37 protein-coding genes and 2 tRNA genes are annotated in these 49,495 nt (G+C 42.2%); 21 read left to right on the top strand and 18 right to left on the bottom strand.

From position 1 onward, the window contains the following. A partial coding sequence (locus tag IH598_15020; protein ID MBE0639828.1) for a T9SS type A sorting domain-containing protein occupies positions 1-2,717 on the top strand: 2,717 nt, incomplete at its 5' end. A gap of 64 nt (positions 2,718-2,781) precedes the next feature. Then, positions 2,782-6,564 carry a T9SS type A sorting domain-containing protein gene (locus IH598_15025; GenBank protein ID MBE0639829.1) on the top strand — a complete coding sequence of 1,261 codons (3,783 nt, stop codon included), beginning with the start codon at positions 2,782-2,784 and terminating at the stop codon, positions 6,562-6,564. A 176-nt stretch (positions 6,565-6,740) separates the two neighbouring features. Here the strand turns inward: IH598_15025 and IH598_15030 are convergent, their stop codons facing one another. The 3 genes from IH598_15030 to accC are packed head-to-tail and all read right to left on the bottom strand — an operon-like array spanning position 6,741 to position 10,360. Next, positions 6,741-8,279 carry a methylmalonyl-CoA carboxyltransferase gene (locus tag IH598_15030; protein MBE0639830.1) on the bottom strand — a complete coding sequence of 513 codons (1,539 nt, stop codon included), beginning with the start codon at positions 8,277-8,279 and terminating at the stop codon, positions 6,741-6,743. 44 nt (positions 8,280-8,323) lie between these two features. Further along, the gene (locus IH598_15035) at positions 8,324-8,830 is read right to left on the bottom strand and encodes an acetyl-CoA carboxylase biotin carboxyl carrier protein subunit (GenBank protein MBE0639831.1); all 507 of its coding nucleotides are present in this window, start codon (positions 8,828-8,830) and stop codon (positions 8,324-8,326) included. Positions 8,831-8,851: 21 nt separating this feature from the next. Continuing rightward, positions 8,852-10,360, bottom strand: a complete 1,509-nt coding sequence (gene accC, locus IH598_15040) for an acetyl-CoA carboxylase biotin carboxylase subunit (protein ID MBE0639832.1) — start codon at positions 10,358-10,360, stop codon at positions 8,852-8,854. A gap of 393 nt (positions 10,361-10,753) precedes the next feature. On the opposite strand from accC, the gene IH598_15045 reads away from it, so the two are divergent. Beyond that, a complete protein-coding gene (locus IH598_15045) occupies positions 10,754-12,553 on the top strand; it encodes a T9SS type A sorting domain-containing protein (GenBank protein MBE0639833.1) in 1,800 nt (599 codons plus the stop codon). Positions 12,554-12,702: 149 nt separating this feature from the next. Here the strand turns inward: IH598_15045 and IH598_15050 are convergent, their stop codons facing one another. Together IH598_15050 and IH598_15055 are read right to left on the bottom strand one after the other, a co-directional pair. Further along, positions 12,703-13,833 (bottom strand): sodium:calcium antiporter, encoded by a 1,131-nt coding sequence (locus IH598_15050; GenBank protein ID MBE0639834.1) that lies wholly within the window; start codon positions 13,831-13,833, stop codon positions 12,703-12,705. A gap of 23 nt (positions 13,834-13,856) precedes the next feature. After that, positions 13,857-14,909 (bottom strand): glycosyltransferase family 9 protein, encoded by a 1,053-nt coding sequence (locus tag IH598_15055; GenBank protein ID MBE0639835.1) that lies wholly within the window; start codon positions 14,907-14,909, stop codon positions 13,857-13,859. Positions 14,910-14,951: 42 nt separating this feature from the next. Between IH598_15055 and IH598_15060 the strand changes: the two genes are divergently transcribed. The 7 genes from IH598_15060 to IH598_15090 all read left to right on the top strand — a co-directional run bounded on the left by IH598_15060 (position 14,952) and on the right by IH598_15090 (position 19,452). Further along, complete coding sequence (locus IH598_15060; protein ID MBE0639836.1) at positions 14,952-15,728, top strand: TatD family hydrolase; 777 nt, start codon at positions 14,952-14,954, stop codon at positions 15,726-15,728. Between the two features lie 29 nt (positions 15,729-15,757). Continuing rightward, positions 15,758-16,798 carry an asparaginase gene (locus IH598_15065; protein ID MBE0639837.1) on the top strand — a complete coding sequence of 347 codons (1,041 nt, stop codon included), beginning with the start codon at positions 15,758-15,760 and terminating at the stop codon, positions 16,796-16,798. Between the two features lie 151 nt (positions 16,799-16,949). Then, positions 16,950-17,040, top strand: a tRNA-Ser gene (locus tag IH598_15070). 84 nt (positions 17,041-17,124) lie between these two features. Next, a complete protein-coding gene (locus IH598_15075; protein MBE0639838.1) occupies positions 17,125-17,952 on the top strand; it encodes a MotA/TolQ/ExbB proton channel family protein in 828 nt (275 codons plus the stop codon). A 12-nt stretch (positions 17,953-17,964) separates the two neighbouring features. Beyond that, positions 17,965-18,384 carry a hypothetical protein gene (locus tag IH598_15080; GenBank protein ID MBE0639839.1) on the top strand — a complete coding sequence of 140 codons (420 nt, stop codon included), beginning with the start codon at positions 17,965-17,967 and terminating at the stop codon, positions 18,382-18,384. 10 nt (positions 18,385-18,394) lie between these two features. Beyond that, complete coding sequence (locus tag IH598_15085) at positions 18,395-18,970, top strand: biopolymer transporter ExbD (protein MBE0639840.1); 576 nt, start codon at positions 18,395-18,397, stop codon at positions 18,968-18,970. Positions 18,971-18,972: 2 nt separating this feature from the next. Beyond that, entirely contained in the window at positions 18,973-19,452 is a 480-nt protein-coding gene (locus IH598_15090; protein ID MBE0639841.1) for a biopolymer transporter ExbD, read from the top strand. Positions 19,453-19,513: 61 nt separating this feature from the next. On the opposite strand, the gene aspS is transcribed toward IH598_15090, so the two are convergent. Next, positions 19,514-21,274, bottom strand: coding sequence for an aspartate--tRNA ligase (aspS, locus tag IH598_15095; GenBank protein MBE0639842.1), 1,761 nt, complete (start codon positions 21,272-21,274; stop codon positions 19,514-19,516). 247 nt (positions 21,275-21,521) lie between these two features. Between aspS and IH598_15100 the strand changes: the two genes are divergently transcribed. Then, positions 21,522-22,202, top strand: a complete 681-nt coding sequence (locus IH598_15100) for a PorT family protein (GenBank protein MBE0639843.1) — start codon at positions 21,522-21,524, stop codon at positions 22,200-22,202. On the opposite strand, the gene IH598_15105 is transcribed toward IH598_15100, so the two are convergent. The 3 genes from IH598_15105 to asnS all read right to left on the bottom strand — a co-directional run bounded on the left by IH598_15105 (position 22,199) and on the right by asnS (position 25,775). Next, complete coding sequence (locus IH598_15105) at positions 22,199-22,804, bottom strand: hypothetical protein (protein ID MBE0639844.1); 606 nt, start codon at positions 22,802-22,804, stop codon at positions 22,199-22,201. The two genes, IH598_15100 and IH598_15105, sit on opposite strands and share 4 nt — an antisense overlap. 32 nt (positions 22,805-22,836) lie before the next feature. After that, positions 22,837-24,312 carry an RNA polymerase factor sigma-54 gene (rpoN, locus tag IH598_15110; GenBank protein MBE0639845.1) on the bottom strand — a complete coding sequence of 492 codons (1,476 nt, stop codon included), beginning with the start codon at positions 24,310-24,312 and terminating at the stop codon, positions 22,837-22,839. 74 nt (positions 24,313-24,386) lie between these two features. After that, positions 24,387-25,775, bottom strand: coding sequence for an asparagine--tRNA ligase (asnS, locus tag IH598_15115; GenBank protein MBE0639846.1), 1,389 nt, complete (start codon positions 25,773-25,775; stop codon positions 24,387-24,389). Positions 25,776-25,989: 214 nt separating this feature from the next. Here asnS and IH598_15120 point away from each other — a divergent pair, with 214 nt between their 5' ends. Both IH598_15120 and IH598_15125 read left to right on the top strand, forming a co-directional pair. Continuing rightward, on the top strand, positions 25,990-26,526 hold the full coding sequence (locus tag IH598_15120; protein ID MBE0639847.1) for an RNA methyltransferase: 537 nt from the start codon (positions 25,990-25,992) through the stop codon (positions 26,524-26,526). Between the two features lie 177 nt (positions 26,527-26,703). Continuing rightward, on the top strand, positions 26,704-28,608 hold the full coding sequence (locus IH598_15125) for a hypothetical protein (protein MBE0639848.1): 1,905 nt from the start codon (positions 26,704-26,706) through the stop codon (positions 28,606-28,608). 378 nt (positions 28,609-28,986) lie between these two features. Here IH598_15125 and IH598_15130 read toward each other — a convergent pair whose 3' ends face one another. From IH598_15130 to IH598_15140, 3 genes are all read right to left on the bottom strand, one after another. Beyond that, entirely contained in the window at positions 28,987-32,808 is a 3,822-nt protein-coding gene (locus IH598_15130) for a DUF4981 domain-containing protein (protein ID MBE0639849.1), read from the bottom strand. Positions 32,809-32,899: 91 nt separating this feature from the next. Next, positions 32,900-33,592, bottom strand: coding sequence for a response regulator transcription factor (locus IH598_15135; protein MBE0639850.1), 693 nt, complete (start codon positions 33,590-33,592; stop codon positions 32,900-32,902). Between the two features lie 2 nt (positions 33,593-33,594). Then, on the bottom strand, positions 33,595-34,860 hold the full coding sequence (locus IH598_15140; GenBank protein ID MBE0639851.1) for a HAMP domain-containing histidine kinase: 1,266 nt from the start codon (positions 34,858-34,860) through the stop codon (positions 33,595-33,597). A 186-nt stretch (positions 34,861-35,046) separates the two neighbouring features. Between IH598_15140 and IH598_15145 the strand changes: the two genes are divergently transcribed. Continuing rightward, positions 35,047-35,478, top strand: coding sequence for a DUF1573 domain-containing protein (locus tag IH598_15145; GenBank protein ID MBE0639852.1), 432 nt, complete (start codon positions 35,047-35,049; stop codon positions 35,476-35,478). Positions 35,479-35,685: 207 nt separating this feature from the next. After that, entirely contained in the window at positions 35,686-35,985 is a 300-nt protein-coding gene (locus tag IH598_15150; GenBank protein ID MBE0639853.1) for a DUF493 domain-containing protein, read from the top strand. A 141-nt stretch (positions 35,986-36,126) separates the two neighbouring features. Here IH598_15150 and wtpA read toward each other — a convergent pair whose 3' ends face one another. The 6 genes from wtpA to IH598_15180 all read right to left on the bottom strand — a co-directional run bounded on the left by wtpA (position 36,127) and on the right by IH598_15180 (position 43,233). Continuing rightward, the gene (wtpA, locus tag IH598_15155) at positions 36,127-37,131 is read right to left on the bottom strand and encodes a tungstate ABC transporter substrate-binding protein WtpA (protein ID MBE0639854.1); all 1,005 of its coding nucleotides are present in this window, start codon (positions 37,129-37,131) and stop codon (positions 36,127-36,129) included. 35 nt (positions 37,132-37,166) lie between these two features. After that, the gene (locus tag IH598_15160) at positions 37,167-39,485 is read right to left on the bottom strand and encodes a TonB-dependent receptor (GenBank protein ID MBE0639855.1); all 2,319 of its coding nucleotides are present in this window, start codon (positions 39,483-39,485) and stop codon (positions 37,167-37,169) included. A 69-nt stretch (positions 39,486-39,554) separates the two neighbouring features. Next, positions 39,555-39,935, bottom strand: coding sequence for a LysR family transcriptional regulator (locus IH598_15165; protein MBE0639856.1), 381 nt, complete (start codon positions 39,933-39,935; stop codon positions 39,555-39,557). Positions 39,936-40,066: 131 nt separating this feature from the next. After that, positions 40,067-41,161, bottom strand: a complete 1,095-nt coding sequence (locus IH598_15170; GenBank protein MBE0639857.1) for a cysteine synthase family protein — start codon at positions 41,159-41,161, stop codon at positions 40,067-40,069. An 88-nt stretch (positions 41,162-41,249) separates the two neighbouring features. Then, the gene (locus IH598_15175) at positions 41,250-42,083 is read right to left on the bottom strand and encodes an SDR family NAD(P)-dependent oxidoreductase (GenBank protein ID MBE0639858.1); all 834 of its coding nucleotides are present in this window, start codon (positions 42,081-42,083) and stop codon (positions 41,250-41,252) included. Then, positions 42,055-43,233 (bottom strand): NADH:flavin oxidoreductase, encoded by a 1,179-nt coding sequence (locus tag IH598_15180; protein ID MBE0639859.1) that lies wholly within the window; start codon positions 43,231-43,233, stop codon positions 42,055-42,057. Before IH598_15180 ends, IH598_15175 begins: the two co-directional genes overlap by 29 nt. 422 nt (positions 43,234-43,655) lie before the next feature. On the opposite strand from IH598_15180, the gene IH598_15185 reads away from it, so the two are divergent. The 6 genes from IH598_15185 to IH598_15210 all read left to right on the top strand — a co-directional run. Beyond that, positions 43,656-44,723, top strand: a complete 1,068-nt coding sequence (locus IH598_15185) for a hypothetical protein (GenBank protein ID MBE0639860.1) — start codon at positions 43,656-43,658, stop codon at positions 44,721-44,723. Between the two features lie 377 nt (positions 44,724-45,100). Further along, positions 45,101-45,174, top strand: a tRNA-Pro gene (locus tag IH598_15190). A 130-nt stretch (positions 45,175-45,304) separates the two neighbouring features. After that, positions 45,305-47,152 (top strand): hypothetical protein, encoded by a 1,848-nt coding sequence (locus IH598_15195; protein ID MBE0639861.1) that lies wholly within the window; start codon positions 45,305-45,307, stop codon positions 47,150-47,152. Positions 47,153-47,307: 155 nt separating this feature from the next. Then, positions 47,308-48,819 carry a F0F1 ATP synthase subunit beta gene (locus tag IH598_15200; protein ID MBE0639862.1) on the top strand — a complete coding sequence of 504 codons (1,512 nt, stop codon included), beginning with the start codon at positions 47,308-47,310 and terminating at the stop codon, positions 48,817-48,819. A gap of 15 nt (positions 48,820-48,834) precedes the next feature. Then, positions 48,835-49,077, top strand: coding sequence for an ATP synthase F1 subunit epsilon (gene atpC, locus IH598_15205; protein MBE0639863.1), 243 nt, complete (start codon positions 48,835-48,837; stop codon positions 49,075-49,077). A gap of 47 nt (positions 49,078-49,124) precedes the next feature. Beyond that, positions 49,125-49,495, top strand: a 371-nt coding sequence (locus IH598_15210) for a hypothetical protein (protein ID MBE0639864.1), incomplete at its 3' end; no start/stop codon positions are given.

A 49,495-nucleotide genomic window follows, 5' to 3' on the forward strand; every position in this document is an offset into this window, starting at 1 on the left:
GCACATGGTACGAGGTGTGCATACCTCCCGGGAAGACAGCCAAGTTTGACTATTCCGATGTGGATTTCTGCGGAAATACGTCCGTACAACGCTGGAACGGAACCAGCTGGGAGGATTATCGTCACTGGAACTGGAATGGCAGCCCACCCAACAACCACAGGGAGATTGACAATGTGGGCACTGGCGTTGGCAAGGTAAGGTTGCATAATGACAATTATGACCAGGATGGTTTCCAGGTATCCGTTTCGATAGATCCGCCAACAAAGCAGACTTCGCCTGACAATCGTGAGGAATTTGCCACCGTATCGCTGGGCGGCCGCGATGGTCGCTCATGTGAGTTCGGCAATATTGTTGCCACTACGCATGTGTTTGCATTCGAACAGGGAGCATTGTACAGCGATTTTCCCGGCACACTTGGAGAGGGTGGAGTTGATAACCTGGAAATAGAATTTGAAAGCTATGATAACCCTTACTGGAGCGACATGCAGTTGATGATAAGCTGTGTCAGTGTCAGTGAACCCCTTACTTTGTCACTGGCTATTCCGGATGCTGATGTGCCACTTACTACTGCTGATATTTTGCCGGGAGAAACTGTTTGTTATTTGAATCCCGGCGGAATTAATGCACCAGGTTATCATACAATGACCATTTCCTTAGCCACAAGTGGCAAGCAGCCTGCTACTCTTACAATTGATGCTTTTAATTTCAGTTCTTTGGTCTGGACTATGTTCTATCACTTAGACTACGGCGATGCTCCTGATTCTTATCTTACTCTGGGATCAAGTAATGGTGCAAGACATGGTGGTGATGGTTTACTGCGGCTTGGAAATTTGATTGATTTTGAATTGGACGGACAACCTTCACCTGGCGCCGATGGTGATGATTTGAATAATGAGCCGGATGAAGATGGTGTTTTGTTCCTGAATCCGATTGTTGCCGGTGAAAATATGAATCTGAAAGTTTTTGCTTCAGCTCAGGGGTACCTCAGTTCCTGGATCGATCTGACCGGAAACGGAACATTTACCGATGCAGGAGAAAAAATCTTTTCTAACATATTGCTTACACCCGGCTGGAACACTTTGTCCGCAAATATTACCCCAAATGCCAGGGTAGGAATTACTTATATCCGGTTCCGCTTCTGCAGCACCGCAGGGCTGAATTTCTTTGGACTTGCTGCAGATGGTGAAGTAGAAGATTATAGAGTTAACATTTATCCTGCCGGATGGGGTTATATTCCTTCACCGGTTACACACCTGATACTTATTCCGCTTAATGTCGGATTGAATGCAAATCTGCTTAATCCCGATGATATTCTTGGTGTTTTCTACACTGATGAAGCGGGTAACCTCAAATGTGGTGGTGCTTCTGCATGGGATGGAACAACCAATCAGGTATTGATTGCCAATGGTGATGACATCACTACGATCGGCAAAACGGGTTTCGCCGAAGATGAAGAACTGCAATGGAGATTGTTCAAGGTAGCAACCGGAACCGCACAATGGATTGACGTAACCTATGATCCTGCATTTCCTGATTCTGATGGGAAGTTCAGCAGCACTGGTTTATCAGCACTTGCCTCTCTGGGCAATTTTTATGATCTCCAGATATTTAGCGGATGGAGCGGGCTCTCCACTTACTTTATTCCTTCTAATACTGATATTGTAAGTATGATGAACCCAATTGTGAATGACCTGATCATCCTCTACAATATCACAGGAGTTTACTGGCCTTCGCAAAACATCAACACTCTGATCACCTGGAATATTTACAAAGGTCACGTGATTAAAGTGAGCGATGACGTCATCCTCACATTAGCTGGCCAGGATATTACTAACAAAACCGTATCCCTGGTTTCGGGCTGGAACCTGATCCCTGTTTTCAGCCAGTCCTCTTCAACATCTCTGCTGGGTGGGTTACCCGGATTTGTGGTTGCCAAGGGAGTAGCCACCAACGAGGTTTACTGGCCTGCCTACAACATCAACACAATGCCTTACCTGAATGTCGGGAAGGCATATTACGTTTATACCACCCAGGCCGGCTCAATAACTTACGCCAAAGGCGGAGAAGAAATATTATGGGAATCGCCGGAGATGATTGCCTCAACGCCGTGGAACGACATAGCATGGTCACCTAATGCTCATCTCGTAGCATTTACCGCCGAAAGCCTGAAATCGCTGCAAAATGGCGATATGCTGGCTGCTTTCACACCCGCTGGCCGTTGTGCCGGTGCTGCAGTTATTTCGGATGTTGCAGACCCGGCTGTCCTTATTATCAACGGTGATGATCCGACTACTCCAACTTTAGATGGTTTTCAAACCGACGATCAGTTGAACTTTAGGGTTTACCGTGAGCAAACAAATGAAACGTTTGAACTTGAAGTAATCTGGGATAAAAATCTCAATCATTCAGGTTTGTTCGAAACAAATGGATTGTCTTCAGTGGTTATCATGAAGACTGCAGGCTTACGTAAAACCGAAGCGGCATTATTTGATTTCACCATCAATCCGAATCCTTCTAAAGGTATCTTCAACATTAAAGGTTCTCAACAGATTGATGAAATCACCATTTCTAATCTTTTTGGTGAAACGATCCTATCCAAGCAAATGTCAACAAACGAACCTGTTGATTTGAGGGATTATCCTGACGGAATTTATTTTATTAGGATATCCTCCTATGGAAAAGTGTTTTTTAGCAAGTTAGTAAAAACTAATTTGTAAAGTGTTTAATATCAATGCCCCGACCTAAATGGTTGGGGCTTTTTAACCCAAAAAATATGAAAATATGAAAACTATTTTAATCGTGATAGCAATTACAAGTTCGCTTTGTCTTTACCCGCAGGTAAACAATTCGAATTTTGATTTGAAGGAATCTGAAAAATCAAGCAAAAAACAGAGCAATAACCTGGATATACTCAACTATAACAAGGTACCCATTGGGATTCATCCCTTTATGGACGGAAACTGTACATTTTATTTGGAATGGGATTCGGCAAAAGTGAGAATAAACAAGCAAGTTGGCAAGCGTGGTGCTATCTGTCGTGAATATCAAAACGACTGGGTGGCAACTTCATCAAAAGATGGGAACAAGATCGTTTACTCAGGTGTTACCTTATTTGAATTGCATGATTTTTGGGATGCTGACACTTATGAAATTGATGATTTTAACAAATTTGGATGGACCGTTGATCCTACTTTAAAAAATCCAAACTTTTCTTTAATTGCCTGGGTTTTCGATGATATTAATGAACCTGATGATAAATGGCTTCGACACCGAACAACAGAGCGTGATCCTTTTACCGGTTTATGGTCCAGCCATTTGTGTAACAGATCAGGACTTGATCATATTGACGATCGGGGATTTATCGTAAGATTAAACAAAGATCCGAATACCGATATACAATGGTTGCCAGGCGATCCCGAACCGGGAGATTTCAGGTGGAGATGGCCGGATTATCATGGCTTCTATGGGAAATTCGATTTCAATCAATCCTCGCGTATAAATGCTGTTGCATGGGCATGGGAATATTTTAATGTAATGAATACCCCGGGACAAAGCACTCCCAATGAAGTTTACGAGTTTTGTCTGCATGGCGGCATTGGCGGAAAAGGTGGGGATGATTCATCTACATACAAACCATGCATCCACACTATGCGTGTTTTAGATCATTATGATCCTCATAACGGCCAGAGTTATTATGTTGATATCATTGTGATTGATGGCCCGGGGCATGTTAAAAAGCCAAAACCTCCAGATTCTTTACCACCATTTCCACCAAATCCAGGTGGTGGTCACGGGGGTAAAAACCCAGGAGGCAATCATTTAAGCGGTTTCCCGGGGAATGTATTGTTGGTTCCCGGCCAATACGTCAATACTTATTACGACTTATCAAATACTGGAGTTGTCGGCGGCAATTTCCTCATAACAATCCAGGATAATGAACTGTTGGATGGCGATATTGTCTCCTCAATATTTTTTGAAGCACTTGAAAGAAAAACCCTAAGGTATGAATTTGCAGTACCTCCTGATATCCCAATAGGTTCAGTACACCGGTTCAATTTTGATGCGGTTACCGAAGAACATCCTGAGCAAACTGATTCCTTTTATATTGACCATATCGTGTCAGCGCCGTCCAATAACTTGATTTGGGCTCCTGCAGGCGTAAATATGGAATCTCCAATGACTATCATGAATGGACTTGCATCTATGGGACACTTTGCTGAATTGCATCAAATTCTACCTGATCCAACAATTCTTTTTGATTTCGATGTGATATGGGTTTGCCTTGGAACTGCACCCGATTATCAGGAGATTGACCAGGGATCGCCTGAATATCTGTCTTTGCTGGAGTATCTGAACAGCGGCGGTTCAGTATATCTCGAAGGAGGTAGTTTCTGGAATACAGCCTCCAACGAGTTGCTTTCACTGTTCAACATCCATTCTGAATCAACATTCTATACAAACATTGAAAAAGTAGTTGGCTACCAATTTTTTAAATTAATGGATTTCAGCAGAGAAGAATCTATGCAAACTTTGTCCACGGATAAACTAAGGATTGCAACGAACAACTATTGTGAAACACCGGGATTTTACGGAAATCTTATGCTATTCAACGATGAGGGGGAAGATTATTCGTTTATGATCTACAATGATTCCGAACTCACAGGGAGAAGAACCGTCGGCAGTTCGATCGAACTTGGGAGCCTGAAAGATTTCGAATTAAGCGGTTATTCTAAAAACGACCTCATTAACAGGCTGCTATACCTCCTGTTACCACCACAGGTGGAACCGGCACTAATGGTAATGGCGGTAATGGATAATGCTGAGATTTTCGCAGGTGAATCGGTCTCGTTTTTCGGATTCAGTGAACCCGATGCCGATCAATGGAATTGGCACTTCGAAGGGGCTGATCCATCCTACTCAGCCCGCAAATCGCCTGAAGAAATATATTATTACATGCCTGGTGTTTATGATGTTAAACTATCAGCAAACAATACTTTTGCACGTGGAGGAGTTGTAATTGAAAATGCCATAACGGTTATGGAAAATATTCCACCCGGATGGGAACCATCTCCATCGCCTAATTGGGCTACAGTAAATGTTCCTTTAGAAATCAATCCTTCGATCAATGATGTAATACTGAAACCAGGTGATATTATAGGAGCATTTCATAAAGATCTCAACTTATCGGATAAATGTGCCGGCTATTGCATTTGGCCTGGAAATCAGTCAGTATCTTTCATCATTTCAGGTGACATTTTTTATACGATTTTCAAAGAAGGATTTTCGGAGGGCGAAGAGATCGTTTTCAAAATATATTCAATGGCTGAGCAAATGGAATACCGCGCTGATGGTATCACGGCTGATTATAACCCGGCATATTTTTCACAGGGTGAAATGATTACACTTGAACTGTTGAAAGCTGTTTTTGAGCAGGACTATTTTTTATTCGATGGATGGCAGGGATTTTCATCGTTTATCATTCCAAAACAGGGTAATATTCCGGAAATCTTTTCACAGATTTCAGAAAACATGATCTTTTTTGGCAACAATTATTCCTTCTGGTGGCCGTCACAAGGTATAAATACGTTTGATAACTGGATGATTCAGAGCGGATATAAAATGAAACTGGAATCGACTGCCACATTCCATGTATCAGGCTACATTCGCTTGCCAGGATATAGCATTTTGGATCAGGGGTGGTCGTTGTTACCCGTATTTTCTGATGTGCCGGTTTCTGTTGAAGACCTGTTTGCCGATGTTGAAGAACTCGAAATTGTTTATGATGTAGCAGGGATGGGTGTTTACTGGCCAAGATTTAATATCAACCAACTCTACAGCCTTAAGCCAGGAAAAAGCTATTGGATAATGCTGAATGAGCCCGCAAACATCAATTTTGAAATCGGTGAGTTAAAATCTTTATCTGACGATTTTACAAGTGTGAATGAAATTCAAAGTCTTAATCCCTGGTCATCTTTACATCCTACTACTTATCAGCACATCATTGGTATTTCGGGTAACGCTTTGTCAAAAATACCTGCAGGAAGCATCCTGGGAGCATTTACACTTAGTGGATTATGCGCTGGCACCATTGATATTGCAGACAATAACCCTGTTGCTATTACACTTTTCGGAGACGATCCTTTAACACCGGTTATTGATGGATTTGAAGCCGAAGAGATGATCAGCTACAGAATTTACAATCCTAAAACAGGAGAAATATTCGAAACTCTGGCTCAATATGATGAAACCCTGGATCATTCAGGTAAATTTTCTTCTCAGGGCCTTTCAGCAATCGAAGACTTTAAGGTTGCTCCGGCAAGGATTTTTAATCCTGACATGCATTTAATTAAAATCTATCCAAATCCTACCTATTGCTATTTCAATATTGCAGGCTCAACCGAAGAGGCCACAATAAAAGTCCTAAGTGCTTACGGCAGTTTAATTCTAACAAAATACACCCGCCTCCCGGCTGTGATTGACCTTTCATCACAGCCTAAAGGGGTCTATTTCATCAGTGTGAAAACTGACAAACAAGTATTCTATGAAAAGGTGATCAGGAATTAGTTTTCCCCCTTTCGTTATGAAAGCCTCGGCCCCGGATCCTTCTGTATAAATCCTTCCATTTAACTTGCCGGAAGGTGAAGGGGCGGGGGCTTTCCTTTTTTGTGGAAAGTCATTGTGCGGGATTATTCAGGTTAAAAGTCAAAATTAGCTTCCCTATCCAAAACCAGGGAAACGGTTTACAAAGGAATATTTCCGTGCTTCTTTGGAGGGCTTTGCTCGCTTTTGTTGCGGGTCATCTCGAGTGCCTGCACAAGTTTCAGCCGGGTTTGACGCGGATAGATGATCTCATCAATATAGCCCAATTCAGCGGCTTTAAAAGGACTGGCAAAGGTTGTCTTGTAATCTTCTACCGCTTTCGCCCGGTCTTCTTCATTCAATTTATCCCTGTATAAAATATTGACCGCTCCCTCGGGTCCCATGACGGCGATTTCGGCGGTGGGATAAGCAAAGTTGACATCAGCGCCAATGTGCTTGGAAGACATTACGTCGTAGGCGCCGCCATAAGCTTTGCGGGTAATAACGGTGATTTTCGGAACCGTAGCTTCCGAGAATGCATAAAGCAACTTTGCGCCATGCTTGATGATTCCGCCAAATTCCTGTGCAGTGCCGGGTAAAAATCCGGGCACATCTTCAAAGGTGATGAGTGGAATGTTGAAAGCATCGCAGAAGCGGACGAAGCGGGCAGCTTTGATAGAAGAGTTGATGTCGAGTACGCCGGCAAGAACCTGTGGCTGGTTGGCCACAATCCCGACCGGCTGGCCGTCGATGCGGGCAAAGCCGACAATAATATTTTGGGCGTAATAAGGCTGTACTTCCATGAAATCATGGTAATCCACCACTGCCGTAATGATCTCTTTCATGTCGTAAGGCTTGTTGGGATCTGGGGGCACAATGGTATCGAGTTTCGGCTCCTCGCGGTTTACGCAATCAGTGCAGGGCTTTCGTGGCGGATCTTCCATATTGTTTGAGGGCAGGAAACTCATCAGTTCCCTGATCATCAGGAGTGTTTGTTCGTCGTTGTCGCCGGTGAAATGTGCCACGCCGCTGGTGGCATTGTGGGTCATGGCGCCGCCAAGTTCTTCTTTGGTCACCTCCTCATGGGTCACAGTTTTGATAACCTCAGGGCCGGTTACAAACATGTAGCTGGAGTTTTTCACCATAAAAATGAAGTCGGTGATGGCAGGCGAATAAACAGCTCCCCCGGCACAGGGTCCCATAATAGCGGATATTTGCGGGATAACTCCGGAAGCTTTGGTGTTGAGCAGAAAAATGTCAGCATACCCAGCCAGACTTTGAACCCCTTCCTGGATCCTGGCGCCTCCGGAATCATTCAGTCCAATGACCGGTGCTCCCATTTTCATGGCCAGCTTCATCACCTTTACGATTTTATCGGCATTGGCGCCTGAAAGCGTTCCACCAAACACAGTAAAATCCTGTGCAAAGACATACACCAACCGGCCGTCAATTTTGCCGTAACCGCTCACTACGCCATCGCCGAGGATTTTGTTTTCGGCCATGTTGAAATCGGTGGCGCGGTGGGTTACGAACTTGTCCATTTCGACAAAGGTATCAGGGTCGAGCAATATCTTTACCCGCTCGCGTGCAGTGAGTCTCCCGGCGCTGTGCTGGCGTTCGATACGCTCGATGCCGCCTCCCATTTCTGCCAAACGGTTCTTCTCTTCAAACTGTGCTATTTTCTCTTCAATTGTTGCCATATCCTGTTGTTTTGTTTTCTGTTTAAATATTTACAACGAACCCTTTATTCCACCACGATCAGCGTCTGGTTACCGTCAATGGTATCACCCTCTTTAACCAATACCTGTCGGACAATGCGGTCCTTTTTTACTTTATACTCGCTCTCCATTTTCATGGCTGAAACGATGATCACTGTTTCGCCTGCCTTGACATGGTCGCCTTCTTTTACCAAAATTTTGACCACTTTCCCGGGCATCGGGCTAAAGATTTTGCGAATCTCTTCATGTTCTTCCCGGTGGCGGTTTCGACGGTATTTCGTTTCCGCGTCAACAATCTCGACATCCCATGAACTATAAAGTGTGTTCACATTGTAGTGTCGATGATCCAGCTTTTCGATCAATTCGACATTGTAGGAAATATTATTGTAAAGGATACTGTAAACGCCGTCTTCCACCATCAGCAGATCGAGGTCATACACTTTGCCGTCAACGTTCACTTTGACGAGATTGCCCTCACGGCTGATCAATTCAACCTGTGCTGTTCTGTCACCGATTTTTATCTCTAAGGCCATAATCAGATTTTCTTTTAATGATTACAAACGGGAAACGGATTTCCTCCTGCCGAAAGATTTCCATTCATTTGTTGTGGAGCTGTTATTAGGTTCAGGTTTCACTGCGCTAATCCTGTCGTTGTAGTGCATGAAAGCCGCTATCAGTGCAATGTCCTGGCAACGGCGGCCGCAGGGCTCTTTTGCCATCAGCATATCGAAATGCTTTTCGATGAAATGGGTGTTGTAATTCCCTTTGATGAAATCTTCGTTTTCCATGATCCGTGCCAGGAAAGGAATTGAAGTTTTTATGCCGGTGATCTTATAGGCATGAAGTGCGCGTTTCATCCGTGCAATTGCTTCTTTACGGGTGCGTGCCCAAACGATCAGTTTTGAAATGAGCGGGTCGTAATAAATCGGGATATCATATCCGGTATAAACATACCCATCGTGACGGACGCCAAGGCCAAGCGGCTCGGTGATGTGGGTGATTTTCCCCGGCGAAGGCATGAAGTTGTTTTCAGGGTCTTCGGCATAAATTCGGCACTCGATGGCGTGTCCGAATTGTTCAAGTTCCTCCTGTTTGAGCGTCATTTTTTCACCTTGTGCAATTTTGATCTGCTCTTTTACCAGGTCAACACCAACAACACGCTCGGTAATCGGATGTTCCACCTGGAGTCGCGTATTCATCTCCAGGAAATAATAATTCAGGCTGTCATCGACAATGAACTCGATGGTTCCGGCGCCATGATAATTCACTGCCCTGGCAGCAGCTACGGCATGGCGTCCCATCTCTTCCCTGATGTCAGGATTCATCAAAGGTGAAGGTGTTTCCTCGATTACTTTCTGGTGACGGCGTTGTACAGAACATTCCCTCTCAAACAGATGAATGACATTACCGTGTTTATCTCCTAATACCTGGAATTCGATATGATGTGGCGACTGAATGTATTTTTCAATATATACAGCATCATTGCCAAAAGCAGCTTTAGCCTCTGATCTGGCTCCACGTATTGAACTGATAATGTCCTCATCTTTTTTTACCAGTCTCATCCCTTTGCCACCACCGCCTGCAGAAGCCTTGATCATTACCGGAAGCCCGATCTCTTTTATTTTTTCGAGGGCTGCTTTTTCGTCGGTAAGGGGCTCTATCGTTCCGGGAACAACGGGAACCCCGGCAGCAAGCATGTGCTTGCGGGCTGTTATTTTATCGCCCATGTTAGCTATTGATGAAGGAGAAGGTCCGATGAAAATGATCCCTTCATCTTCGCAACGCTGGGAAAAGGAAGCATTTTCCGATAAAAACCCATAACCCGGATGGATAGCATCAGCCCCGGATTTTAGGGCAGCGCTAATGATCTTGTCGATGTTCAGGTAACTCTCGATAGAGGGGGAAGGACCGATGAAATAGGCTTCGTCGGCAAACCGCACGTGCATCGAAGAACGATCAACCTCCGAGAAGACAGCCACCGATGTGATCCCCATTTCACGGCAAGAGCGCATGACACGTATAGCAATTTCACCCCGGTTGGCTACGAGCACTTTTTTTATCATACTCTACTATATTTTAGTGAGTTAATTGATTAACCGGCGCAAAACTAAAACAATTTCCCGAGGGAAGGCATGAATTTCAGCCTGATAATCGGTAAGCATCAAATTTTTACTGATAATCAACAAGGTAGGCTTAGATTTATTTCGTTAAAAATGATTAATTGAAAATGCTTAATCCAATTTACACTTTTCATCATTCTTATGATGAGTAATCCTCATTGATCTCATGATTTAACAAACAGGCTTATTTTCAGATTTTTACAGCTAACTGCTCCAAAATGGCAAACTTTTAAAATTTTAAAAACAGCGGAAACATCTCTTTAATGATCTCCGATATCATAGTTTGTCTAAATTTGTCAAACAAATCAACTTATCTTTACAAGAAAAAAAATGATTATGAAAAGAAATTTACTCCCTGTAATGATTTACCTGTTTTCGATGTCTCTTTTATCTGTTAATGTAATGTCTCAGGAATGGAAGACCATAAAAGAAACTGTTGCTGGACAAAACAAAAGTTTGGAAGAGGTCACCTTCACCAAAGTCACAACAGGGCCGGTAGTGAATGATGGAGGGTGGAATTATGGGATGATCTGGTGCGATGTTGATCAGGATGGGCTTTCCGATCTTTTTGTTGTAAATAATGACGCTAACAACGGAAAGCATAATTTCCTTTACATCAACAATGGCGGAGGCACTTTTACCAAAGTCACCGAAGGAGTAATTGTGAATGACTCCGGGAGTTCTTATGCGGCAACAGCTGCCATGATTGGCAGCGGTATTTATAACATAGGGATATTCGTGGCAAATCATAACGAAAACAATTGCCTTTACCTAAGAGATGGAAATGGCACTTTTACAAAAATTACCGACGGGATTATTGTAAATGATGGTGGCAAATCGGTTGGCGCTGCCTGGGCTGATTATGACCGTGACAACTTGCTTGATCTTTACGTAGTGAATCGCGACCAGAAAAATTTCCTTTACCACAACCTGGGAAATGGTACTTTTGAGAAGATCACAACAGGCGCCATCGTAAACGATATAGCCAACTCAAGCGTTTGTGCCTGGGGTGACTACAACAACGATGGTTACCCCGATCTTTATGTTGCTAATGCGGGAGCCCCGGGCTGTCTTTACAAAAACAATGGCGACGGGACATTCACCAAAGTCCAGGATGTACCCTTTATTTCCGACATCTCGAGTTGCGCAGGCGCCAGTTGGGGAGACGCCAACAACGACGGTTACCTCGACCTTTTTGTTTCAACCGGTTTGCTCGGCATGTATAACAACTGGTTTTACCTGAACAACGGCGACGGAACCTTTGCTAAAGTTACTGACAGCCCGCTGGTTAGTGATGTATTATGGTCGTCCGGTAGCGCCTGGGGTGATTTTGACAAGGATGGTCATCTTGATCTTGCTGTTGGCGGCTACGACGGAAATAACCTGCTTTTCAGAAACGACCGGAACGGGGGATTTATAAAAGTAGAAAACAATGCTTTTGTAAACGATGGGAACTATACCATGGGATTGGCCTGGGCAGATATTGACAACGACGGCGATCTCGACATTTTCACTGCCAAAAACAATTATTTTGGCGGCAATAATTCACTATTCCTCAATGATGGCAATGAAAATAACTGGCTGAAAGTGCTTGTACAAAGCAACGGCATCTACTCAACACCTGATTGCATCGGTGTACGCGTGGAGATCAAGGCAACCATCTTTGGTCAGCCTGTGACCCAGGTTCGCGAAATCAGCTCCCAAACGGGAGGTGGACAGGGCGGGCAAGGCGAATTTACGCAATTCTTCGGATTAGGCGACGCAACGCAGGTGGATACCCTCAGAATTTACCTTGACCAAAACAACCCGATTTATGAGGAATTTAGTCTCACAAGTATCAACAAATTGCATTTTATTTTGATCGACCCCTGGGGAATTGGTGAGGATAGCAAGGTGAACTCAACTGCGCTCCAGGTTTATCCCAATCCGGCTGATCATCTTGTAACCCTCTCCATTGCAGGCAACCAAAATCATATCAACTTCACAATCATGGATATGAATGGAAGAGTAATCGAACAATCAGGCTTCACTGGAAACGAAACAATACTCGACATCAGCAATTTCAAACCAGGATTTTATTTCATCAGGATGATGATCAATGGAGTATTAGTCACCAAAAAGTTGGCTGTAATGTAGGTATAATCCTGAAAAATTTTAAATTTCTGGCAGGTTTTTAAGAATCAACACAACCGGGGTATCGGATCCGGCTGTTATGATTACAGAATCGCTGTAAAGCTTCTGAACTTCCGCCTGACACTGGGAACACAGTCCCAAGGAATTCAGCACTAATTCAATCGGAAATAGTCCATGATATTATCCGGTGTGTCTGGATTTAAGAAGTTTATATTCAGGATGATTTCAAAATAAATAAACACCAAAAACCCGATGTAAAGCAGCGCCAGTGCAATTGCTTTGGTTGTGTTGAATTGATTCCCTGTAATGAAAATCAACATTGTTCCGATGGTAATAATTAACAGTGCAAACCAGATATCAAAAGAGGCATCAAGAATTTGCTGATCCATGGAGATTGATCCGAAAAAGATAGTGTAAAGTAACAGTGGAAATCCAAGGGCAAAACTGATGTCGAAAATGTTACTCCCAAGAGCGTTCGAGAAAGCGTCTTCGTAGTTACCTTTGCGGGCATCACGAATGGAGATCATGGTATCGGGGATACTTGATGCCGCGGATGCAAGGATCACCGAAATAAAAATCAGCGGAATATCCATTGCTTTACCCAACTCATCGGTGGAATAGACAAGAAGCCATGTACCGATTATCATCACCAGGGTGCTGAATGATAGAAGACGCCAGGCATTGGCAGTACCAATTGATTTTCCCTTCAGAACAAACTTTTCAAGATTGATTAGCAGATAGTCTTCAACAGCAATCTTAGCAGTTAGTGGCGAGTACCTGTAGTTTTCGCCCTTACCAATAATCTTTTTATGCGAAATAAAAAGCCAGGCAATGTAAATCAGATAAGGAGCCGTTAGCAGCATTCCATCGACCCAGTTGAGGCGGCCATGATTAATAAGGATCGCCAGGAGTCCCGTGATGATAATCAAAGCTATGCCGTCGCGAACCATGGTTTGTCTTACCAGTGTGATGATTGCATTTTTGTTGGTCAGGCGCACAACAACGAAAATTGAAAATGGGATGATCAGTATGTTAAAAATGGCGCTGCCCGCCGTTATGCCAAGGCCACCCGAAAACCCATCAGACTTCCTTAAATAGAACAAGAAAAAGAGCGTTGATAAAAACTCGGGCATTGAGCTGGCAATAGCATTGATTGTCGCACCTTTGATACCTTTGGTGAGTCTCCTTCCCAAAAAATCGCTGGCCAGTTCAAACCCATCGGTAGAGCGCCAAATAATAAAACCACTTAAAACAATCCCAAGCAAAGCAAAAATGATATCCATTTGTAAACAGTTATTCTTTCATCTTATTTATTTCCCCAAAACTTTTTTATTGCTTCAACGATTGTATTCACATCCTGATCCATCATACATTTGAAATGCTTTTCCGGGCATTTTTCAAAACCAATCTTCGAGCATGGCCTGCAGGGTAACCCATTGACTTCAAAAATCCTGAATCTATCAGAATGTTGCGGCATGTAAGGATACATCCCAAGCTCGGGCACTGTATTTCCCCAGATGGAGATCAGCGGTTTGTTGAAAGCCGCCGCGATATGCATCAGACCGGTGTCATTGGTGATTACCACCCTGGCCTGTTCTACAATCGATGCCGACTGGCTGATATTAAATTTCCCGCAGGTTGAAGAAACCCGTTCCCCAACCTGTTGTTCAATTTTTCTTCCCTCTTCAATCTCTTCGGGGCCGCCAAGAATTACTACCGGATAAGTAAACCGGCCGATCAGTTCAATGACTTTTTCGGTCGGCAGTTGTTTGGTTTTATGCTTTCCGCCAATCACCATAGCTACATATCCCTTCTGATGGGTTTGAGGGAGCAAATCCATCGAAATCCGGTCCTGATCAGCAATATAATAATCAAGGCCTGCCATATCGTTAATCACACCAAGACCCTTAACCGCACTGAAGTACCTGTCAACAATGTGGATATCGGGCAAAAGATTGATCTTGAATCTTACCAACAGCCATTTCCTGAAGTTGAGTTTTGTGAATGAAGTGCCCTTCCTTCCAAGTTTCAGCCTTATCCCAAATGAACGAAAGTTTTTATGAAGATCAACTATGTGATCGTAATGCTCTTTTAACAATCCGGGAATTACTTCATCAATGTTCTTATGGATGGTGATTATTTTGTCAATGTATGGATTGCTCTTCAACACCGGTTCAAATGCCTGCTTGGTGAGGTAGTGCACCTCACTTTCTGCAAGCTGCTTTTTCAGGCATCGTACAATCGGCGTAGTCAGCACAATATCGCCAATGGAGCTGAAACGTATGACAAGTATCTTCTTCACCCGGAAATTTTTGGCGAAAGTACAAAATATGGAGGGAGTGTTTTGGGGATCGTGCATTTTTCGCGAATCACTCTGTTCAAAAACAGCTACTTTTGCCGCATGATCCTGACTGACACACATACACATCTTTACCTTGAGCATTTTGATCCGGATCGCGACGAAATGCTCAGCCGTGCTTTCGATGCGGGAGTAAAATTCATGCTCCTGCCAAATATCGACAGTGTATCGGCGCCAAAAATGCTTGACCTGTGTGCCCGTTATCCCAAAAATCTGTTTCCGATGATCGGGCTACATCCTACTGACGTAAAAGAGAACTTTGAAAATGAATTGGAAAATGTAGTCCGGTTGCTAAACACAAATACGTTTTATGCAATTGGTGAAACAGGGATTGATCTTTACTGGGACAAGACATTTATTGCTGAACAAAAAATCGCATTGCGTTATCAGATTCAACTGGCAAAAGATCATAGATTACCCATTGTCTTGCACGTCAGAGAATCGTTTGACGAGATTTTCGGGGTGTTATATGAGACAGCAGACGAACATTTGACCGGTGTTTTTCATTGCTTTACCGGCACTGCAGAACAAGCTGCAAAAGCCATCGGGATGGGATTTAAGCTGGGATTAGGTGGAGTATTGACATACAAAAATTCAGGGCTTGACAAAGTAGTGACCGCTATTGACATGAAACACTTTTTACTCGAGACCGATTCGCCTTTTCTAAGTCCAAATCCTTTCAGGGGGAAACGTAACGAAAGTTCCTACATCAGGTTTGTTGCAGAGAAACTGGCCGAAATAAAGGGATTAACCATTGAGGAGGTTGCTGCCATTACTACCCGTAATGCCATCGAACTTTTCAGATTTCCGACAATTTAAACAGAATTACTCAAATCCTAAAACAGATCATGAAATCCTCATCAAAAAAGTCCATCCTGGTGATTTATACCGGCGGTACGATCGGAATGATTAAGGATGTGGGAACCGGCGTTCTAAAACCCTTTAATTTCGATAGTGTTTATGAACACCTGCCTTCACTCAAACTATTTGATTTCACCATAGATAACTATTGCTTTGACCCTGTGATTGATTCGTCCAATATGCAGCCTAAGTATTGGATAGAAATTGCCCGCGTGATTGAAAAAAAATATGAGGATTATGATGGTTTTGTTGTGCTACACGGATCTGACACCATGGCTTACACCGCATCGGCGCTTAGCTTCATGTTTGAAAACCTCAATAAACCGGTGATTCTGACAGGTTCGCAACTGCCTCTGGGGATGGTTCGCACTGATGGTCGCGAAAACTTTGTGACAGCCCTCGAAATTGCAGCTGCAACGATTGATGATACACCCATCGTCCCCGAAGTAGCCATTTATTTCGAAAATCAACTGATGCGTGGAAACCGAACTATCAAATTTAACGCAGAAAACTTCGAGGCATTCCGATCACCAAATTACCCCCCATTAGCCACTGTAGGCATTCACATCAAATATAATCATGCTCAGATACGAAAACCAAACTTCAAGAAGCTGAGGCTTAATACAAACCTTTGCACCGACATTGTTATTTTAAAACTCTTTCCTGGAATTACTGAAAATACAATCCGTGCAATTCTTCAAACAGATGGCTTGCGGGGTATTATATTTGAAACTTACGGCACTGGAAATGCTCCAACCGAAAAGTGGCTGCTCGATCTGCTGGCTGATACCGTTGACAAAGGGATTGTTATTTTAAACGTCACTCAATGCCAGGGTGGAAGTGTAGACATGGAAAAATACCAGACCGGTATGGCATTGAAAAAAGTTGGCGTCTTAAGCGGAAACGACATCACCACTGAGGCAGCAATTGCAAAAATGATGCATGTATTGGCGAACTACAAAAAGCCCTCAGAAATCAATTCCATGATGATATCAACCATTGCAGGAGAAGTAACAATGGATAAATAACGGCGCTCAATTGATTTTTTTTGATGTTTATTTAATTGATAATCATCATACTATCAAAATTAAAAAAAGATTACATGTTTTTGTATCAGATATTTTTTTTACTTTAGCCGCTCAAATTTTTAGGAGGAACGATTGAAATTCTTGGACGTTTGGAGAGGTGGCCGAGTGGTTGAAGGCGCACGCCTGGAAAGTGTGTGTACGCCAAAAGCGTATCGGGGGTTCGAATCCCTTCCTCTCCGCCATTTTTTTGATAAAATGCTGATTTTGAATTAATTTAATTTTAATAAACAGGAAACATTTAATTATTTAATCAACAAAAGTAAACCATGAAAAAATTATTTGCTTTTTTGACGATTGCTGCACTCTTCACATTTGGAATTGCAGTTACAGTTTTTGCACAGGATCAAACTACCACAGACCAGGCGGCTCAGACTGAAGCAGCAGATATGGGTCAGGATGAGAGCATGGAAGACGAACCCGTGCAATCCACTCTCGAAGCCGAACCAGAGGTAGAAAAAGAATTTCACCAGATTTTAAAAGAAAAATTCATTGAGGGTGACTGGCGTTTTATGGGTATCGTATTGCTCACGCTGATATTCGGGTTGGCATTGTCCATTGAAAGGATTATTTACTTAAACCTTTCCACAACCAATACCAGCAAGCTACTGAATAAAGTGGAATCTGCCCTCGAAACCGGTGGAATTGAAAGCGCAAAAGAGGTCTGCAAAAATACAAGAGGTCCTGTGGCTGGTATTTTTTACCAGGGCCTTGAAAGGTACAGTGAAGGATTGGATATTGTTGAGAAATCAGTTGTTGGGTATGGCAGTGTGTTAATGGGACGCCTGGAGTCAGGTTTGTCCTGGATTTCACTTTTTATTGCCCTTGCCCCTATGCTTGGCTTCCTTGGAACAGTTATCGGAATGGTTCAGGCATTTGATGATATCGCAGCTGCCGGTGACATTTCTCCAACCATCGTAGCCAGTGGTATTAAAGTAGCTCTTTTAACCACAGTTTTCGGATTGGTCGTTGCTATTATCCTTCAGCTTTTTTACAACTACATTGTGTCAAAAATTGATGGCCTTGTCAACAGTATGGAAGACAGTACCATTTCTTTTATTGATATTCTTACAAAATTCAAACTCAACAAAAAATAGAAAGGCATCACAATGAAAGACAAAGTAGCAACAACGCTCAGGATATTTCTAACCTTGCTGTTGGTTGTATCTGGGGTGCTTTTTATCATTTTTTACTCAACGGGAGAAGAATTTACCAGTGCTGTACTTACCTGGGGTTATATACTTCTGGCCATTACAGTCATCGTAACCATTGTGTTCCCGATCTTAAACACCATCTCAAATCCAAAAAGTGGAAAAACAGTACTTGTAGGAATTATCGGATTTATTGTTTTATATCTGATTTCTCATGGACTGGCTTCTGGTAATATTGAAGGAGATGTTTACCAGGTTTTCAATATAACCGAAGCTACATCCAGATTTATTGGAGCCATGCTCAACATGACTTTTATTCTGGCAATTGTAGCAGTGTTGGCAATTATTTATTCTGGGATTTCCAATTCATTAAAATAAGAAAAACACTATGGCAAGGCCACTTCAAGAAATTAATGCCGGATCAATGGCAGATATCGCCTTCTTGTTGCTGATCTTCTTCCTGGTAACAACAACCATGGATGTGGATACAGGAATCGGAAGGAGACTTCCACCGCCATTAACCGGTGATGAAAAACCACCGGACATTAACGAACGTAACATCTTTACTGTTAATATCAACAGTCGCGATCGCCTTCAGGTTGATGGCCAACCTGGTGATATCCGTACACTTCGTCAGCAAACCAAAGAGTTTCTGAGGAATCCGCAAAACCGTGATGATATGCCTGAGATGATTACCAAGACATTTCCAGAGCTTGGCGCTGTCAGGGTACCCAAGAATGCTGTCATTTCATTGAAAAATGACCGTGGAACATCCTACAAGATGTACATTGCCGTCCAAAATGAATTGGCGGCTGCTATCGCAGAATTACGGAACGAACTTTCGATGGAAAAATTTGGTAAACGCTTCACCGAGCTTACTATTGATACTCAAATTGAGGCCATCCAGTCAGCCGTTCCAATTCCTATTTCAGAAGCTGAACCAGTAGAAGTTGGAGGAGAATAATTATGGCAAGATTTAAAAGAGGAAAAAAAGGGGGCACCCCTGGAATCAGTACAGCATCATTACCTGATATTATTTTCATGTTGCTGTTCTTCTTCATGGTTACCACTGTGATGCGGGAAGTAACACTGATAGTAAAAATTAAACCGCCGGAAGCTTCTGAGGTAAGCCGGCTTGAAAAGAAAGCACTGGTTAGCTACATTTACATTGGAGTCCCGGTAAAGGCTAATCTTTTTGGTACAAAGCCACGTATCCAGCTGAACGACCAGTTTGCCAGAACCTCAGACATACCTACTTTCGTTACCTCTGAGCGTCAGGCTCGTGACGAATCCGACAGGAGGTTCATCACCACATCACTCAAAGTGGATGAAGGGATACGAATGGGAATTGTAACCGATGTAAAACAAGAGCTGAGAAAAGCAGGTGCTTTTAGAATTAATTATTCAACCAGGAAAGTTGAAAAATTGAATTTTGCGAAGTTCTGATAGAAAAAACCAAACAAAAAAAATGGGGGTGAACGGGTAAATCTGTATCACCCCTAATTTTTTATTTGCTTTTCGGTGCAATTATAAGTCCCAGTTCTTCCAATTGCTCTTTTGCTATTGTAGAAGGTGCATCAATCATTACATCCCGGCCAGCATTGTTTTTTGGGAAAGCAATAAAGTCGCGGATGGAGTCCGAACCTCCAAAAAGTGAAACCAAACGATCGAAACCAAGGGCAATGCCTCCATGCGGTGGTGCGCCAAACTCAAAGGCATTCATCAGAAAACCAAATTGGTTTTGAGCCTCTTCAGCGGTAAAACCGAGTATCTGGAACATCTTACCCTGGAGAATTTTATTGTGAATTCTAATAGAACCACCACCAATTTCCACCCCGTTGATCACCAGATCGTAAGCATTGGCACGTACCTGCTCAGGGGCAGTATCAAGCAGATGAACATCTGAAATCTTTGGCGAAGTAAACGGGTGATGCATAGCAAAAAAACGCCCTGATTCCTCATCCCATTCGAGTAATGGGAAATCAATCACCCAAAGCGGTGCAAACACATCCGGCTTTCGCAGCCCCAGCTGATCAGCCATTTCGAGACGAAGTGCACTCAAGGCTTTTCTCGTTGGAGTGGTTTTTCCAGCCAGGATAAGCATCAAATCTCCGGGTGCAGCATCGAATGAAGCAGTCCACAATTGTAGTTGACTTTCATCGAAAAACTTGTCAACAGATGATTTAACCGTACCATCGTTATTAAATCTTAAGTAAACCAAGCCTGAAGCACCAAGTTGTGGCTTCTTTACGAATTCGGTTAACTGATCCAGTTGCTTGCGCGTATAATCAGCACAACCCGGCACGTTGACACCAACTACCAACTCTGCATCGTCAAATACTTTAAATCCTTTGCCTTTCGTAAGATCATTCAGCTCAACAAAGGTCATCCCGAATCGTATGTCCGGTTTATCGCTGCCATAATTTTTCATCGCATCAGCAAAGGTCATTCTCGGAAATTTTTCGGTCATATCAATCTGCTTCACCACTTTGAAAAGATGTTTGGCCAATCCTTCAAAAGTCTCCAACACATCATTTTGCTCAATGAATGACATCTCACAGTCAATCTGTGTAAATTCGGGCTGTCGGTCAGCACGCAAATCCTCGTCTCGGAAGCATTTCACAATCTGGTAGTACCGGTCAAACCCCGCAACCATTAAAAGTTGTTTGAATGTTTGCGGGGATTGGGGCAGGGCATAAAATTCGCCCTGGTTCATCCTTGAAGGCACTACAAAGTCACGCGCTCCTTCCGGGGTTGACTTCATGAGGACTGGGGTTTCAATTTCGACAAAATGTTGCTGATCTAAATAATTTCTTGTTTCAATAGCCATTCTGTGCCGAAGCATCAGGTTGTTTTTTACGGTGTTTCTGCGCAGATCAAGGTACCTGAATTTCATTCGGAGTTCATCACCTCCATCGGTCTGGTCTTCAATAGTAAATGGTGGTAATTTGGCAGGGTTGAGCACTTCGAACTGATCAACAAATATCTCGATTTCTCCTGTAGGCATCTTCAGATTTTTCGCACTTCTTTCGATTACTTTCCCGCTGACTCTGATTACATATTCACGGCCGGTTTTTTTTACTTCACTGATCAACCCAATATTGGTTTTTCCTTCTTCCATGATCAGCTGGGTAATTCCATAACGGTCGCGAAGATCAATCCAGATCAGGCCTCCTTTGTCTCTGACTCGCTGCACCCAGCCGCTAAGGGTAACATACTTACCAACAAAGCCCAGGTTTAGTTCTCCGCAATTATGTGTTCTGTACATATGTTTTCCGATTTAATAATTTGAGTTGGCGAAAGTATAAAAATTGACCGAATCGTAAGAATTTCAAAGTACACGCAAATTGTCTTACAAAACCCATTTTACAATTGACCAAACTGACGGGAAGAGTAATAAACTTGCCGTTCATCAGTTATTAAACCCTGACACCATTATCTGACTGCCATAAATGTTGCTATTGCCACGACGACAGCGTTGATTTTTTCGTACTTTTGCCACAAATCATTTTACCATGAAAAAAGCCATCTTGATAATTGCAATATTGATTACCGGTATTGAGGGCTTCTCTCAAAGCCCCACAACAAGCACACGTAAAAAATTCAGCACCATTATTGATGTTTTCACCGACATAAATGTAAATATCCCTGATTCCGTCGACACACGCTTCTTTAATTTGGGGGCAAACTTTTCAGGTCTGTATGACTATCGTTTCGGAGAAAGTGATTACAGTTTTGCCTTCGGCATAGGGATCGGATCACATAACTTTTACAACAACTGTTTTGTTGTGGTTGATACTTTAGGGGTTTCAGAATTTCAACGTATCAAGACCCTGTATCCCGGCACCAATTATGATAAAAACAAAATCTCCTACACCTACTTTGATATTCCCCTCGAGTTTAGGCTGCGAACCAAAAAGGAAATTAGGGCTGCTCTTGGTTTTAAATTTGGATTTCTGATCGACACACACTCAAAATACAAAGGCGACGATTATCTTTATGAGACTAACGATCAGCTGCTTGTCAAATTCAAAGATGTTGATAACATTCAGGATTTGAGATACGGTATCACTGCACGTGTCGGATGGAAATTCATTAACCTTACAGGGTTTTACTCGTTATCAAAAGTTTTCGAAAATCAAAAAGGTCCGGATATGTACCCCATTTCTGTAGGTATTTCGTTGATGCCTTTTTAAATGTACAGAAAGTGCAGTAACATCACCGTTGTTCCCAACACAAAACCTGCATAAACCTCTGCTGGACGGTGCAACCCCTGTGTAAGTCTTGCGAAACCCACTATGCCGGAAAACGCTATGATGAGCAGGATGTAGAAAAGCAAATTCAGATCGAAAATAAATGTAATCCCCAGCAGTGCTCCCACGAATGCACCCATTGCCACCATGTAAATACTGATATTCCAAACTAAGGTAATCAGAATGCAAATACCAATCAGCGTGGTGCTCCCAAGAATGAACAAGGTAAAAATAGGTGAGAGCTGGATTTGATTCAATAAATGAAAGGTGAGAAAATAAAAAACAGCCGCAATAAACATTACAGCAATTTTCCCCTCTTTTTTCGTAAATTTCAACAGGTTCTGAAAGTACGATGCAAATGTGGTGATCAATAGTGCTGGAATAATATAAGTAGTGATGATCACCATGCCAAGGAGCAACCATTTGGCTTTGACGGGTATGGCCGTTACTACTTGTGTGCTCAGGTTGAGTGTAATAATGAGATAATAAAAGGTAATGAAAAGAGGATTGAGGCTGCGTGATATGAGTCTGGCTAATGGCATCATTGAAAGCTAATTACAATTTGGGGAAGAACCGGTTAAAGCTCTTTACGCAGCCTTGCTACAGGAATACCCAATTGTTCGCGGTATTTAGCTACTGTGCGTCTGGCAATATTATACCCCTTGGTTTTGAGAATAGCCGTCAATTGGTCATCTGTAACGGGCTTTGATTTATTTTCTTCAAAGATACAGTCCTGAAGGATTTTTTTTATCTCCCTGGTCGAAACTTCTTCTCCTGAATCGGTCTGCATGGATTCAGAAAAGAAACTTTTAAGCAGGAAAGTCCCGAATGGAGTCTGTACATATTTGCTGTTGGCCACCCTTGATACGGTGGAAATGTCAAGGTTAACAATTTCGGCTATATCTTTCAGGATCATCGGTCTAAGCCGTGTTTCATCGCCGGTCAGGAAGTAATCCCGCTGATACTCCATGATGGCATTCATGGTTACCAGTAGCGTATTTTGCCGTTGTTTTATGGCATCAATAAACCACTTTGCCGATTCGATCTTGCTCTTAATAAATTGAATGGTTTCCTTTTGTTGTCTGGATTTCTTAGATTTATCCAACACGTATGATTCAATCATATCCATGTAGGTCTTGTTCAGGCGGAGTTCAGGAGCATTTTTTGAATTCAGTGTCAATTCAAGGTTCCCATCTTGCGCAGCAATCATAAAATCAGGAACTACGTATTGGTTGGTTTTTGCGGTATCCGACATTGAATTGCCTGGCTTCGGGTTTAACTTCAAAATTTGGTCAATGGCCTCCTTGAGTTGATCATCTGTTACCTTTGCCTTTTTTGTAATTTTATCGTAATGTTTTTTGGCAAATTCATCAAAATAGCGTTCGATAATCAGGATTGGCAATTCGAAACTTTCATCGGGTTGTTCAGCCTGGTTCCTTTTGAGCTGAATCAGAAGACATTCTTTAAGATTGCGTGCGCCAACACCAGATGGATCAAGATCCTGAATTATTTCAAGTACTTCATGAATCTCAGCAGGTATTACTGATACATTTTGCGAAAAAGAAAGATCATCTACCATTGCATTGATATCACGCCTCAGGTAACCTGACTCGTCCAGGTTTCCGATAATGGTTGCTGCTATAGTTAGTTGCTTTTCGCTTAGATTTCTTAAGCCCAGCTGTGAGATGAGATGATCGTGAAAACTCTTGCCGACTGAAAAAGGGATCTCTTTTTTATTGTCATCATCGGGGCTATAGTTGTTAGCGCTCAGCTTATAACCTGGAATATCATCTTCACCCAGAAAGTCCTTCAAATCGAACTCATCTCCCTCGCTATTGTCCATTTCGTTTTCGAAATCTTCGTCTGACGTTTGTGGAGAATCATTTTCATCGTATTCGGGTAATTCGTCCAAGGCAGGGTTTTCTTCGATCTCCTGCTTTATTCTTTGCTCAAGGGCAACGGTAGGGATTTGCAGCATCTTCATCAGAAGAATCTGCTGCGGTGAAAGCTTTTGCTGAAGAGCCAGCTTTTGATATAATCCCTGAGTTCCCATGTATAATTTTTAAATCAATCTTGTGCAAAGTTAATAATGAAAATGATATTTCGGGCAAAAGAAATCAATTCCTATTAAAACTCCGCATTCTGCGGTGTTCTTGGAAATGGGATCACATCCCTGATATTTTTCATTCCGGTGACAAAAAGAACCATCCGCTCAAAACCGAGGCCGAACCCGCTGTGTGGAACTGTGCCGTACTTCCGGGTATCAATGTACCACCACATTTCCTTTTCAGGAATATTCATCTCCCTGCACCGCTGGATTAATTTTTCGAGCACCTCTTCCCTTTGCGATCCTCCGATGATCTCTCCAATTTTTGGGAACAGAACGTCCATGGCACGGACTGTTTTACCATCATCATTTTGCTTCATATAAAAAGCCTTGATCTCTTTTGGGTAATTGGTAAGGATCACCGGCTTGTTGAAGTGCTGCTCCACAAGATATCTTTCATGTTCGGCCTGCAGGTCAACACCCCATTCCACAGGAAACTCAAAATTCTTACCTGAGGCCTTCAATATTTCAATTGCATCCGTATAGGTCAATCGCTCAAATTTCAATTCAACAATAGACTTCAACCTGTCGGTCAACTCTTTATCGTACATGTTGTTTAGAAACTCAAGATCATCCTTGCAATGTTCCAAAGCATAACTGACAAGGTACTTAAGAAAATCTTCGGCAAGATCCATGTTGTCCTGAATCTCGTAAAAAGCCATTTCTGGCTCAATCATCCAAAATTCGGCCAGGTGCCTGGGCGTATTGGAGTTTTCAGCCCTGAAGGTTGGCCCGAAAGTGTAAACGAGCGATAGTGCCAACGCCCCGAGTTCGGCTTCTAACTGGCCTGAAACAGTCAGGTTCGTGGCTTTCCCAAAAAAATCTTCCTTGAAATTCACCGATCCATCAGGCAAAAGTGGTGGATTTTTGGGGTCTAATGTTGAAACGCGGAACATCGCACCGGCGCCTTCAGCATCCGATCCTGTGATAATGGGTGCATGAAGGTAATAAAAACCCCTGTCGTTAAAATATTTGTGAATAGCATACGCCAAAGCATGACGAATCCTCAATACGGCGCCAAAGGTATTGGTGCGGGGTCGCAGATGCGCTATCTCACGCAAAAACTCAAGGCTGTGACCCTTCTTTTGCAGAGGATAAGTTTCGGGATCAGCAGTTCCGTACAAAATGATTTCCACCGCCTGAATTTCAACGTTCTGGCCTTTTCCCATTGATTGTACCAGTTTTCCGGTCGCTGAAATACCTGAACCAGTAGTGACCTTCTTCAACAGTTCTTCATCAAACTGTTGTAAGTCTACCACAATCTGAATATTGTGGATTACCGAACCATCGTTCAAAGCAATGAAGGCTACCACTCCGCTTCCACGCTTGGTTCTTACCCAACCCTTTACATTGACAATAGTATCATAATTTGTGCTTTTCAAAAGGTCAACAACCTTTGATTGCTTCATATTTTCCATAAAAATTCCTTATTGTTTAAATCGGCTGCAAAAATAACTACTTTATTAAGGTTGTGATGGTGAAGGACATTTTTTACCTCCGATTTACTGTAACCCGGAGTAATTACCATTTTTAATCACTGAGCGATTGTTAAGGTTCAGGTGATTCTAGTTATTGATACTAAAATATTAAATTTGCCGGAATCAAATCTGCTATCATTTTCCAATGAAGAAAATAAGTAACAGTGATTTAAACCGGTTGAATGCAAAAGAGTTTGCTGAAGCAGAAAAAATACCATTAGTCATTATTCTTGACAATTTACGAAGCCACAATAATATTGGTTCAGTGTTCCGTACCGCAGATGCTTTCAGAATCAATGCTATTTACCTGTGTGGAATCACAGCCTGCCCCCCACATCGCGACATACACAAAACAGCCCTTGGCGCCACCGAAACAGTTAAATGGCAATATTTTGAAAACACAATGGATGCTGTTTTAACATTAAAAAATGAGGGTTATAAAATAGCGGCCGTCGAGCAGGTAACACATGCGATATCTTTGGAAAAACTCGATATTAATCCGGAAGAAAAGCTGGCACTTATTTTTGGCCACGAAGTTAAAGGTGTTGACCAGGAAGTTATTGATTTGTCTGATTTTAGCATCGAAATCCCTCAATTTGGAACGAAGCATTCATTAAATATCGCTGTTTCAGCAGGAATAGTTATTTGGGAAGTGTTCTGGCAATTTACTAAGAATTCTTAAAATAATAATTAAATCAATCAAATTACTTTGTAAAACATCAGATTTTAATACATTTGCAAAAAAATTAGGCTGTTTTTTGCTTTTTAAGTTTAATGCAGTAAAAATTTTTATTCTATTTGAAACTTTAGAATTAACAATTTGAAAATAAATTTATTAACTATCAAACAAATAAAGAAAATGAACCAAAGAAAAACGTTCTTGAAGATTGCAGGATTATTCCTTATCGCTGCATTTTTTGTTGGGTGTAATTCCCTGAATAAAATGGCCAAGAATTTCAACACAGTTACTTATCAGGTGACGCCTGAAGTGCTTGAATCCAAAGGCGGTATCGTTACTTTTACAGTAAGTGGTAAAATTCCTGCCGACTATTTCAATAAAAAAGCAGCCATCTTTTTCCAGCCCACCATTGAGTTTGAAGGCGGACAACTTGCGCTCAGGCCACTCATCCTGAAAGGTGAAAGTGTTTCAGGTGAAGGTACAACCGTTTCTTACAAAGATGGAGGATCATTCACTTACACCGAAACATTCAATTTTAAGGATGAAATGAAAGTATCTGAATTAATGGTCACCAGCGTTGCATTCCTTCCGAAACAGCCGATTGCAGCCGGAATGACTATAGAGGATGCACGCGCAATGAAGAAATCCGTAACGCTGGACGAAAAGAAACTGGCTGATGGGATCATCTTTACTTCACACAAATTAAACGTCGAGAACGAAGTTCGCGAACTGGTTGAGGTCGGAGAAGAAAATCCCGCACGTGATGCCAGCGGCAATGTTGACCTGAAAGCCTACCAGGTGAAAGATGAAAATAAGGTTGACCTGATGCGTCTTGCTCCCCATGGTTATGAAAAAGTTACCCTGGCCAGCGAAAGAGCCACCATTTATTTTGCAAAAAATTTGCATGAATACAATCCAAACCTTGAGTGGAACAAAAGCCAAAATGTAACTGCACTGCTTGACAATGTCAGCAACTTCGTTCGCAAAGGCTGGGAAATTAAAGAAGTTGTGATCAATGGCTGGGCTTCTCCTGAAGGTGAAGAAACTTTCAATGACGGTCTTTCAGAGAAAAGGGCAAACACAGCGGCAAACATCCTATACAAAAACTTCGATAATATTGCCAAAGAGAAAGACACTAAGGTTACTTTTAAAAATGCTAAAACCGATCTGAATTTCAAAATGGTTGGAAACGGTCCTGACTGGAATAGTTTCGTTACAAAAGTTGAAGCATCGAATATTCAGGATAAACAGCCAATATTAAATGTCGTAAGATCATCAAAACCAGAGCAGCGCGAAGAGGAAATCAGAAATATGATTCTCATTTTTCCTGAACTCGAAAAGAGCATTCTTCCTGCACAACGTCGTGCCGAAATTTTAATTACCTGCTTCGAACCTAAGAAAACCGATGAGGAAATTGCTCGTCTGGCCACAACCAACCCATCCGAATTAACACAGGCTGAATTGCTCTATGCTGGTACACTGACTGAAGATTGGGGAACCAAGTACAACATTTACAAAGCAGCTGCAAGCAATTTTGCCAACAGTTGGGAAGCACAGAATAACGCCGGTTACATGGCTTTGAAACTTGGCAAGGCTGATGAGGCAAAGAGTTATTTCGAAAAAGCTGAAAAACTCAATGCCAACAGTGGGCTCGTTGCAAACAATCTCGGTGTTGTGTATGCATACCAGAATAATTTTGTTGAAGCCGAAAAATACTTCAACAATGCCAACAGAATGGGCATTGACAACAACTATAATCTTGGCCTGGTAGCACTTAAAAAAGCTGATTACAAAGGTGCTATAAGCAAATTTGCCGGTGTAAACTGCAACTATAATGTTGCTCTTGCCCACCTGATTGACGGAAACACAAGCGGCGCTGCATCTAATCTTGAATGTGCAAGGAAAAACGGGCCTACCTATTACCTGCTTGCAGTTACAGGAGCTCGCACCAATAACCAGACTATGATGCTTAGCAACCTGAAAAAAGCCATCAAAGTGAACAACAAGTACAAAGCAGAAGCCAGTGCTGACAGAGAGTTCATCAAATATTTCAATCTTCCTGAATTCCAGGCTATCGTAAAATAGTTCATCAAATGATGAAAAAAAATCCCGGAGCAATGGTTTCGGGATTTTTTTTTGGCATCTTCTTCCCAAACTATTTTGTATAGGAGAAGTGTCTTCAATGCCAGTTCAACCAATTATTTGAAGAATAAAAGCTCAGTTTGAGAAAGTTTAAAGTCAGAATAATCCTTCAAGCATCAAAATACAGTCAGTCTTGTTGACCCGCTTTGTTTTTGGAACAGAAAACTTTCGCCCAAAAATAAAGAAGCCGTTTTAAAAGTCCTTTCACTCGATTAAAGGTCAAATATTGAGGTTGCCTCATTATCTGCCTAGTGACAACCAGAAAACCCTTAATGCTGAAAATCATATTCAGGGTGTTTTCTGGCAGTAACTGCTTAAGATTTAATCCGGATTTGAAGCTGAGAAAGGATTTGTTTTACCGGTTTGAAAAGGAATAAGCCTGAATCTGAAACTATAATCCTGAGCGGGTAATAAATACTGGGGATGCGGCATGGCGCCCCAGCTGTCGTCCCCACCCACGCCCATTTGCATCAGATCAATAGTAACAAATACTTTATCCTGTGGAATAATATCGATGGTGTGACGGTAATTTTGTTTGGTACCCTGATCAAAATCCTCGATAGAGTTGTGCAGTGCGGAGCCGGAAAATATGGGAAATCCATCAACAAGCAATCCGTTTCCGGAATCATTAGTCAAAGTCATCCAACGAACATCGGTTTTATAACCGTTTTCCTGGGGACGAATATAGGGAAAATACTGATCAATGACTTTACTTTCATACAGGTCAACAAAAGCAGAAGATTTTCTGTCGCAGTAATTTTCGTGTGGTCCTCTGCCAAACCATTCCATGTTTTTGAAACTGCCCGGCAGAGTAAAATGAATACCAAAACGGGGGAGTTCCGGCCTGTTTGATCTCAGGTCGTTGTAAGTTAAGGACATGTTGCTGCCAGTTTTAGATTTGATTAACTTTTCCGTCATTTCTTCAAAATCGAAATACAGCAACAGTCCATTTTCATTCCCAGTTAATGGTGACTGGCTTTGCTGGTATAATTCCTCCAACGAAAGTTTTCTGTTCCACAGCCTGAACTCATCCAGTCTTCCCTGAAATCGCCGTTCATTGCGGCTGTTATTGCCAATAAAACTCTCCCCGAAAATATTCACCGCCTCAGCATGTTCTAAAGCTATAGTTTGTACCAGTTCACCATTAACGCAAAGCATCAACGTCTTATCGAAGCTGCTGTAAACCATCGAAATCAGATACCATTGATTCGTTCTGAAAGGAAAATCAAATGCCCGGTTTTCATTTCCTCCAATGAAAGCGTATAGCTTGCCATTGTTTCTGAATTCAATGTGCAACTTACCCCTGCTCCACTTTTTATTACTCCAGATGGCGTTCATATCCCCAAAACCTGAGGGATAAACCATAACTTCAAGTGTGAACTCGGTTAGCTCCAGGTAACCAGGGTCGTTGAGCTGGAAAAATGCCGGTAATGCATCAAAATCAATTGAATTACCAAAGTCATCTTTTGAAGAAACAATAAGATCAACATCGGGCATAGGTATTTCCAGGAGTTTCATGGATGACTCCACATTGATTTCACCAAAACCATTAATGATATATTCCATTTTGTGATGAGCATTAACCGGAGGCAAATAGTAAGTTGCAGTAAAAAGTGCCTGTGAAGGATCAATCTTTTTCAGCGAAACTCCGGTTACCTGTTTGTATTGACTTGCTTCTCTCCAGGGAGCGCAACGTTTGTCCATCCCGTTGCCAAAATCATTGTCGGTAGGCGCCCGCCAGAAATTAGGGCGAATTGGTTCGTCGATAACGGCGTGACCATTTGACTGCCATTTGGTAATTTCTCCACTTTTTTTATCAAAAACAATTTTGAAATCGCTTCCTGAAAAGACAATACTATCATTGGTTTCAGTAGTTTTTAGATGGGGAATGTTTTTTTGAGTCAAAATAGCAGCAGGCTCATAATTCGGAATTTCAATCTGTTCTGAAGCCACCTCAAAGTCAGAAGGAATCAATTCACCAGAAGTTTTGGTTAACACACTGAAATGGACAAAATACTCCTTACCCGGTAACAATTTTAATCCGGAGAAATCAATTTCGATGGTCCGGCTTTGGTGTGGTTTGATAGACAGGTTTTCTATCTGTCCCTCGATAATGGTTTGCCCTTCAGTCTTTACTTTCCATGAAAGGTAATGTTGATCCAGACTCAGGAAGTCGTATTTGTTTAAAACATGGAAGCGTCCTGCCAAGGGATTAATCGTTTTTATTCCAATATATTGGTAAACCTTCTTCACCTCCAATAATCCCGGGTGGAGTGTTCGGTCGGCTGAAACCAGTCCATTGGCGCAGAAATTTCCATCGCTTGGGGTTTCCGGAGGGCCAAAATCACCTCCATAGGCAAAATATTCAATACCTTCAGGTGATGTTTTTAGCAAACCCTGGTCTACCCAATCCCAAATAAATCCTCCCTGCAATTGATCATACTTTTCAATTACTTCCCAATATTCTTTGAGATTACCGGTGCTGTTACCCATAGCATGAGCATACTCACACAGGATGAGCGGCCGTTCCTGGTGTTTTTGCGCGTAGCTTTCGATATGCTCGATTGAGGCATACATAGGACAATAAATATCTGTGTTCGGGCCAAGCAAGGCACGTTCGTAATGCACAGGGCGTGATGGGTCTCTTTGCTTGATCCAATTATAGCAGGTAGTAAAGTTTATCCCGTCACCGGCTTCATTTCCCATCGACCAGATGATGACCGACGGGTGATTTTTGTCCCGTTCAACCATTTGTTGAACCCGTTCCAGATGAGCCTTTTCCCAGGCTGGATCTTTGGCAAGACTTCGCTCACCGTAACCCATACCGTGCGATTCGATGTTGGCCTCGTCAATCAGGTAAAGACCATATTTATCGCACAGGTCATACCAGCGGGGGTCATTGGGGTAATGGCAGGTTCTGACAGCGTTGATATTGTGCTGCTTCATCAGTTCAATATCCTTAATCATCGAACTTTCGGTTATAACATGCCCTGTTTTTGGATCATGTTCGTGTCGGTTCACACCTTTGAGGGTAACAGCAACACCGTTAATTAAAAGCTGTCCGTTTTTGATTTCAGTGGTTCTGAATCCAATGTTAAATGATTGAACCTGTAGAATGTTGTTTTTGCGGTCGATCAGGGAAATGACTACCTTATAAAGTTCAGGTGTTTCGGCTGTCCATTTACGTGGATTTTTTATAAAAGTACTAAACCTCAACTCTTTTTGTTCGTTTGCATCCACCCGGATATTTCGCTTCTCCTGAAAAATAACAGCATTAGACATACTGCCAAGCAATTGAACCAGAATAGTTAGTTTGGGTGATTTCCCTTCATCATCATTAACCAAATCCACACTCAAATCCAACTGGCCATCGCGGTAATCGTTCACTAATTTAGCATTTGCAAAACAATCATGAATATAAACTTTAGGCAGACAATATAGAAACACATCACGCTCGATTCCGCTGATGCGCCAGAAATCCTGACATTCAAGGTAAGAACCATCACTCCAACGGATCACCTGGACAGCCAGTTTGTTTTTGCCCTGCACTAAATAAGGTGTAATATCAAATTCTGCTGGCAGCTTACTGCCCTGGCTGTAGCCTACTTCATGGCCATTTATCCAGACACACATGGCAGATTTCACAGCACCAAAATAAAGGATTACCTTGCGATCTTCCCAATCAGCAGGAATTTCAAACGTCGTAATGTATGATCCCGAAGGGTTTTCATCATGAGGGATAGCAGGGGGCTGTGGATCGGAAGTCCATTCGTAGGGCTGATTGACATAAATGGGTACACCGTATCCCAGTAATTCCCAGTTAGAAGGAACCGGAACCTGATCCCAACCGGAATAATTGTAGTCATTTGAAAAAAATTCCTCTGGTCGCTCTCCAAGACGACCGGAAAATTTGAAAAACCACAATCCGTTGAGCAACATAAAGTAAGGAGATGCTTCCCATGTGTTGTTAAAAGCCTGTTCAGTGTTAGCATAAGGAATAGCAAATGCTTTTGGGGGCATTTTATTCCGTCCCACGACATCAGGGTTTTCGATGTCGTCGAAGAGTTTTTCGTGTTGCGAAAAAGCAAGGTTGACATTAACCATCAACGCGATGAAAAGAAGCAGAGAAGTAAAGAATTTCATAGTTATCCGGAATTAAAAAAGAACATTCGATTTTTTGAAACAAGTCACAAATTTAATCGGAAATCTTTACAACCCGACAGACTAGAAATTATTAATCCGGTTTGATGATGAGTCTGTAACCGACATTGTGAATATTTTCAATTTTTACTTCCGGATCTGGCTTAAGATACTTACGAAGTCGCGACACAAAAACATCGAGGCTGCGACTGGCAAAATAATGATCATCACCCCAAACCTTCATCAGCAAATCATCACGTTTAAGAATAGTATCATGGTTTTCACAAAAAATTCTGAGCAGATCAGCTTCGCGAAGGGTTAGCTCCCGTGTTTTATCATCCAAAGTCAGCCGCTGGTTAATGACATCAAAAATGAACCGCCCGATGTTGATCATTCCTTTTGGTTGTAAAATCCGCTGACCACTGCGTTTAAGAAACACTTCGATTTTGAGTGCAAGTTCTTCAATGCTGAAAGGTTTGGTGATATAATCATCGCCACCAAGCCGGAGACCGAAAATCTTGTCCTCCTTGGTCGATTTGGCTGTAAGAAAAATTATTGGGATGTCCGAATTGCGCTGTCTGATCTTTGTCGCAAGTTCGAAACCGTCCATCTTTGGCAACATCACATCGAGAATACAAAGGTCGTAAGTATTCGTTTCAAAGAGTTTAAAGGCTCGTTCCCCATCTTCGCAAAAATCGATTTCATAGCCGTGCAATTCAAGGTTGTCGCGGGTTACAAACGATAATGTTGTATCGTCTTCAACATATAAAAGTTTGGCTTTGCTCATGATTATTTGATTTCGATGATAAAAATTGACCCTTTCCCGACCTCACTTTCAAGCCGGATGTTCCAGCCATGCGCTTCACAAACTTTTTTTACATAATATAACCCCAATCCAAAGCCTTTGACGTTGTGCACATTACCGGTTGGTACGCGAAAAAACTTTTGAAACACCTTCTTCTGGTATTCCTGTCCGATGCCAGGGCCATTATCACGCACCTCAATGTTTATACTTCTGTTATTCAGCGTAGTTTTTACAAGGATTTGTGGCTTTTCCAACGAGTATTTGGTGGCGTTATCAAAAAGGTTGTAAAAGATATTTGTCAGGTGTAAAGGATCGGCTTTTAATCCATTGATACGATGATCAAAATCAGTTTGAATACTCAAGTTTTCGGAATTTCCATTCTGTTTGTGGTGGTTTTCGACCACTTCAGCAATTAAATCATTCAGGTTCAGCAGTTCCTTTTTCAGTTCAAAACCACCCTTTTCAATACGCGCAATTTGCAGCACTTTCTCTACAAGTTCATTAAGCCGGCTATTTTCCTGTTTGATGATAGCGCTGTAATTCTTCAGGCGTTGCGGTTGATTCAATATTTCCGGGGAGGAGATCACATCAGCCGAAATGTTGATGCTTGAAATAGGTGTTTTAAACTCGTGCGTCATGTTATTGATAAAATCCTTTTGCAATTCCGAAAGCCGCTTTTGCTGCAAAATAACAAACATGGCGTAACCAAAGAAAATGACTGAAACAAGCAAAATGACTGAAAATATGATCCACAAGGTCATGTCGGCGCCGAGGTAGTTTTTCTTGGAGGGGAAATTTATTCCGAAATAATACACATAATCACTGTATTTTGGAAGGTTTGTGGTCAGTTTTATCGGTTTGTTGTCTCCTTTCGCCGAAATGTAATCACCGTAAACCATTTTATCGTCGTGGCAATCGTAAATGGCATACTCATAATCGGCAGTGATACTCAACTTATCAAATTCTGTCTGCAGGTAATATTCGAGGATATTGGCATCAATAACGCTATTCAGATTGACAACAAAATAATTGGCAGAGAGCTGGTTAACCGGATTGACGTTCGGAAGAACTGTCTGGTTGTAGGCACTCATCCTTTCAGCTACCTGTCTCAACGCAATCTGTACCGTTTGGTTGAATTGTTTTTCTTTGATGCTCCAGGCATTCTGCAACCAATAGGTCTGAACGATGATGATCCCAATGATGGCAAAAGTTCCCAAAATAACGATGAACCTGATCTGGTTGCGTTTCATGTTCTGAAATCTTTTTGGTTTAATAAGTTGAAAATGCAACGATAAAAGTAAACGATTTTCTTGCAACCTGCGGTATGTTTACATTTCATTAACAAAGTTTTGAACTTCATTAACATGACAATTGGGAATTTCGGCTCACCTTTGTCGCGGAATTTTTTTATTTATCAACCTAAAATCTAAATTGACATGAAGAAATCAATGATTATTATGATGATGATGGTGCTGCCGGTTTTCATAATGAATGCCCAGGAACCAGCACTATCAAGCAAGAAAAATGATGCAGCAGCCGAAAAAGTAGCAGTGGGGCCAAAAGCTTCCTGGGAAGCCCAAATTGTTGACCTGGGTGAAGTAACCTTCAGGGTGAGTAAGGATGCCGAGTTCAAACTCACCAATACCGGAAATCAGCCACTGTTGATTACCAGCGCCAAAGCATCTTGTGGTTGCACAAACCTAAGGTATTCCGAAGAACCGATTTTGCCGGGGAAGACTGCAATTATGGCTGTAACTTTCAATGGCACAGGGAATGGACCATTCCGTAAGTCAATCACCGTTCAGACCAATGATTCTCAAACTCCTACGGTTTTACAAATCACAGGAACAGTGATCAAAACTGAGTAATTGTGAACCTTTAGATTGCCTGTAGCCCCGATGGTTTATCAACTATCGGGGTTTTTCATTTTTGCTGCATCATCCCTTTTAATAAAAATACTTTCTTAATTAGACACTATTTAACTGTTTGGTTTATTCGGATGGCTTTTTAATTACTCAGAAACTAAAAGCAAGGTTGGTTGTTTATTCATCAAAATCATATCTATAACCTTACCAGTGAAAAATTTTCATGTACATCGAAGCCCTGGCAGCAATGGCCATTCAAAACCCGGTTTTCCATTGGTTTTCGACCTGAAAGTGATTGTTGATAATCAACATCCTGAGGAATATTCGAGAGCACATCTCCGAACACTGTTTTCACAACTTGAAATCCCCAATACCAACTGGCGCTCCCGGCTCAGTGCCGAAGGAAAGTACATCAGTTTTACCATTGAGGTATTCGTGAAAACAGATGAGATGATGAAGAAGCTCTATGCAGATTTAAAAACCCTTCCCGGTATTAAGTTGGCGTTATAATGAGGATGGATTGCCAGTCCGTCGGAGCCACTTTTTTTAAGGCAACCTTACAAATCACTGCCATAAAATTCTTGCGAAAAGATCAATACTTTTTGTCTTGGCGAATGGATTTTCGAACCCTACCAGCCACTTTTCAAAACATCACTTTAGTAATTGCCCACTACTTTTTGCAAAACGCTGCAATCCCTCAGGCACTTTTTCAAAATAGGGTGTTGTAGCGGGAATCACTGACGGCTGACCAAGTTGCTCCATGGTTTTCATCCCCTTTTCGCTGTTTAAAAGAAAAACAAGGAATTGCTCGGCCAACTCTTTGTTTTTGGATTTGTGGGGGATGGTTAGTCCATAGACCATGCTTTTCCCGGTTTCGGTAATTGTACTTCCGGGGGTTGATCCAAGAGTCTCGGTGCTCACCTGGCTGTACCACTCTTCCAGTTCAGCATTACCCTGACTCAATTCCGGGGGAAGTTGGAGATAAGGTAATTTATGCTGCTGTGCTACACTTCGATACAAAAAAATGTAGTCAACATGGTTGCTTTCCAGCAATGCGATCAGATCAGTTTCTTTTGGCCGGATGTTTTGAGAATTTTTATCGAGGAGCAGATCAGCCAGACCCGGTTGTTGATAAAAAATCTCAGCCAGCTTTGCGGTAAATACCGTTCTCACTCCGCACGGATCGTGATCAGGGTTACTGCGGGCGATGCTCACATCGGGTCTCAACAGAATTTCCGTCCAGTTTACCTGATTGATTTCTTCAGCATAGCGCGATTTATCGGTGTAAACAATGGCCATTTCGTTGGCAGCAAATTTCAGGTACCATGAAGCATGATCTGGGATAAGCATATTTTCGATCACGGTATAATCTGCCGAAAGGTAAATATCGCAGGGAGTTTCGATTTCCATGATCCGCCTTGCCCCAGCTTTACTCCCCCAGGCTTCGGTTAAAAATCTGACCTCAGGGTGTTCTGCCTGAAAAGCTTCAGTGATTAGTTTTACTGGATAGGTAAGACTGCCGGCATGGACAATATGCAGTGTATTTTCGCTGGTGCCTTGCTGATTTGACTGAAAATGACATCCGGACAAAGCAATAAACATTATAACCCATATCGAAACCAAATCCGGCCTTCTACCATTGATGGATCTTTTCATAAATGCAACTTTTTTGCAAAGTTACGGGTTCCTGGTTAAAACGTGTATCTCAGTTCAGCGGTGATCATTCTTCCCGGAGCAATCATATTTCTTGAATCTACGTAGTCGTCATCCAGTAGGTTATTGACTTTAACCGAAGCAGAAAGCCCTTTGTAAACCGGCCGCCAGAGTTGCAGATCAATATTGCTGTAAGCTTCAATTTCTTCAGTGTTCACATCATTCAGCCATTGTGCGCCTTTGTAATCATAGGATACAAACAAATTCACATACTTGTTTCTCCAGGTGAAGGAGGCATTGAGTATGTCATTTGGCTGGTAAACAAGGGATTTTCCTTCCAGATCATCGTCAATTTCATCATTAAATCTTTCATATTCAACAATTTCAGTGTCAATATGGCTATAGGATAAAGATAGATTGATATTCTCGGTAAATTTGAGATTAACTGCCAGTTCAGCGCCCAGAATTTCAACTTTTCCAATGTTATCCTTGATGCGGATTGGTCTCATTCGTCCACTCATCATCAATGAGTCGCCAGTAGCAATGTAGGCATGATAATCGGTCCCAATTGAATAATAAACAGTAGGGGAAATGGTGATTATTTTTCCGGCGAAAATATCGCCGCCAATTTCAAAATTATCGAGGTACTCAGGTTTTAAATCAGGATTAGCCAGCTTCATTCCCCCGGAAATCCGCCCGGTACGGCACATGTCATCCAGCACAGGCGGCCTGAATCCACGGCTGTAACCGCCATACACACGGTATTGATTTTCAATGTGATATTGTAACGAAAGTCGGGGACTGACTGCATTGAATGAAGCATCGTCCAGTTCGCCGGCGAAATCCTGCAAAAATGCCGTTTCGTTTGTCGGGTCTTCCACGATAAATTCGCCATCGTAGAAACCGGCAAAATCATACCTCAACCCGGCCAATACCCGCCAGGGAGAATCAAACAATCTGATTTCATCCTGCACGAAGAACCCTGTCTGAAACATTTTCCCGCGGTTAATCACCTGGTCGGTGGAGGTAATGTAAATGTCGTTACCATCCACAGCGCCGTTTTTGGAATCAAGTCCAACAGTGAAAGCATGTGATTTACCGGCGTCGAAATTCAACGCAGTAAGTAACCCTAAATCCGTTCTGAATGATTCCACATCGTAACGGGTGATTTTATCATTTCTGACGCTCTCCCTGATGTTCTGATAATTCTCCCGCTGGCCGTATAATGTTACATTCAGCTGACTGGTTTCGGAAAAGCTTTTACGGTACATCAACCTTCCGTTTACATTATCATAGGTATTGTAGCCGCCATCTTCGGCTGCCAGTTCATCATTTTCAAAACCATAACCGGTATAGTCCTGGCCTGTTCCCCTGTCGCCGGTGTAAAAACCTCCTGCAAGCTCAATAGTCTGATCCGGTTTGATGTTATAACCCAAACGACCATTTACAAGGTATTCATCCAAAAAAGAAGGAACTGAATATTCATCCACCTCATCTGCAGGTGTGGTGATGTAACCGTCGCTGGTTCGGTACATTCCGTTAACTCCCCAGAAAAGTTTATCCTGCTTCCCTGAAAGAGCAGCCTGCGTTTGCCATGTGTCGAATGTTCCGTAACTCTGGCTGATATTACCCTGAAGATTCTTCTCCGGAACCGGGGTAATCATGTTAATGATACCCCCCATGGCATTTCCGCCATAAATAGACGAACCTGGTCCTTTTATTACTTCAATTCGCTGAATGTCGTTTACACTCAATGAATTCCAGTTTACCGTACCTCCGTCGGATTTATTGATCGGGACACCATCCACTAAAACCAGCGTGCGCCCCTGCTCGCTCCCCATTCCACGCAACGAAACAGTGGATGAAGATAAAAAAGCAGAACTTCGGCTAACCGAAATACCCGGAATAGAACGCAACAACTCATCAGCCGAGAGAGCAGGAATCGAACTAATCTTTTCCCGACTCATTACTTCAATCCTTGAAGGATAATCCATCGCCGTCTGCCGGCTGCGCGTCGCTGATACGACCACATCTTCCAGTTCTAAAACATCCGGCTCAAGTGCAATTTCGATACTTTCCCCAAAAACACTATCGGTAAAGCTTTCCCGTGTCGTCTTAAAACCCACATAGCTTACAACCAACACAAATAGCTTTTGGTTTTCAAATGGAATCTCAAAAAAGCCCTCATTGTTGCTCGTTGTTGATGTATTCGTTCCTTCCACCTGAATGGTGGCGCCGCTTAAACCTTCGGATGTTTCCGCATTGATTACTTTACCGCGAACGATTGTTTGCGCAGATAAACTGCCTGATATCAATCCAAAGGCAATTAACAGTAAATAAAAAAAAATTCTTTTCATGTCTTTTTACAAGTATTAAATGAATCAATTTTTCGAGTTGCAAAAATAGCATATCGGTGAATAAAAAAACTATTCCTGTTGAATAATTTTATTTAATTCGTCCTGCAATCCCGAAAGATGCTGCTGGATTACCGGATCAACCTGATTATAAAGTCGTTCGAAATATTCAACCATCTGAACTCCTTTCCGGGTGAGCACGGTTTGACCACCTGCGGCGCCGCCACGGCTTTTTTCGATGAGTGGAAATCCCAGTTTTTCTTCGATTTTTTTCAGGTTATCCCATGTCTGGCGATAGGCATATCCCATCTTATCCACTGCTGCTTTCAATGAGCCGGTGTCACGGATGGCTTTGAGCAAAATCCATTTGCCTTCGCCCAGAATGCTTACCTGGTCGTTGGACTCGATCCAGAATTTGTATTTCAGTTGCAAATGTGATTTGTTTTCAGACATATTTGAGGGTATTAAGATTGCAATAATAATGATTTTTTACAGGCTGAAACTGTCATCACGACAAGTGGCGATAATTAGCCATTAGCCGTTGAATATGAGAATAAGCCACAACCATTAGGTTTCGGATTCAGTTATAATCTCCTTACACAATGAGGAAGCATGATGACGTTTTCGTTGGTTAGTGTTTCGGCACATTCTATAGGGTCACAACACGTTTGGCAGACTCTTTTATAAGCTCTGAAATGCAAAAGCTCGACATCCTGCGAAAAAAAGTCTTCTTGAACTGGCTCCGTGCGGAGAAGATCAGTGCTGAGATACTTTTTATTATCGTCAGGAAAAACAGTAACCACTACAGCCTTGTTTCCAAGCTGGTTTTGAATCATTAAGGCTCCAAGAAAATTTGCGCCCGAAGATATCCCGACACCAAGGCCAATTTCGCAGGATAACTTCTGAGCCATGATAATGGCGTCCCCATCGTCAACTGCTACCACTTTGTCTAAATGATCGAAGTTAATAATTGCAGGCACAAATTCATCCGAAATGCCCTGTATCCGATGTTTACCAACTTTATGTCCGGTGGATAATGTAGGGGAATTAGCGGGCTCCAATGGATGAATCATAATTGATGCATCCCGTTCTTTGAGGAACTTTCCAATTCCCATTATTGTTCCACCTGTACCCACACCGGCAATAAAAGCGTCGGGGTTGATATTTCTGTACTTTAATTGCCACCAAAGTTCTGGCGCTGTGGTGAAATAATGTGCGTTGATGTTGTCTTCGTTCGAGAATTGCTTGGGTAGAAATCCATTCGTTTTTTCAGCAGCAATTCTTGCCATCTCAATACTTCCCAGGAAGCCGCCTTCTTCTTTACTAACGAGTCTGATAGTGGCGCCATAGCTTTTGATCAGGTTCTTCCGTTCGTCGCTCATCCAGTTTGGCATAAAAATATTTACATGGTGGCCCAAAGCCCTGCCGATAGCTGAAAAAGAAATTCCTGTATTGCCGCTTGTAGCCTCATAAATCTGTACCTCCGGATTCAATAATCCCCTGTTGTAGGCTTCGCTGAGGATATAAAATGCCATGCGGTCTTTAATACTTCCGGTCATGTTAAGATTCTCGGCTTTTGCATAAATTATCCGATTTTCGCCCCTGTAGCGAAAATTAATCTCTAACAGAGGGGTATTCCCGATCAGACTCTTCAAATTTTTGATGTTGGAATAGATCATTTGCTTTTCAATTTTTGTTGTTTGTCGTTCAGTATGTGTAGATATTTATTTTGATTGTTACTCCATTCATTTTGCAATTAATCAGTTTTTATGTTAAACCCGCATTGCCTTTTTGCAACAGGTTGGTGTTTTTGTGAATCAGAAAAATCAAACGCATCGAGAGGAGTGGCAAAAAGTATACGGTGAGTTTATTGAGCAAACCGGGAATACACTCAGCTTTTTTTCTGAATAACGACCTGACAGCTTTTTTTGCAACGAATTCGGGGGTTTGCATAATACCAAGCCTCCTGGCCAGTTTCAGATTGATTTTGTTGGGATCATAAAGTGCTGTTGCCGTTGCACCGGGAATCAGGCAGGTAGCGTTCACGCCATAGATTTTCAATTCGCTTCGCAAAGCGCGCGTGAAAAAGCGCATGTAAGTTTTGGAAGGGCCATAAATCGAAATTCCGGGATAAGGCATCACTGCAGAAATGGAAGAGACATTGAGAATGTGCCCACTGTTCCTTTGTTTCATTTCGCTTCCAAATAACCGGCAAAGCATTGTTGGAACCAGTACGTGCAACTGCAGGACAGCATTGATTTTTTTCGCCGGAGTTTCCATAACTTCAGAGAAAACCAGAAAGCCGGCATTGTTTACCAATATTTCGACTTCAAGGTCTTGCTGTTTTGTAAAGTTAAAAATTTCCTGCGCTGAATTTTCCTTTGATAAATCAATATCAAGCACATGGCATGAAACAGCATATTTCGCTTCAATTTCAATCTTACAATTTTCTAAAAGCCCCGGCTGATTGCTGACAAGAAATAAGGAAAAGCCATTGGCGGCCAATTCGTGCGCAATGGCCAGCCCAATGCCTGATGAGCCACCTGTGATCAGTGCAACTTTTTTTGCAGGTTTATTTTGCATGGCCGGCGTCTTCTTCATTTTGATGACATCTGAAAGGGCCGTTATACATCACCGCAATACAATGATTACTTGTGTCACAGGATGAGCGGGATATCTCATTATTCCTGATCTTATTGATAAAGTCAGGGTCTTTGATCAGCGCGCGTGCAATGGCCACAGCATTAAAGCCTTCAGATAAAACTTCGTCAATGTTTGTTTTTGATAAAATACCTCCGACGTAGACCAGAGGCATTTTCAGTGCTTTTCGGAACAAGCGGGCATCGTCGAGGAAATAGTTTTCATGGAAGGGTACTTTATGGATCATTATTTTCCCAAATATCCGGACCATCAGGCTTACGAATGGATTATCGACATGCCGGGCAAGAGTCCTCACCGGCATGGCCCCGCGAAGGATATACATCGGAGACCGGCTCACAAAGCCGCCGCTCAGCACCAGGGCATCAACACCTATATTTTCGAGTGTTTTAGCAACCTGGAGCGATTCCTCTGTCTCCATCCCTCCACGAACACCATCACGCATGTTCAGTTTAACCAAAACAGCCGTTTTTCCTCCTGCGGCTTGCAACACCTCCTCCATCACCAGTTGCATGAAACGCATTCTGTTTTCCAATGATCCGCCAAACTCATCTTTCCGCCGGTTGAAAATTGACGAAAGAAACTGGCTGATAAGATACCCGTGCCCGGCATGAATTTCTACCGCATCAAAGCCGGATTGCTGTGCAAGACGCACAGCATCCCCAAAACTCGTTACTATTTCTTGAATTTCATTTTTCCTTAATCCACGTGCAAACGAGGGTGCATACAAATTGAAATGGGTTGAGGAAGAGACGGGCTGAGATCCTGCCATGCCATTTTTTGCCATATTGCCGCAATGCCCCAGTTGAATGGATGCAGCAGCACCTTCGGTATGAATGGCATCGGTAAGGCGCTTCAATTGTAATAAAATCTCTGGTCGAATCCATAGCTGATGAGGAAATGAAAGTCCGTTCCGGGTCACCGAAGCATAAGCCACCGTTGTCATCCCGATGCCGCCAGCTGCTACTGAGCGATGATAGTTAATGAGCTCCTCACTCACCTGGTTTCCCGGGCACATGCCTTCAAAGGCTGCTGCCCTGATGGAGCGGTTGCGCAGCGTGAGCGGGCCAATTTTAACCGGTGTAAACAGCATGTGGCAAAAGTAAGGGATTATTGAATATTTCAACAAATCTTGCTTTTAGCAGCGTTAAAAAAATTGCTGTGAATTATTGATTACTGGTTGGGAGATCAATTTCCTACGACAAATTTTAGTGTAACCAGTTGGTTCAAAAAATAATCCAATTTATCTTTTCAAATGATCCTTCGAAAGTTAGCTATGTAATATAACGTGGTTGCATCAGTTCAAATCTGAAATAATCTGGTTTACGCCCCTGTCCCCGCAAATCCTATGGGTAAAAGTAAGTGTCTTGTGTAATGGAAAAAGCTAATTTGCCTTTGACCAAAAATTTGGAATCATTAAAAATTACAAGAATATCTTCAGAGTAAAAAGAAAAGTTTGATCTTTGCGACATGCAAAATTCACATATCGTAATATTTACTTTAATAAGAGAAGTGATGAAGAAGAGTATAAAAGGAGTTTTGGTTCTTTTTGGGAGTTTGCTTTTAATGACTTCGTGTAATCTCAATCCTGATGCTGTTACCGGAGCAAGCAAACCGATGGTTCAAAATGGGAATAGTCTGTTTCACCAGACAGAGGAAGTTAGTTTAACCGTTGGTGAGATTACCATTGAGGGGGAGGTAAAAAATCCGGGAAAATTAAATCTGGAAGACTTTTACAAGAGAGAGGTGATGGTAAAAGAGGCGCTCTATGATAAGCAGAAAGGAATTGACTTTATCGGTGCATACCGCTATCGCGGCTATTCTTTGTTTGATCTGCTTCATCCTTACAATCATGAGAAAAAAAATAAAGAAGAGTTCCCCCCGGCGATCGATCTTTACGTAGTTATTGAAAATGCGGCAGGGGAGTCCGTTGTATTCAGTTGGTCAGAAATCTTTCATACCAATATTCCTCATCAGATGTTGATTGCAACTGAAATGGCGCCAATCGTCCCTTACAAAAAGGAAGTAAACTATCCGGTGTCAAAAGAATGGAAGATTGTTTGCGGTAATGATCTTTTTGCCTACAGGATGCTCGAAAATCCTGTGAAAATAAACGTGCATTCGTTTGGTGAAAAGGATTACGCTATTCAGAAAGGAATGAAACCTATGTATAGTTCTGATGTCAGCGTTGTTTTCGGGGACGGATTATCGTTTGTCATTGACCCGGTAAATGACACAACAACCTACCGAACCTATTTTTCTAGTTTTTACGGTATGGGGATGGGTTACCATGAAGCAAAATATTTTAGGGGTCCGGTACTGTTTGATCTTTTTGACAACCAGATTGATTTATTTGATTCCGAACGGATTACCCATGGACTGGTTTGTTTTGCCGGTCTTGACGGTTACCGATCAGTTTACAGCTTCAGCGAACTGTTCAACCGTACTGACCAGGTTTACCCAATACTTGCTGTTCCCGAAAACCCTGAGGATGGTGGATTTTACAGGGTTTTTCATCCAGCAGAGTTCTATGCCGACCGCTCGGTGAAATCATTACAGGAAATCTATTTTTTTAACAAATGACCACTTTTCTTATAATAATGTAAACAGTACAACTTGAATTTACTGGTCGGATGACAAAAAATATTTTTTGAAGTTGTCACGGATTATGTTTGGGGATTACTCCAATCAAATTGTTAGCCTAAAATTATGATCATCAAAAAAAATATCCCCCGATCTGTCTTTTGCATGAAGATGCCTTATTTGAGAATACTAGGTGCTGTTTTTTGGTAAAAGTTAAAACTTTCGATTGTATCAAATCATTTTAACTCACCTCCAAATACCTCCGCTTGTCCATAAGTTTATTAAACGCTGTTGGCCATTCCTACTTAAAATTAATTTTATACCCTGTACGTTTTCAAAATATTGTACTTTTGCCGGTGTAATTTTATTGATTATTTCGGGGTGTAGCGCAGTTGGTTAGCGTGCTAGACTGGGGGTCTAGAGGTCGCGAGTTCGAGTCTCGCCACTCCGACAAAGAAAAACGAGGCTGCTTCAGCAATGAGGCGGCTTTTTTGTTTCGGAAATTAACCAAGATTGCTGAGATTTGTTTATCGCAGAAAAGTTGGTTTAGCTATTTTTGTCGGAATTGATTTTGCCGTCTGATGAAGAAAGTATTTGACATTTGGTCAAAAAAACCGATGCAGAAAGAGAGTTATCTGTTTGGCTTTGTTATTTTTTTACTCTGGATTTACCTGATTCTCCGGGGAATTTTCGTTCAACCCATGCACGATGAAGTGGCCACCTTTTTCACCTTTGTGCAGTCAGGCCGGTTTTTACCCTACTTTTCTGAGTGGACTACCAACAACCATCTGTTGAATTCGCTGCTGACCTGGATTAGCTACCATCTTTCCGGCTCATCACCGATCTCATTGCGTTTACCCAATTTACTCTTTTTCCCATTTCTCGGCTATTTTCTCTGGAAAATTGCATCTTACCTCAACTCCAGGTTGTTACGCTGGGGGTTTCTGACCTCCATTTTATTTATTCATCATTTCATCGAATTTTTTGCCCTCTCGCGTGGATATGGATTGGCATTTACCCTACTGGCCGGCAGCATCTGGTTCACGATGAAGGCAATGGAATCAAACCAAATCAAAAATCAGGTCATGGCACTGGCTTTTGGTGTGTTGTCGGTTAGTGCCATCCTGATTCATGTAAACTCACTGATTGTTGTCATTGGTTTGTTTCTGATGAATATCTTTTTCAACACCTCAGTTAAAAAGCAAAAATTCACCAAAATCATTGTACTAATAATAATAGGTATCATTCCAGCCTTGCTTGCCGTTCGCTACCTGCTTGATCTGAATACAGCAGGGCGGCTGGATTATGGCGGTGATCAGGGATTTTGGGAAGCATCGGTAAAAGACCTGACCTCGATGCTACTTGGCGATTTATCCGGCTGGCTCAACAGTTACATCCTCATATTGGTCGCGGTATTAATTCTATTGACCGGATACTTTATTTTTAATGAATGGCAAAAGAAACCGGGTATCATACACTTGTTTAATCCAAGGTGGGTGTTGTTCTATTTGCTGACCGGAAACCTGGCGGGCTTTTTCATCGAACATCATCTGTTTGGCGTCCTTTATCCCGGCAACCGGACTTCCATTCAATTTATCATCTTTTTCCTGGGGAGCATCTTTTTCCTACTTGATGGTTTTAATAAAAAAATCAAACCTTTGCTGTCATTATTTTTGATACCTCTCCTGTTTTTCCCTTTACAATTTTTTGTTTCGGCAAACCTATCCAAAATCGCCATTGAGAATGAATCTATTCCCCTGAGATTCTTCAATACAATTCAGGAAGAGCGATCGGAAGAAAATCGTCAGCCAACCATACAGGGCTACAAAGGCCGTGAGTTACGCTGGGCTTACCTGAATTATCGCGAAAAAGCACAAATGCCCATGGTACATTGCAGTTCTTATCCTGATGATATTGCCGACTTTCAGATTGTTTACCCTGATCAAAACCCTTCATGGTGGAATTTGTACGATTCCATTGATAGCGATAATGTTTCGGGTTTGTATCTGCTGGAACGAAAAAACAAATTGAGCAGGCGTAAGCTGATAAAAGAAATCATACCCCCTTTCGATGAAATGCAAAACGATGAATATTTTGCCATTTCAAGGGGTAGCGTTGACTCTATGGCCAACGCGCATCTTTTTGCAGAATTTGATCTGTCAATCACCACCTCAGATCAACCTTTCGATGGGTGGATCGTATTTACTGTTCTGGATAAAGATGGGCAGGGTTTGCGCTATGAGCGGATTCCGCTGAACTGGTATAACGTTGACTGGAGTTCTGATGGCAGGTGGATCCGAACCGGCTTAATGATCAATGCTTTGCCAGAGGAGACGACAACCTATCTCGCATACTTGTGGAATATCCACACTAAATCGTACAAAATAAATTCGATCGAATTTACGCTTTTTATTCTTGAAAATCAGTGATATTTACCCGTTTGAAATCCCTGTCATTTAGAATGATTTAACGTAAGGAGTAAAAAACCTTTTTAAAAAATTGTTAATAAATCACTTATACTTAAAAGTTCACAGTATCTTTGCGCCCTGTTTAAACGAAGAAAATCTATCATAAGATATTGTAAATGAGCAAGAAAAGCGAAGGATTTATTTCCCAGGTGATCGGCCCGGTAGTTGATGTTTCATTTGAGCAGGATCAATCGCTGCCAAATATCCACGATGCACTTGAGGTTTTTAAGCAAGATGGCACTTCTGTGGTCCTTGAAGCACAGCAGGACATTGGCGAAAATACTGTCCGCACGGTTGCCATGGATTCAACTGATGGCCTTTATCGTGGCATGAAAGTAAACAATATTGGCCATTCGATAGAAATGCCGGTTGGTGAATATATCCGGGGCAGACTTTTTAATGTGATCGGCAATCCCATTGATGGACTAAAACCTGTACCTAAGGACCGTGCTTATTCCATCCACCGTGAACCACCACTTTTTGAACATCTTAGCACTGTTAGTGAAATTCTTTACACAGGAATCAAGGTAATTGATCTTATCGAACCTTACAGCAAAGGAGGTAAGATTGGGCTTTTTGGAGGGGCCGGGGTTGGCAAAACCGTGATCATCATGGAACTGATCAACAACATTGCGAAAGTATATTCCGGATTGTCAGTTTTTGCAGGTGTTGGCGAGCGTACCCGCGAAGGAAATGACCTTTTGCGTGAAATGATTGAATCAGGTGTAATCAGATATGGTGAGGATTTTTTAAAATCCATGGAAAAAGGGGGTTGGGATTTGTCGAAAGTAGATTACAACGAATTACAAAAATCACAGGCAACACTTGTTTTCGGCCAGATGAACGAACCTCCCGGAGCACGTGCCCGTGTAGCTCTCTCAGGGCTTAGCCTGGCAGAGTATTTCAGGGATGGTGATGATGAATCAGGGGGAAAAGACATTTTATTCTTTATTGATAATATTTTCCGTTTTACCCAGGCAGGATCAGAGGTTTCCGCACTACTTGGACGTATGCCTTCTGCGGTGGGTTATCAGCCAACGTTGGCTACTGAAATGGGACTGATGCAGGAACGCATCACTTCAACGACACGAGGTTCAATCACTTCGGTGCAAGCTGTTTATGTTCCTGCCGACGACCTTACCGACCCGGCTCCGGCTACAACATTTGCCCACCTTGACGCCACTACGGTACTTAATCGTAAAATCGCAGAATTGGGAATTTATCCGGCTGTAGATCCTCTGGATTCAACATCACGAATTTTATCGCCGCATATTGTCGGTGAAGAGCATTACAACACTGCACAACGGGTTAAAAATATTCTTCAGCGCTATAAAGAACTTCAGGATATCATAGCCATTCTTGGAATGGACGAACTTTCAGAGGAGGATAAACAATTGGTTCGCCGTGCCAGAAAAGTGCAGCGCTTTCTATCGCAGCCCTTTCACGTAGCGGAACAGTTTACAGGTATTCCCGGAAAAATTGTGGACATTCAGGATACCATCAAAGGCTTTAATATGATCATTGATGGCGAAGTGGATGAATATCCTGAATCAGCGTTCAACCTCGTTGGAACAATCGAAGAGGCCATTGAAAAAGGGAAAAAGTTGCTTGAAGAAAGTATTGCTTAAAGAAAAGACTGACCAATGAGCTTGAATATCAGGGTAATCACAAAAAATAAAACGATTTATGCCGATAAAGTCAAAATGGCCCAGTTCCCGGGAATTGACGGGTTATTTGGTGTGCTGAATAATCATGCTCCCATGGTTTATGTGTTAAAAAAGGGCTCCATCAAAGTCACAAAATCAGATGATAAAGAGCAATTTATCGAAATCGATGGCGGCCTGGTGGAAGTGTTCAATAACGAAATCGTCGTGCTGGCGGATTAATTAATTTCAAAGGTTGAAGTTTAGTGATGGTTAATCAGGGAAAAAATATGGTAAAGTGGTTAAGACGAATGTTCATTCCGTTAGGATTGGTCGTTATGCTCGCACTTTCTGTAACAATCACTGCATCCGGCAAAATTGAAGAACAGCCCCACCAACTTGATGCTGATTCGATTATCCAGGAGCAAAGCACCAAGAAATTCAGGGCAGCCGACATGATTTTTCATCACATTGCTGATGCTCACGACTGGCATATATTGGATCGGGGTAAGTTTCATCTCACCATTCCTTTGCCTGTAATTCTTTGGCATGACGGGCAGTTCCATGTATTCATGTCCAGTAAATTCAATCATCGCCATGACCTTTACAAGGGTTTTGGAATTAAAACAGTTGGCCACTCGAGCAAAATCGTTAAAGCTGA

This window comes from Bacteroidales bacterium, from assembly GCA_014860585.1.
In the GTDB taxonomy this organism is placed as follows: Bacteria; Bacteroidota; Bacteroidia; order Bacteroidales; family 4484-276; genus RZYY01.

Excerpts from the sequence above, each read along its gene's own strand:
- IH598_15140 (MBE0639851.1), bottom strand. The coding sequence starts at position 34,860 with ATGAAACGCAACCAGATCAGGTTCATCGTTATTTTGGGAACTTTTGCC.
- IH598_15075 (MBE0639838.1), top strand. The coding sequence starts at position 17,125 with ATGAAAAAATTATTTGCTTTTTTGACGATTGCTGCACTCTTCACATTT.
- aspS (MBE0639842.1), bottom strand. The coding sequence starts at position 21,274 with ATGTACAGAACACATAATTGCGGAGAACTAAACCTGGGCTTTGTTGGT.
- IH598_15180 (MBE0639859.1), bottom strand. The coding sequence starts at position 43,233 with ATGCTGTTTACACCGGTTAAAATTGGCCCGCTCACGCTGCGCAACCGC.
- IH598_15105 (MBE0639844.1), bottom strand. The coding sequence starts at position 22,804 with ATGATGCCATTAGCCAGACTCATATCACGCAGCCTCAATCCTCTTTTC.
- IH598_15060 (MBE0639836.1), top strand. The coding sequence starts at position 14,952 with ATGATCCTGACTGACACACATACACATCTTTACCTTGAGCATTTTGAT.
- IH598_15145 (MBE0639852.1), top strand. The coding sequence starts at position 35,047 with ATGAAGAAATCAATGATTATTATGATGATGATGGTGCTGCCGGTTTTC.
- IH598_15195 (MBE0639861.1), top strand. The coding sequence starts at position 45,305 with ATGAAGAAAGTATTTGACATTTGGTCAAAAAAACCGATGCAGAAAGAG.
- rpoN (MBE0639845.1), bottom strand. The coding sequence starts at position 24,312 with ATGGGAACTCAGGGATTATATCAAAAGCTGGCTCTTCAGCAAAAGCTT.
- IH598_15100 (MBE0639843.1), top strand. The coding sequence starts at position 21,522 with ATGAAAAAAGCCATCTTGATAATTGCAATATTGATTACCGGTATTGAG.
- IH598_15030 (MBE0639830.1), bottom strand. The coding sequence starts at position 8,279 with ATGGCAACAATTGAAGAGAAAATAGCACAGTTTGAAGAGAAGAACCGT.
- accC (MBE0639832.1), bottom strand. The coding sequence starts at position 10,360 with ATGATAAAAAAAGTGCTCGTAGCCAACCGGGGTGAAATTGCTATACGT.
- IH598_15025 (MBE0639829.1), top strand. The coding sequence starts at position 2,782 with ATGAAAACTATTTTAATCGTGATAGCAATTACAAGTTCGCTTTGTCTT.
- IH598_15120 (MBE0639847.1), top strand. The coding sequence starts at position 25,990 with ATGAAGAAAATAAGTAACAGTGATTTAAACCGGTTGAATGCAAAAGAG.
- IH598_15055 (MBE0639835.1), bottom strand. The coding sequence starts at position 14,909 with ATGCACGATCCCCAAAACACTCCCTCCATATTTTGTACTTTCGCCAAA.
- IH598_15035 (MBE0639831.1), bottom strand. The coding sequence starts at position 8,830 with ATGGCCTTAGAGATAAAAATCGGTGACAGAACAGCACAGGTTGAATTG.
- atpC (MBE0639863.1), top strand. The coding sequence starts at position 48,835 with ATGAGCTTGAATATCAGGGTAATCACAAAAAATAAAACGATTTATGCC.
- IH598_15080 (MBE0639839.1), top strand. The coding sequence starts at position 17,965 with ATGAAAGACAAAGTAGCAACAACGCTCAGGATATTTCTAACCTTGCTG.
- IH598_15130 (MBE0639849.1), bottom strand. The coding sequence starts at position 32,808 with ATGAAATTCTTTACTTCTCTGCTTCTTTTCATCGCGTTGATGGTTAAT.
- IH598_15160 (MBE0639855.1), bottom strand. The coding sequence starts at position 39,485 with ATGAAAAGAATTTTTTTTTATTTACTGTTAATTGCCTTTGGATTGATA.
- IH598_15090 (MBE0639841.1), top strand. The coding sequence starts at position 18,973 with ATGGCAAGATTTAAAAGAGGAAAAAAAGGGGGCACCCCTGGAATCAGT.
- IH598_15125 (MBE0639848.1), top strand. The coding sequence starts at position 26,704 with ATGAACCAAAGAAAAACGTTCTTGAAGATTGCAGGATTATTCCTTATC.
- IH598_15175 (MBE0639858.1), bottom strand. The coding sequence starts at position 42,083 with ATGAAGAAGACGCCGGCCATGCAAAATAAACCTGCAAAAAAAGTTGCA.
- IH598_15045 (MBE0639833.1), top strand. The coding sequence starts at position 10,754 with ATGAAAAGAAATTTACTCCCTGTAATGATTTACCTGTTTTCGATGTCT.
- IH598_15065 (MBE0639837.1), top strand. The coding sequence starts at position 15,758 with ATGAAATCCTCATCAAAAAAGTCCATCCTGGTGATTTATACCGGCGGT.
- IH598_15050 (MBE0639834.1), bottom strand. The coding sequence starts at position 13,833 with ATGGATATCATTTTTGCTTTGCTTGGGATTGTTTTAAGTGGTTTTATT.
- IH598_15185 (MBE0639860.1), top strand. The coding sequence starts at position 43,656 with ATGAAGAAGAGTATAAAAGGAGTTTTGGTTCTTTTTGGGAGTTTGCTT.
- asnS (MBE0639846.1), bottom strand. The coding sequence starts at position 25,775 with ATGAAGCAATCAAAGGTTGTTGACCTTTTGAAAAGCACAAATTATGAT.
- IH598_15170 (MBE0639857.1), bottom strand. The coding sequence starts at position 41,161 with ATGATCTATTCCAACATCAAAAATTTGAAGAGTCTGATCGGGAATACC.
- IH598_15085 (MBE0639840.1), top strand. The coding sequence starts at position 18,395 with ATGGCAAGGCCACTTCAAGAAATTAATGCCGGATCAATGGCAGATATC.
- IH598_15135 (MBE0639850.1), bottom strand. The coding sequence starts at position 33,592 with ATGAGCAAAGCCAAACTTTTATATGTTGAAGACGATACAACATTATCG.
- IH598_15200 (MBE0639862.1), top strand. The coding sequence starts at position 47,308 with ATGAGCAAGAAAAGCGAAGGATTTATTTCCCAGGTGATCGGCCCGGTA.
- wtpA (MBE0639854.1), bottom strand. The coding sequence starts at position 37,131 with ATGAAAAGATCCATCAATGGTAGAAGGCCGGATTTGGTTTCGATATGG.
- IH598_15165 (MBE0639856.1), bottom strand. The coding sequence starts at position 39,935 with ATGTCTGAAAACAAATCACATTTGCAACTGAAATACAAATTCTGGATC.